Origin of the sequence: Companilactobacillus nuruki (genome assembly GCF_002872255.1) — a bacterium.
Classification (GTDB): domain Bacteria; phylum Bacillota; class Bacilli; order Lactobacillales; family Lactobacillaceae; genus Companilactobacillus; species Companilactobacillus nuruki.
In genome coordinates this window covers 57,672-115,342 of sequence record NZ_NIPR01000003.1, presented here as the reverse complement: position 1 = coordinate 115,342, position 57,671 = coordinate 57,672, and the positions used below count along the sequence as shown (strand labels likewise).

Below are 57,671 nucleotides of genomic sequence, written 5' to 3'. Positions count from 1 at the left end.
AAAGCGGACGAATGATACTAACTTACTATTCTTTGATTCAACAAATTGTTGAACAGTCATATCTGAATCTTTAACAAATTCTTGATCAGCCAAACTAATTTCTGACAAGTACTTGTTTACACGGCCTTCAACGATTCTTGGAATAATCTTTTCAGGTTTACCTTCAGCTTTTGTTTCTTCAGTAAAGATAGCCTTTTCATGTTCCAAAACATCAGCAGGAACTTGATCGCGATCCATATATCTAGGATTGATAGCTGCAACGTGCATAGCAACATCTTTAGCAGCTTCTTCATCAGAACCCTCAAGAGTAACGATAGCACCAATCAAACCACCATTGTGTAGGTATGAGCCAAATACTTGTGAATCAGTCTTATCAAGAACTTGGAAACGTCTCAAACTGATCTTTTCACCGATAACGGCTGTTAAACCAGTGATAGCTTCATTAATTGTACCATCATCAAGTTTAAGTTCCATTGCTTCGTCCATTGTCTTAGGTTCGTTTTCAACGATTGCCTTAGCAACATCATTTACAAGTTTGATAAACTTGTCATTTGATGAAACAAAATCAGTTTCTGAGTTAACTTCGATAATAGCAGCCTTGTTACCTGAAATTTCGATATGTGCTAAACCTTCAGCAGCAATGTTTCCACTCTTCTTGGCAGCTTTTGCAATACCCTTTTCACGAAGTAAATCAACAGCTTTGTCCATATCACCATCAGCAGAAACCAATGCCTTCTTAGCATCCATCATACCAACGCTTGTCTTATCACGTAATTCTTTAACTTGAGCAGCAGTAATTTTAGCCATTCGTAAATCCTCCAGTCGTATAAATAGAGTCATCTACGTAAGATGGCTCTATTTTACGGATATTATATTTTTAATTATTTGTTATCTGAGTTGTTTGTTGCATTTGCCAAATCTTCGATTGATTTGTCATCAGCAGCTTCTTTATTCTCATCTTTGTTATCAGCAAAATCAGCATCTGAAACAGCTTCTTCACCTTGTTTACCTTCAACAATAGCGTCAGCCATCTTAGCAGTAATCAAACGTACGGCACGAATAGCATCATCATTTGAAGGAATAATAACATCGATAGGGTCTGGATCTGTATTTGTATCAACCATAGCTACGATAGGAATGTTAAGTTTCTTAGCTTCGTTAACAGCAATGTTTTCTTTATGTGGATCAACGATAAACATAACATCAGGAATTCTTGGCATATCTTCGATACCACCAAGGAATTTCTCTAACTTAGCTTGTTGCTTTGTTAGCAAAGCAACTTCCTTCTTAGGTAGACGATCAAAGGTACCATCAGTAGACATAGCCTTGATTTCCTTTAATCTCTTGATACGTTTTTGGATTGTGTTCCAGTTAGTCAAAGTACCACCTAACCAACGATGGTTAACATAGTATTGACCTGCACGTGTAGCTTCTTCAGCAACAGCGTCTTGGGCTTGCTTCTTTGTACCGACAAATAAGAAAATACCATCATCACCGGCAACAGCCTTCATATAGTTGTATGCATCATCGATCATGCGTACAGTCTTTTGTAAATCAATGATATAAATACCATTTCTTTGTGTAAAGATAAATGGAGCCATCTTAGGGTTCCAACGTCTTGTTTGGTGTCCAAAATGTACACCGGCTTCAAGCAATTGTTTCATAGAAATAACTGACATAAAAAGTTCCTCCTGGTTTTTACCTCCACTTAAGTCATGTCTGACTGAAACGCTCGCGCGCACCATCAATCAAATCGTTAAGTGTGTGTATTCAATACAGATAAACATTATATGGGATAATCTTCATTAAATCAAGTAATCTCTCCAATTTATTCCATGACTTTTTAATAATGAGACTTTTTGTTGTCGTGAAAGTTTTTTTATAGCTATTTCTCTTTTTAAGGCTTGTGACTTATTTTCGAGTTCTTCACTATACATTAATTTCACAGGACGCCTAATTTTTGTATACTTTGCGCCCTTACCCGCATTATGCGTTGCAACTCTTTTTTCTACATTATTACTAGTTCCTGTATAAAATGTTTGGTCTCTACACAGAAGCATATAAACATAATATTTATTACTTTCCATTGATTATTAAACTCGCCTCTTTACTTAACTGATGCTGATCGTTATATATTACTAAATCTGGTTCTATTCTTAATGCAGCTTCCTTTACAGTCTTAATAGCATCGATCAAAACCAAGTTAGCCTCCTTTTTTGAGGTCGACCGGACAAAACGCATCCGTTTTGGTTGTATCTTTTGTTGTGTCATCACCGTTAAAAGTTCGCTTAATCGTTCCGGACGATAGACCATAAAAACGTGCGAGTTTTCTTTCAGCAATATCTTAATAGTAGATATTATATCAACCAAGTTGGCTTTTAATTCATGGCGTGCAATTGCTAAAACTGGGTTCTCCTTAATAATAGTTTGATTAGAAACTTTAAAATATGGTGGATTACAAACAATTGTGTCAATTGTATCGTGGGCCAAATGGGATTGGATATTCTTTAAATCGTCATTAATTGAATGAACTTGGTCAGAAAGATTATTATCGTCAATACTTTTTTGTGATAACTTTGCCAACTCCTTTTGTATTTCAATTAAATAAATTTGAGCATTAGTTTTTGACGCCAAAGATAAACCGATTGCTCCATTTCCGGCACATAAATCAACAACTTTACCTTTTTTTGAAGGTTTAGCAAAATTATAGAGTAAAATAGTATCTAGATTGAAAGAATAAAGACTTTTATCTTGATTGATGATTATTCCACTGTTAGAAATAACATCTTGAGAATTATTCGACATGTGACACCTACTTTGTGGTATTTTATTTAAGTGAAAATTATTTTTGGGAGATTGATATTTTTATGTTTTATAAAGTTATTCGTGTTTTAGTAAGAGGTTTAGTATTTCTACTAAACGGGCGATATGACGTAGTTGGTAAGGAAAATTTACCCGACAAGCCATACATATTGGTTGCCCCTCATAGAACTTGGTGGGAGCCAATTTTCTTTGCTCTAGTAATATCACCACGAGAAGCTACTTTTATGGCTAAAAAAGAGCTCTTCAAAAATCCAATTTTAAGATTTATTTTAGTTCACGCACATGCTTTTCCTGTTGATCGAGTTCACCCCGGTCCTTCAGCCATAAAAACTCCTGTTAAGGCCTTGAAGAAAGAAGATAGAGTTTTAATAATGTTTCCTTCTGGAACACGTTATTCAGAAGAACTAAAGGGCGGGGCTTCATTGATTGCTAAACTTTCAAAAGCACCTCTAGTGCCCTTTGTCTACCAAGGTCCCTTAACCTTTGGTGGATTGATGCGCCATCAAAAAATCACTGTTGGTATCGGACCAGAAATTGACTTTGATTTCAAAGCTAAACTAGATGAAAAACAAACTAAACAAGTCAACGATGATATGGAAGAAGCTTGGAAAACAGTTGATAGAGAAATTGATCCTAGTTTTGAATATATTCCGCCTAAAAAGAAACACTAATTATTATATAACACAAAAATAGAGACAAAACTTTCTTAGGATATAAAATCTTAGAAAGTTTTATCTCTATTTTTTTAAATTGAATTTTTACCAATATCTCGTCGATAAAAAATATTATCTTGCTTCATTTTATCCAAGTTGAAATAGATTTGTTGCTGAGCCTCCGCTAAAGATTTTGCTTTAGTCTTCATTAAATATAGTCGACCACCATTACTAATTAGTTGATGGTTCTCTTTTCGAACACCTGCATAATTAATAGATAATGGACAGTTTTTAAACTCATCACTCGAACCCAATTCACCAAAGATGGATTTTACAGGATAGCCTTGACTAACAGCAAATACTCCTAAATTTAATCCTGTCTTTTGCCATTTTAAATTTACTTTTTTATGATTAATCATTGACCAGAGAACTTCTGACAAATCAGATTTCAGTCTTGGCAACACAACCTCAGTTTCAGGATCTCCAAACCGAGCATTGAATTCAATAACCTTGATTCCCTTTTTAGTTAAAATCAAACCAGCATAAAGGATACCTGTATATTTGATACCTTGATGATGTATTTCTTTAACAAAGGGCTCAAGAACAGTCTCAATAGCTTTTTCTTCTATCTCAAGTGAAATATTTTCTACTGGACAAACAGCCCCCATACCGCCAGTATTTAATCCCTCATCGCCATCAAAAATCTTTTTATAATCTTGAGCCAATGGCATCGGATAAAACCTTTTATGATCCACAAAAGCCATTAGGGAAAATTCTTCACCTTCAAGGTATTCTTCAATGATTATTTTCTTAGTATTAAACTTATGGTTTTCTAGAAGAGATTTTACCTTCATCAAGGCATCTGTTCTATCAGGTGAAATGTAGACGCCTTTACCAGCAGCCAACCCGTCCGCTTTTATAACAATTGGAAAATCAACTTTCTCCAAATACTTTTCAGCTTGTTCCAATTTTGTAAACTTCTGATAATTAGCTGTTGGTATATGAGCCGATCTCATTATTTTCTTAGTAAATACTTTTGAGCCTTCAATTTGGGCACCTTCTTTTATAGGCCCAAAAATAGGTAATTTTTTTCTCTTAAAAAAATCACCAATTCCATTTACCAACGGCTCTTCTGGCCCAACGATTGTGTAATCAATAGCATTGGTTTCAGCAAAACTTGCTAAATGATCAAACTCATCTTCATCAATTGAGATTGTTTTTATACCATTTAATTTCATTCCATCATTTCCTGGTGCGCAGAAGACTACATTATTTGGATTCTTTAACAACGATTGACAAATTGCATCTTCACGTGCGCCTGAACCGACAACAAGTATTTTCATCAAAAGACTCCTTTTTCTAATGTTTGAAGTGTCTTCTACCTGTAAAGACCATAGCTATGCCATATTTATTAGCCATAACAATTGAATCCTGATCTTTAATCGATCCACCAGGTTGAATAATTGCTGTAATTCCATGTTCTGCGGCATATTCAACACAATCGTCCATTGGGAAGAATGCATCAGAAGCCATAATTAATGGCTCGTGATTATCAGCCTGTTCTTCTTGTTCAATTGCAATCTTCACTGAACCAATTCGATTCATTTGACCAGCACCAATTCCAAGTGTTTTATCAGTGGTCGTGATCGTAATGGCATTACTCTTAACATGCTTAACAATCTTCTGACCAAATAATAAAGCTTTCATTTCTTCGGCCGTTGGAACTTTTTCAGTTACAACTTTAAATTCAGACACTTGATCAACTGTTGTATCTCTTTCTTGGACTAGTAGGCCACCCATTACTGAAATATATTCATACTTTTCAGCATCTTGAGATTTTGAAAAATCAAGTGTTAATAGACGAATATTTTTTTTAGTTTCTAATATTTCTAAGGCTTCGGCAGTAAAACTAGGTGCAATTACGATTTCTAGGAAAATCTTATGCATTTCCTCAGCAATTTCTTTGGTTACTTCACGATTTAGCGCCACTATTCCACCAAAAATCGACATAGTGTCAGCAGTATAAGCTTTACGCCAGGCTTGATAAATAGATTGATCATCAACTCCAACACCACACGGATTCATATGCTTCAAAGCAGCGACACATGGTTGATCAAAGTCTGCTACGATTCTTAAAGCTGCATCAGCATCTTTAATATTATTGAACGAGAGTTCCTTACCATGTAATTGTTTAGCTGAGGCAATTGAATACTCTGTAGGCATAGCACTCTTATAGAAGGCAGCTTTTTGATGGGAATTTTCACCATATCTTAAATTTTGGTGGTAATCATAACCTAAAACCTCAACATCTGGGAATTCATCCCCATTGAGATCCGTTAAATAATGGGCAATTATACTATCATATTCTGCTGTATGGCGAAATGCCTTTGCCGCTAAACGGCGTCTTAAAATTGTATCATCCTCATTTGATTCAATGCTTTGCAAAACTGTTTGATAATCATTTGCATCGATCACAACATAAACACTTTTAAAATTCTTAGACGCTGATCGAATCATTGATGGTCCACCAATATCAATTTGTTCAATGGCCTGATCTGGTGTTACATTCTCCTTTGAGATAGTCTCTTTAAATGGATACAAGTTAACACATACCAAGTCAATTGTTTGAATATTCAATTTTTCCAGAGTCTTCATATGTTCTGAATCATCACGTTTGGCCAGCAATCCAGCATGAACCATTGGATGTAAGGTTTTAACACGTCCATCAAGGATCTCTGGAAATTTAGTAATCTCATCTATTTCAGTTACCCTAACATCGTTTTCTTGTAACTTTTTATATGTTCCGCCGGTTGAAATGATTTCAAAATCATTAGCAATCAACCCCTTAGCAAATTCTACAACTCCCGTTTTATCGGAAACACTGATCAATGCTCTCTTCATTATTCAACTACCCCATTATTTTTATTTAATAAGTCCAGTACTACTTGTCGATACATTTGGTGTTCGGTTTGATGAATTCTATCTTCTAAATTTGATTCAGTATCACTTTTTAAACGAATTACCTTAGATTGTTTAATAATTGGACCTGTATCTACCCCTTCGTCAATATAATGAATCGTTACTCCAGTTACTTCATCATTTGCTTCATAAGCACGTTTTATAGCATCTAGTCCTGAATACTTTGGTAAAAGTGATGGATGGATATTGATTATTCGATTAGTATATTCAGACAACAAAACCTCGGTTACTACTCGCATATATCCTGCTAATAAAATATATTCAATTTTTAAGGGTTTTAATTTCTCAATAATTGCTTGTTCATAAGTCCCTCTATCAGGAAAATCTGTCAATTGGTTAATAAAGACTGGTATCTTCAGTTTCTGTGCCCTTTTAATAACTTGAGCATCCTTTTGATCACAAACTAACAACTCTATTTCCAAACCAGCTTCGCTTAATTCCTTTGACCTAGCAATTGCTTCAAAATTACTACCACTGCCTGAGGCAAAAATAGCTACTCGCATAGCTGATCCCCTTTCAAGTTCAAACTGGCTGTCTCTCTTAATTTCAATTCACCAATTGTATAAGCTGTTGTCTCAGTTTCATTTAATAAATCTAAAACCTTGATCTCATCAGATTTATCAACAGCTATTATCATTCCAATACCCATATTGAAAATGTGATACATATCCAAAGTTGAGATTTGTCCATATTTTTGTAAAACGTTAAATATGGGTAGATCAGGCCAAATATCTACATTTATTTCGGCCATCAATTCATCAGGCAACATTCTTGGAATATTTTCGAAGAATCCTCCACCTGTGATATGAGAAATTCCTTTAACCAATTTCTTTTCCAACAGGGGTACTATATCGGAAACATAAATTTTTGTTGGTGTTAGCAATAACTCTCCTAATGACATATCTGGAAATTCTTTCAAGGTACTGTTAATAGAGAAATCATGATCTTGAAAAAAAATCTTTCTTACTAGTGAAAATCCATTTGAATGAATTCCGTTTGATTTCAATCCAATCAACACGTCGCCTGATTTCAAATCATTCTTTTTGAATAAATTGTTTTTCTCACAAATACCAACTGAGAAACCAGCAATATCATAATCATCATTACCATATACACCCGGCATTTCAGCTGTCTCGCCCCCAATTAGATCAACATTAGCCTGATTACACCCCTCGATCACACCAATAAGTATCTCTTCAATCTTTTCATCAATTTTTCCAGTTGAAATATAATCCAAAAAATATTGAGGAATTGCTCCTTGAGCTAAAATATCGTTGACACACATAGCTACACAGTCAATTCCAATCGTATCCCATTTTTGGGCTTCAGTTGTTAATAACAATTTGGTTCCCACACCATCATTACCTGATACTAAAACTGGATTTTTATATCCTTCTGGGATTTCATAAATTCCACCAAAATTTCCAATATTTTTATTATTAGTATTTTGTTTAATAAATTTAGAGACTCTATAGCCTGAATCAACATCAACGCCAGCTTCTTGATAAGGATTGGTCATCTTTTCACCTCTTATTTTTTTGATTCATAATCATATAGATATGTTGGATAATCTCCATTAAAGTAGGACATATCTAATCCAGAATATGGTGCATCAGCCTCAAGTCCTATCGCGTCGATCAGTCCTTCTTCACTTAAAAATTCTAAAGAATCAGAACCAAAGATTTGATTCATCTCCGCTATACTCTTATGAGCCGCTATCAATTCATCTTTTTCTTGAATATCAATTCCATAAAAACAAGGATGCATAAATCTCGGCGAAGCAATCCTCAGGTGAACCTCAATTGCACCGGCATCTCTTAACAATTGAACTATGTAGGCACAGGTTGTACCACGAACAATTGAATCATCGACTAAAATGACACGCTTGCCACAAACGACTCCCTTAACAGCCGCTAATTTTTGACGAACACTTTTTTCACGTAGTTCTTTTGTTGGTTGAATAAATTCTCGACCCATATATTGATTTTTGATCAACCCCATTTCGTATGGCAGTCCGCTTTCTTCAGCATAACCACTAGCAGCAGATAAGGAAGAATTGGGAACCCCAACTACAATATCCCCAGTTACTTCGTACTCTTTGGCTAAATTGGCACCCATTCTTTTACGTGCTGAATGAACATTGATTCCTAGAATGTCAGAGTCTGGTCGAGCAAAATAAATAAATTCCATGGAACAAATTGCTAATTTGGTTTTTTTAGTCCATTGATCAACTACCATCCCTAAATCAGAAATAGTTATTAATTCACCGGGTTGAACGTTTTTGACCAAAATTGCTCCTACTGCATCTAAAGCGCAGGTCTCACTTGCCACAACATAACCGCCATTCTTTAGTCGCCCAATTGATAAAGGCCGAAAGCCATGTGAATCCAAGGCAACCATCAGTGAATCTTTAGTCAATAATAGATAGGCAAATCCACCATGGATTTTATTTAAAGCCTCAATCATTTTTTCTTTTAATGTTTTCTTATTAGAAATCTTAATCAGATGTATCAAAACTTCTGAATCGGAACTGGATTTAAAAATATGTCCTTTATCCTCTAGTTCCCTTTTCAAAGTAATTGCATTAGTTAAATTTCCATTGTGTGCCAGAGCAATTTGACTGTCTGTAAAATCAAATAGTAGTGGTTGAACATTTTCTATTTTATTCTCACCAGCAGTTGAATAACGAACATGACCAATGGCTGAGTTACCCGTTAGGCTATTAAGATACTCCGGTTTAGAAAATACCTGAGTTAATAGACCCAAGTTACGATAGGTTCTTAACTTTTGACCATCATTAGCAACGATTCCTGCACCTTCTTGCCCACGATGTTGTAAACTATGTAATCCTAAATAAGTTAGATAGTTAGCATTTTCAGCTCCCCAGACTCCAAAGACACCGCATTCTTCGTTTAAACTTCTCACTTCATTAGACATGCCATTGCCTCCATCCAATCATTTGCTGCTTCTTGACCATCAATAACGACTATCTCATTAGTAGTTGTTACCTTAAAGTCAGGATTTTCACTCACTTGGCCTAATAATTCAAACTCCCCTTGAATTAATTTCTCAAAGTCTTCTTGCTTGTCAGGAGAAACCGTAACTAAGAATCGAGATTGTGTTTCTGAGAACATCTGTGCGGAGTTTAATCTTGTTGTAATTTCAAAGCCTAGTCCGCTATCAAGTGCCGCTTTAGATAGGGCTATTGCCAATCCACCTTCTGATAAGTCATGACAACTTTTTAGTAATCCTTGTTTAATTGCATATTTAACAATATCTTGATGTAACTTTTCTTTTTCCAAATCTAAACTGCGTAAATCGCCCTTTAATTGTCCCAATTGTTCCATTTGTATCTCAGAACCATTGAAATCATCCTGTGTTTGACCAATAAGATAAATCAAATCACCAGCATCTTTGAAATAACTAGTTGTAACTTGCTCAATATCACTGATTAGCCCTACCATCCCAATCATTGGACTAGGATAAATAGAAACATCATTATATTCGTTATATAATGAAACATTTCCTGAAATAACGGGCGTATCAAGCTTCTCACAAGCACTGGCAATACCTTCAACGCTTTGATCCAACTCCCAAAATGCTTCTGGATTCTCCGGATTACCATAATTCAAACAATCAGTTATTCCAATTGGCTCACCGCCACTAGCAACAATATTACGAGCGGCTTCCATTACTGCAATTTGTCCACCAACATAAGGATTTAAATAAACATATTTTGAATTGCTATCGTTTGTCATTGCGATAGCCTTTTTTGTTCCACGAATTCTTACGACACCTGCATCACTACCAGGACGAACTAATGTATTAGCCCTTACCTGTGAGTCATAAGTTTGATAGAAATATTTTTTACTAGCAATATTAGGTCGACTTAGCATTGTTAACCAAGTATTTTTTAAAGAATCTATCTGAGGAATAAATTGATAATCTTTTTGTTCCTCAATCCTGGCTGGTTTCTTTTCTAAGCGATCATATTCAGGTACTAGTTCAGTTAGACTATCAACAGGAATATCGGTAACTAGATTTTCGTGTTGATAGATTTTATATTGCTGATCATCTGTTACGCGTCCAATCACAACCGCATCTAATTCAAACCTTTTGAAAAACTCTAAAACATCATTAACAAACTGTGGTTTTACACACAAAACCATTCTTTCCTGGGATTCAGAGAGCATCATCTCATAGGCTGTCATTTGTATTTCACGTTGTGGGACATTATCAAGGTTCAAAATTAAGCCACTGCCGGCTTTTGATGCCATTTCTGCCGTGGACGAAACTAAACCAGCTGCTCCCATATCTTGAATCCCTAAAATCCAATCAGAATGTTTTTCAATAATTTCTACACAAGCATCCATTAATAATTTCTCAATGAAGGGATTTCCCACTTGTACGGCAGAGCGCTGTTTATTCTTAGTATCAGTGAATTCATCCGAAGCAAAGGTAGCACCGTGAATACCGTCACGTCCTGTTTTAGCTCCAACATAAACAATTAAATTATCAGTCCCACTAGCGGTCCCATGCTTAAATTCAACATTGTTCAATAATCCCACACACATTGCATTGACCAGCGGATTATGTTCATAACAATCTTCAAATGAAATCTCTCCACCTACCGTTGGCAAACCAATACAATTTCCATAACCACCAATACCTGCAACCACTTCATTAACCAAATGTTTTGTCTTACCATCTTTTAAAGGACCAAACTTTAAACTATTCAATAAAGCAATTGGTTGTGCGCCCATTGAAAAAATATCTCTAATAATTCCACCAACGCCCGTTGCAGCACCTTGATATGGCTCTACGGCTGATGGATGATTATGACTTTCAGCTTTAAAAACCACTGCTTGATTATCGCCAATATCCAAAATTCCTGCATCCTCACCTGGACCTGCAATAACGCGATTACTCTTATTAGGCATCTTTCTCAAAACTTTTTTAGAATTCTTATATGAACAATGTTCGCTCCACATTACTGAATAAAGACCAGTCTCAGTATAGTTAGGCAATCTCTTCAGAATTTTTTGGCTGATCAGTTCGTATTCTGAATCAGTTAAGCCCCACTGTTGATACAGTTTCTCTTCCCTAATCTGCTTAGCTGTTGGCTCAGTCATTAATTATTCACCCTTACCTGATTATTAATTATTGATTGGAATAAATTCAATCCATCATTAGAACCCACTATTTCTTCGAGGGCACGCTCTGGATGTGGCATCATGCCTAAAACGTTTTTTTGCTTGTTAGTGACCCCTGCAATCAAAGCAACGCTTCCATTGATATTATTTTTATATCTAAAAACAATTTGTTCATTTTCTTCTAATTGGGATAATGTTTCATTATCACAATAGTAACGCCCCTCACCATGTGCTACTGGAACTTTTATAGTCTCATTGGCCTGATATTCATTAGTAAATGGAGTCTGAGTGTTAACTACCTCCAATTCAACAGTCTCACAGATAAATCGTCCTTTTTCATTTCTAACTAAAGCTCCTGGCAATAATCCCAATTCCGTCAAAATTTGAAAGCCATTACAAATTCCTAATACAATTTTCCCATCATTCGCAAATCTAATAATTTCTTTGACAATAGGAGCATGAACCGCAATTGCTCCACTTCTCAAATAATCTCCGTATGAGAATCCCCCAGGTATCAAGACCCCGTCAAAACCATCTAAAGAAGTGGCACGATAATCAACTAATTCTACTTGTTCATTAATTCCATCACGAATGGCATAATATAAATCCATATCACAATTGGAACCTGGAAAATTCACAACTGCAAATTTCATCTAAGCGTCCTCCATAATTTCAAAACGGTAGGTTTCAATATTAGGGTTTGCCAAAAGATCATCACAAATTTTATCAACGTCTTCTTCTAGTCCTTGATAATCATCTGCAAAATTCAATTCAAAATATTTTCCCATGTGAACATCATTCAATTTTCTGTAACCCATTGTGTTAATAGCCGATTTAATCGCTTCTCCCTGAGCATCTAAAACTGAATTTTTTAAAGTAACATACACTTTTACTAATTTCATGATTTTCTCCTATTTATTCTTTAATCGCTGTAAAACCATATGATACGTTTCAACTAAATCACCCTCATGTTTACGGAAAACATCTTTATCCATTGAATGATGACTATTCTTATCCCAAAGTCGGCAATTGTCTGGTGAAAATTCATCTACTAAAATAATTTCATCTTTATATCTACCAAACTCTAATTTGAAATCAACTAGATCGAAATTTGCTTGTTCAAAAAAAGGTTTCAAAAGTTCATTAATTCTTAATGTCATCCTTTTGATATAAGTAAGCTGATCTTCATCAGCAATTTTTAAAGCTTTAATTTGTGATTCATTAATAAATGGATCATCTAAGGCATCGCTCTTGTAATAGAACTCAATAATTGGTTTTTCTAATACCAATCCCTCTTCCACTTGAAACTTTCTTGAAAAACTTCCTGAAGCAATATTTCTTAAAACAACTTCTAAAGGAAATACATCTGTCTTTTTTACCAATTGTTCATGATCAGATAAGTTTTTGATGAGATGAGTATTAATATCATTTTGTATTAAATAATCAAAAACTAGTTGTGATATCTGACAGTCTAAACTTCCTTTTCCGGGCAAAATTTCTTTCTTTTTTCCATTTAGGGCTGTTGCTTGATCTTTATAAACAATTAAGATTTCATCAGTTTTTTCTGTTTGATAAACGTCCTTTGCTTTACCCGTATAAAGTAATTTCTTATTCATGAATTACACATCCCAAATTGAATTATTTTCTATTTGTTTCACAGTCTCTTTCAAGTCGTCACTTAAAATCGTGATATGTCCCATTTTGCGATTTTCTTTTATTTCATCTTTTCCATAATCATGAAAATGCCAATTAGCATGATTAATCAATTCTTCTTTAGAATTTTCTAAATGTTGACCTAAAAGGTTAACCATAATCGCGGGTTTAAGTAGTTCAATTTTTGGTAATGCTAAGTTGCATATACCCAAAATATGAGCATCAAATTGCGAAATATTACATGCTTCGATTGTTAAATGCCCCGAATTATGTGGACGTGGTGCGATTTCATTAACAAAAACTTCATTATTATCAGAAACAAAAAATTCAATGCACATTGTTCCTACTAACGCTAATTCTTTAGCCAATTTCTCCCCGATTTTATAAATTTGTTCTTGAACCGTGGTAGTTAATTCAGCCGGACAAATACTTAAATGTAAGATATTATGACGATGAATGTTTTCAATTATTGGAAAAGCAGTCATCTCTTGACGTGAGTTGGCTGATACAATTATCGAAACCTCTTTTTTTAAATTGATTCTTTTTTCTAATATACAAGGACCCTGTGCTAATAATTCTTCAATATCTGCATAACAAACTTTTTGAGGATCGTTTATTAAAATTTGTCCTTTACCGTCGTAGCCTCCACGAATTGTTTTTAATATCACTGGAGTTCCTATTTTCTCTACCCCACGATGGTATTCAAAGATATTTTCTATCACAACATGCGGAGCGGTATCAAAACCACAAGATTCAATAAAATCTTTCTCAGTAATTCTATTTTGGGTAACACTTAAAGCCTTTATTCCTTGGGGAACTTGAGTGTATTTTTTTACTTCATTTATTGCATTGGCATCGACGTTCTCAAATTCATAAGTCAAAACGTCACATTTCTTGGCTAATTCAATTAATTTTTCAATATCATCATACTCAGCAACAATTTGATCATCAGACACCTGTGCCGCTGAACAATTAACTTGCGGGTCCAAAATAATTACTTTATATCCCATTTCTTTAGCTGAAGCAGACATCATTTGACCTAATTGTCCACCACCAATAATTCCAATTGTTTTTTTAGGCAGCAATACTTTATTCAAGATTTTTCCCGCTTTCTATCGACTTGTCATGCATTACTTTTCTAAAGTTTTCTAAATTAGTTTGATACTTATCATTACTTAATGCACAAATCTTTGTAGCCAAGATAGCTGCATTTCTAGCTCCAGATTCACCGATTGAAACTGTTGCTACTGGAACTCCTGCAGGCATTTGTACAATCGATAATAAGGAATCTATTCCCTTAAGATATTTTGACGGAACCGGAACTCCGATAACTGGTAACACTGTCGAAGCTGCAATCATTCCGGGAAGATGTGCAGCACCTCCAGCCCCGGCAATGATCACTTTAAATGATGAATGAGCATTTTTAGCAAAATCTAGCATTTCTTGAGGTGTTCGATGCGCTGAAATCACTTTAGTTTCAAAACTAACTCCTAACTCTTGCAAAGTATTGATCGTACTTTGCATTACTTTCAGATCAGAGGTTGAACCCATAACTACTGCTACATCATTCATTAAAAATTTCCATCCCTTCTTGCTTTGGTACTCAAAGTTTATCAAGTTACGAAACTTCTTTCAATGCTAAATACGTATTTTTTACATTTATTTTTGATAATTATTCGTGTTTAACGTTTACAAATTGTTATTTTTAAGTAGTATAAAGTTATTAGTTCGCATTTAAGTAAAATATTTTTTTTTGAAATTAAATAAATTTATTAAATAAATTGAGCAAAAAAAGACCTAGTAACCACTTTCCGGTTACTAGGTCTAGTTATATAGTTAGCTTAATACTTGACTACTATTTATTATTCTTTTGTGAATTCTTCATAGTGTTCATTAATTGATTAAGTTTCTTTTGTGATGGTTTTTGTCCCATTTGAGCCATCATTTGTCTAATCATATCAGCACTAATTGGTGGATTGTCTTGGAAATATTTCTTCATATACCATCTAGCAGCAAAAAATCCGCCGACTAAACCAACCAATAAGGCGATAATACCAACAGCTATTGTTATACCCATTTATGTTCACCCTTTCCATACATCTATTAATATTACAAAAAAAATCGTCTAATTGAAAGACTAATCGTCACGTAATCCCTTTTTACGTTGAATTTCTCTAACTTTTTCAGGAGTAACTTCTTTTCCTTCTTTATTATAAATCTTCATCATTTCGATTTGTGACTTAAAGCTTGCGCGGAAATTCTTCAAATACTCTTTTCGTAACTCTGCTTGTTGATCTTCTTCTTCCTTTGTAATCGTACCATCCTTGGCTTTGTGTGCCAATTCGTTAATCTTTTTGAGTAATTTTTCTTGTTCGTTCATAATTTTCGTAATTTCCCCCAATACAATCGAACACTTGTTTGAACTTGTATTCATATTTTGATACAATCTATTTAAGATATTAACAATGAGGTGTTCTAATGTCAAAAGCTGAAGGCTCTAAACAGTCACAAATTTTACAATGCATTTATGATTATTTAGATGAACATGGATATCCGCCAACTGTAAGGGAAATTTGCGAAGCTGTAGATTTGTCTTCCACATCAACGGTTCATGGTCATTTATCTCGTCTCGAAAAAAAAGGTTTCATCCAACGTGACCCAACTAAACCTAGAGCTATCGAGCTTACAGGTGCAGGTCTGAATTCTATTGGAATCAAATCAAAACAAATTCCTATCCTCGGTGCTGTTGCTGCCGGCCAACCTATTACAGCTGAAAGAAATCCTGATGGCTATTTCCCTATTCCACCTGACTTAAATCGTGATTCTGGTGAACTATTTATGCTAGAGATTCATGGCGAAAGTATGATCAACGCGGGAATATATGACGGTGATCATGTTATTGTTCATGAACAAAACTTCGCTAACAATGGTGAAATTATTATTGCTATGACCGAAGATATTGAGGCTACATGTAAAAGATTTTATCAGGAACATGGACATTACCGCTTACAACCAGAAAACGATACAATGGACCCAATTATTTTAGATAACGTTGAAATTCTTGGAAAAGTTGTTGGATTATATCGTTCACAAATATTCTAAAAATCAAATAACAAAAGACTGTATAATAGCTATTCGATAGTTACTATACAGTCTTTTTTATTCATTGATGCTTTATTATTCTAACCTTATAAACTCCATTGATAGCGTTTATCGATTCCAAAAGTTTCTTCTGTTTAGTAGCATTAAAAGCTGCAACATCAATGATTGTATATGCAACAAGGTTTTTAGCGGCATTTGACATATTTTCAATATTTATATTCAAATTTGCAATTTTGGTACTGAATTGACCAACCATATTTGGAATATTCTGATGAATTATGGTTATTCTCCTTGCAGTTTCAAAGGGGATTTGTATATTAGGAAGATTGGCACAATGAATTGTATCTCCTGATTTCAAATAATTAATAATTGTGTCTGCTCCTTGAATAGCTCCCTTTGATTCGGCCTCAATTGTCGAACCACCAATATGCGGAGTTATAGTGACCTCTTTTCTATTAGAAATTAATGGTTCACCAAAATCTGTACAATAATGACTAATTTTTTTCTCATCTACTGCTTTAACTACTGAATAATTATCAACAATCCCCATTCGAGAATAATTGAATAATATTACTCCTTTTTTCATCTTTTTTATTTCTTCTGTACTTATCAAATCAGTCGTTTCCTGATTTTTAGGAACATGGACAGTAACAATGTCAGCTTCACTCAATGCTTGATAGATCGTATCCACACGCTTTACTTTATTATTAATCCTCCAAGCAGCATCGGATGACAAATATGGATCATACCCAATTACTTTCATGCCTAGATTTAAAGCAGCATTGGCCACTAAAGATCCAACGTTACCCAATCCAATTACTGCAATTTTTTTACCCATTAATTCTTTGCCATTAAATTTGGTCTTATCTTTTTCAGTTCTTTGAGAAACATCTGCTTTAGTATTTTCCATAGAGTAGTCATGCGCTTCAAAAATATTCCTAGAGATATCGATCATTAATGCGACAATTAATTCCTTTACTGCATTAGCGTTACTTCCGGGAGTATTAAAAACTGCTATACCTTTCTTAGTAACTAATTCTATAGGAATATTATTGATTCCCGCCCCCGCCCGTACAATTGTTTTTAATTTCTTCGGAAAATCACTTTTTAAAAGGTTAACCGAACGAATCAAATACGCATCTGGATCATCACTACAATTTATTTGAAACTCATCATCGAATTCTTCTAATCCTTTTTGAGCAATAGCATTGAAAGTTTTTACTTGATACATCAGCTTCTCCCCCTTTGATTCTTTTCAAACTTTTCTAAAAAATCTACTAATCGTTCTACACCAGTTAAAGGCATTGAATTATACAAACTAGCTCGCATCCCACCTACTAATCGATGCCCTTTTATATTAAGTAATCCTTTTGAGGCTGCCTGACTAATAAGGTCTTGATCAACTTTTTGATTACCTGTAATAAAAACAACATTAGTCAACGATCGATCCGATTTAATCACTGGTGCCGTGAACAATTCTGAATGGTCCAAAAAATCATATAATAAATTTGATTTTGTTTGATTCCTTTTTTCCATTTCTACTAAACCGCCTTGGCTCTTTACCCATTTCAAAACCAACCCAGCCACATATATTGCAAAAACTGGCGGTGTATTGAACATTGATTTGTTCTTTGCAAATACTTGATAATCTAACATACTTGGTAAATTTTCATTATTACTCAGGAGATCATTTCGAACAATCACAATTGTTAATCCAGCAATACCTAAATTCTTCTGAGCTCCAGCCATAACCTCTCCAAAATCATTGATATTATACTGTTGTCCTAAAAAGTTTGATGACATATCCCCAACCAAGGTAAGTTTACCAACATCTGGCAATTTAGAATATGCTGTCCCTTCGATTGTATTATTAGTAGTAATATGCAAATAATCATATGTATCCGCAGGTTTCTTTTTTATTATTGGTAATTTGGTATAATTGCTCTCTTTACTCGATGCTAGAACATCAACATCCATTCCAACTAATCTTGCTTCAATTCCGGCTCTTGTTGCCCAATGTCCACTATCTAATAAGGCTATTCTATGATATTTTTTTCCCAAATTTAATGGTGCCGCAGTAAATTGTTGAGTACATCCGCCTTGAAAAAACAATACCTGATAATTATTAGGTATCTTCAATAATTCACGTAAATCTTTCTCAGCGGTCCCAATGATTTCTTCAAATATTTTAGAACGATGGGAAATCTCCATAATGCTCATGCCTGAACCCTGATATGATGGTAAATCTTTCCTTATTTGCTGAATCACTTGCTTGGGCATAGTCGCAGGACCTGCACCAAAATTATAAACTTCCATAAATTTTATTCCTCCAAAAAAATTCAATAAAAAACCCCACAGACAATTAATTCATCTGTGGGGTTTTGATTTTAATCATATTAGAGATCCCCACAAATGTAATCAATTTACATACATGAGGATTATCGCGTTAACTAATAAGCCTACATGTATAATATGTAGACTTGGAGGATAGTGTATAAATGTTAATGGTAATCTTCTTCATATTAAAATACCTCCAATCAACTTAAAATAAATTTAACATTATTTTTTTAAATGTCAACTGTTTATTGTACAATCATATTTATAATATTTTTAATAAAGGAGAAATTATGACTGAATTTTATTTAATTCGACATGGGCAAACCACTGCCAATGTAATGAAAATGAAACAGGGAATCATCAATTCTAAAATAACCTACCTCAACCAAAATGGGCAAAATCAGGTTCAAAATTTGGGTAAGAAATTTGATATTTCTTTTGCTGATCGTATTATTTGCAGTCCCCTTGAAAGAACTAAGCAAACTACCGAAATTTTGAATAAAGATTCTAAATTACCTGTCAGCTATGACAAACGATTATTAGAAATTTCATATGGTGAATGGGATGGTCAAAAAAACTCCGATCTTCGCCGTATTCACCCAGATGCATATGATGAGAATCTAAATGATGTATTACCGATCTATGTAAAATATGCCTCTCACGGTGAAAAGTTTGATGATGTTATTAATCGTATCCATAGTTTTTTATCCGATATGGATCAACAACATCCCAATGAAAAAATCATTTGTGTTACTCATGGATTTACTATCAAGGCGGCAGTTTTGGATATCCTCAAACCTCAAGATGTAATGAGCTTACCCGAACCCAGAAATACCAGTATTACCAAAATCACTTCGATAACAAATAAATTTTACCTAGATTATTACAACCAATTGCTTTAATCATAATAGAAATTATAAGCTGCACCAATCAAGTTAGAATCATTATGAAATTTAGCTGGGATAATTTTTGGAATCAACTTAACGCCTGAAACTTTCCCAACTAAATCTGCTATATTCTGATTAAGGCTCTTGAGAAATATTTTATTTTCTGATACTCCACCACCAATAATGATGGCCTCAGGATCGATAGTGAATTGTAAGTTATAAATAGCCTTGGCTAAATTATAATACATTGTATCAGTGTATTCCTTTGCTGATCTGTCACCATTCTCAGCCATTTCAATAATCTCTTTGCCATTAATACTGGTCCCATGATTCTTATTGTAATATCTGGCCATCCAAACCGATGTACCTGAGTGACTAAGTCTTTTGTTGCTGTGACCTAAAAGCATACCAAACTCACCACCAAGATGATGACTACCATGAATAAGTTGGCGATTAATAACCACTGCACCACCGACACCTGTTCCAATGACGATGAATATAATATTTTTTAAATCCTGTGCTGCTCCTAAGGAAAGCTCCGCTAACGCAGCGCAATTGGCATCATTTTCCATTGCAACTGGTAGTTTGAGACGTTCTTCCAGTGCACTTCTAATGGGGAAATCATGGATATATGGAATAGCACTGATTCCACCGATTACACCAACTTTTTGATCAACAGCTCCAGGAATACTCAAACCTATCCCATCCACTTGTTCATCTTTAAAATTAACAACAATTGTTTCCAAAACTTTGTAAAAACTCTCCAAATTATCTGGAGTAATAATTTTACCTTTAGAGCTAAGTTCTTTTTGATCCTCATTCCATAAACCATATTTAATACTAGTCCCACCAACATCTATTACAATAATTTGTTTCATAGTTATTCCATCCTAAAATCTTTTTAAAACTAATACCGTCATCATACCATTTTAAAAAGCGCTTACAAATAAAATCAAAACAAATTATAGCCTATTAGAAAAAAAGGATTGGTTCAACAGCTATTTTTCAATAGTTACTGAACCAACCCTTTTTTATTAATTGCGAATTAATCAAATTTCTAATTAGTTCTTTTTAGCCCAATTTAATTTTCGATGATTCCAAAACCTCTTTAACAACCCACATGACATCTTCGCTATGCTGTAATTTCTGAGCAACAGTTTGTAAATCATTTTCTTTAACAATCCGTTCAAATTCAACAAATTCTTGATACATCCGATGTGGATATAGATTGTGATCAACTTTCTCTAATAAATTTTTATCCTTGTCATAAATATCAAAAGATTGCATCTCATTAGTTGGTCCATTAACAATAATTGAGCCCTTATTTCCTTGCAGTATCGTTTTACCCACTGGAGAGGTTGAATCTTTGGCTCCGATAGCAACCGCTTTAGAAACGCCATAGTCTAGCAACAGGATACCTGACGTATCTATATTTCTTTCAATGTTCGGTAAATATGAAACTGACTGAGGTTTCCCCAAAAGGCCAACTATAAAATGAACGTTATAAATATTCAAATCCATCAAGGCTCCACCACCTTTTTTAGGATCAAAAACTGGTAAAATCTTTCCTGCTTCAAAAGCATCATAACGTGAGGAATACTGAGAATAATTACTTTCAATTAATTTTATATCGCCTATTTGTGATAATTTATCCTTTAAGTCCAAATAATTTTGTAAATATTGATTAGTAATTGCCTCTACTAAAATCAGCTTTTTTTCAATGGCTATCTTTTTTAAATCCAAAAATTCCTCATACTTTACCGTAAAAGGTTTTTCTGAGATAACATTCTTACCATTTTCCAAAGCTTTTTTAGCAAAACCATAATGCAAAAAATTGGGAACGGCAACGTAAACCGTATCAAAATCACTTTTATCAAGAGCATCCCCAAAGTCAGTATAAACTGATTCAATCTTATACTCAGCTTGTAATTGTTTTAATACATCAATACTTCTTTCAGTACCAATAATCGCTGTTAATTCCGTATCTTTTAAATCCTTTGTGATAGTTAAAAAATCTTGAACAATTTTTCCCGAGCCAATAATTGCTAATTTCATCCCGATCACTCCTATCTTTGTATGCAAGTCTATTAAAACACGCTACAATGAATATTAATTAGATATTCTATGAATAATAAAAATGTTTCAATCTTTTTTAGTTTTTGGACATTAGACTTGGAATATTTTTACAAATTAATTAAGGAATGAAAATCATGACTATTATTGATCAATTATCATCCACTCAAAATTTCAATGGATCAGAGAAAGAGTTAGCTTCATTTATTCTAAAAAATAAAGAACAGGTTATCAATTTATCCATTCAAAAACTAGCCACAGATACTTTTACTTCAACCTCAACAATCGTTCGTCTGTGTCGAAAAATTGGTCTCAAAGGATACAAAGACTTCAAAATTAAATTATCAGCCGAATTACAACAACATTATAATAATATCTCTACAATTGATCCTGATTTTCCTTTCACTGAAGATGATTCAAACAAAGAAATTTCTCAGCGAATATTAAAATTAATGAAAGATTCATTAAATAAAACCAGCCAATCACTTACCAATGAGCTCCTTGAACAAGCTGTACGGGAAATTACTCAGGCAAAAAAAATAGGCCTTTTTGCCTATGGTGACACTTATATTTCAGCTTTAAGTTTTCAGAATAAATTAATGAAAATTAACTATCAGGTTAATTTACCAATACTCTCAGACGAAAGTAAATTTTTAGCGGCTAATTTTACTAAGAACGACTGTACTATTTTAATCTCCTATAGCGGACGTAGTAAAACTACTTTTGAACTTGCTAAAATCTTACGTTTGAATGGTTGTCAGATTATTACAGTTACATCAGATGCCAATTCTGAAATTGCTAAACTAAGTGACTTGATTTTACCTGTTGCCAATTTTGAAAGCAAAGATCTAAAAATATCCCCATTTGCTTCACAAGTGGCGATTGAATATGTTTTGAACTCTCTTTATTCTTGTCTATTTGTTGCTAACTATGATAAAAATCAGCGACATCGTTTAGCTTCAGAAAAATTATTCTCTGACTCCAGGTTCACAGATAGATAAAAAAGGACTCTCTTATGAGAGTCCTTTTTAAGTTAAAGTGCCTAAAATGTATTAATTAGATGTCGCGACGACGTTCCTTAATACGAGCAGCCTTACCTGTACGAGCACGTAGATAGTAAAGTTTGCTACGACGTACACGACCATGTCTGATAACTTCGACTTGTTCTACACGAGGTGTGTTCAATGGGAATGTTCTTTCAACACCAACACCATTACTCATCTTACGAACAGTATATGTAGCACTGATTCCTGAGCCATGTCTCTTGATTACGACACCTTCGAATAATTGAACACGTTCACGACTACCTTCAACAACCTTAGCATGTACACGAACAGTGTCACCACTACGGAAGTCAGGAATATCAGAACGTAATTGTTCTTTAGTAATATCTTGAATTAAGTTATTCATAAATAATTTCTCCCTGCCGACACTCTTATATATCTATGACATACAGCGGAATATCGTTAATATGTGCGTTCAAACACTCTTAATATGATACTTTATTTGAAACAAATTGTAAACTAGTTATTTTGACTAATTTCCCGTAAAAATTTCTTTTCTTCTTCAGTTAATACTGCATTCTTTAATAAATCCGGGCGACGTTCTAGAGTCTTCTTAATAGCCTGTTTTAAGCGCCAGATACGAATTTTTTCATGATCACCACTAGTTAATACTTCAGGCACTTTCTTGCCTCTAAAGTCTGCTGGACGGGAATACTGAGGGTATTCTAATAAATTATTAGAGAATGATTCTTCTTCAGCTGAAAATGAATTTCCTAGAACACCAGGTACAAATCTTAAAGTAGCATCGATCATACTCATTGTTGGTAATTCCCCACCAGTTAAAATATAGTCACCAATTGATACCTCATCTGTAACCAAATCTTTAACTCGTTCATCAAAACCTTCGTAATGACCACAAATAAAAACCAATTGATCTTCTTTAGCAAAATCACGAGCCAATTTAGTATTAAAAGTTTTACCTGCTGGGTCAAGCAGAATAACCCTTTTCTTTCCAGGCTTCTTTTTTTCAACGTAATCCATGGCATCATAAATTGGCTGTGCCTGTAATAACATCCCAGCTCCGCCACCATAAGGCGCATCATCCACATGATTTTGCTTATTAGTCGTAAAATCACGAAAATCAACAATATCAATATTAACAAGTTTCTTTTCTTGAGCCTTGCCGATTAAAGATTCATCTAATGCCTGAAACATCTTTGGAAAAATACTTAAAATTGTAATATCCATTAATCTATCAACCCATCTGGTATTTCAACCTTAACGATTTTTTCATCAAGATTTACTTCTTTGATAACATCATCAATATAAGGTAATAAAATTTCTCGATACTTAGGGCTCTTAACAACCCAAACATCATTTGAGCCTAGTTCTATGATTTCAGAAATTTTACCAACCTCACCAAGATCTTTGTCTACGACAGTCAAACCAATAATTTGCTTATAAAGAAATTCCCCTTCATTCAGCTCAGGAACCTCAGCTCCATCAGCGAACAATTCGGATTTAACGTACTTCTCCACATCGTTGATATTATCGTACCCTTTAAATTTTAAAAGCATAAAACTTTTGTGTGATCGTGATGACTCAACTATAAATTCCAAAATCTGATTTTTATTTTTCAGATATAACTTGGAACCACTTTTAAAGCGATCTTCTGGAAAATCAGTAATAGGAATAATTCTCAGTTCACCTTTAATACCATGAGTATTAACGATAGTACCAACTCGATATAATTTTTCGGTCATTTTTCCTCCGTGAATAAAAATGGAACCATGACAAAATAATGTCTGGCTCCATCAAAAATTACTATTTTGTGAATTTGCTTTCGTGGAACTTTTGCATAATTCCATGTTGTTTCAACAAGTGACGAACAGTATCTGAAGGTTGTGCACCTTTGTTTAACCATTCAACGATCTTGTCATCGTCTAATTTGATTTCTTCTGGTTGTGAAATTGGGTTGTAGTAACCAACTTGTTCGATGAAGCGACCATCACGTGGTGAACGTGAATCTGCAACAACCAATCTATAAAATGGTCTTAATTTACTACCCATACGTTTCATTCTAATTTTAACTGACATGTATTTGTTTCCTCCTAAATACTTAACTTTGTTAGTATACACAAAAAAATAGGTGCTGTAAAGTTTTTTTCTTTACAGCACCTATTTTTTTATTTAGATTTTATGACTTAAAACGTTTGATTTTCTTCAAACGTTTCTTCTTATTCTTTTTAGTCCGACGAACCATTGATTTCATGGCCATTTTACCTAATCGACCTTGAACACCGTTGCCCATTAGTTGTTCCATACCAGCCATGTTACCCTTACTCATTTTGTTCATCATATCACGTGATTGCTTGAACTGTTTGATCATTCGATTGACATTTTGAACGCTCTGTCCAGAACCAGCAGCAATTCTTCTACGACGTGATGGATTCAACAAGTCAGGATCTACACGCTCTGCGGGTGTCATTGAATAAACAATTGCTTTCAAATGAGCAATATCCTTTTCACCAATATTGATATTAGCTAATTGAGGATTATTAGCCATTCCAGGAATCATCTTCATGATTTCATCTATTGGCCCCATTTTTTGAACTTGATCCATCTGATCGATAAAGTCGTTAAAATCAAAACTGTTTTCACGAATCTTTTCAGCCACTTCTTTGGCTTGCTTTTCATCGTAATCGGTCTGTGCCTTTTCGATCAGGGTCAACATATCACCCATACCAAGAATACGGTTGGCCATACGATCAGGATGGAAGACGTCTAATTGATCTAACTTTTCACCTTGTCCGATGAATTTAATTGGTTTACCAGTAACTGAACGAATTGAAAGTGCTGCACCACCACGGGTATCACCATCCAATTTAGTTAGAACAACACCAGTAATATCAAGTTGTTCATCAAAACCTTGTGCTACTTTAGCAGCAACTTGACCAGTCATTGAATCAGCTACGAAAAGAATTTCATCAGGATGAGCCAAATCTTTAATACGGTTTAATTCTTCCATCAATTGTTCATCAATTTCCAAACGTCCAGCCGTATCAATAATTACATAATCATTCTTATTCTCTTCAGCAACCTTTAATCCATTGCGAACAATATCCACTGGATCGTTATCTGTTCCCTCATCATACACAGGAACATCTAATTGTTGACCAATAGTCTTCAATTGCTCAACCGCAGCAGGACGATAAACATCTCCAGCAATGAACAATGGTCGAGCTTTCTCAGTTGTCTTCAGACGATTGGCTAACTTACCCGCTGTGGTAGTCTTACCAGCACCTTGAAGACCAACCATCATGATTATTGTTGGTATATGCTTTGATTTATTCAATGGAACTGCTTCTTGTCCCATTAATTTAGTTAATTCTTCATCAACGATCTTGACAACCTGTTGAGATGGAGTCAAACTCTCCATTACCTCGGCACCTAAAGCACGTTCTCTAACCGTTTTTACGAAGGTTTTTACAACATCGAAGTTAACATCAGCTTCAAGTAAAGCCATACGTACTTCACGCATTACCTTACGGACATCTTCTTCAGAAAGTTTTCCTTTACCTCTTAATGAAGAGAAAACTTTATTCAAGCGCTCGCTTAATCCTTCAAAAGCCATACTCTACTCCTACATTTCATTTATTTTAGAAATTCTTCTTACCAAATCTAATAATTCTTTGTCATCCGTATATTTAGTCTGAGCCAATCGATCAAGTTTTTCAGCAATATCATCAATTTCTTGTGTCTTTTCAATCAAATTAAGTTCTTTCTCAAATGATTCTAACAAATTTACTGAACGATGCAAATTATCTAAAACCGCTTGCCTTGAAACTTTCAATTGTTCAGCTATCTCACTGAGTGAAAAGTCTTCAACATAATAAAGATCTAAATAACGACTTTGCTTTTCAGTTAGTAAAGAATGATAAAAATTATACAGTAAATTAACTCGTGTGGTTTCATCTATATTCATAACTATTTATTAGATGCTCCAACAATCAGTTCTTTAAACAAACCATAAATAAATTTCTCAGGATCAAAATCACGAAGATCATCCATTTGTTCACCCAAACCAACTAATTTAACTGGTATATGTAATTCATTTCTAATTGCCAGAACAATACCACCTTGAGAACTACCATCAAGTTTTGTTAAAACGATTCCAGAAACCTTCGTCGTTTCGTTAAATTGTTTGGCTTGACTTAAAGCATTTTGACCGGTTGATCCATCAAGTACCAATAATACTTCTTGTGGAGCATCAGGCAATTCACGAGTAATAACACGTTTAATCTTCTCTAGTTCACGCATCAACCCTTCTTTATTCTGTAAACGTCCGGCTGTATCAACTAATAAAACATCAAATTCTTCTTTAATTGCACGCTCAACTGCATCGTATACTACTGACGCTGGATCCGTGTGAGCTTTACTTGCCTGAACGGGAACACCATCACGTTTGCCCCATTCTTGTAGTTGTTCAATTGCTCCAGCTCTAAAAGTATCAGCGGCTGCCAAAAGTACTTTTTTGCCTTGTTGTTGGTAACGATGAGCCAATTTACCTACGGTCGTAGTCTTACCAGCACCATTAACACCTACAAATAAGAAAATAGTTGGTGTCTTGTCAGTACTAAACTTCAAAGAATTATCTTCTTCTTTGCCCTCTTCACCATACATATCAACTAATTTTTTAACGATAACATTAGAAACATCTGATTTTTTCTTAGCATTTTCCAACTTAACTTCTTCACGTAATTCATCTGAAATACGCATAGCAGTCTCATAGCCAACATCTGATTCAATTAATAATTCTTCCAAATCATCAAAAAAATCTTCATCAACACTTCTAAAGTTAGCTAAGAATCGATTGAAACGAGCTCCAAATGAATTACGACTCTTCTTCAAGCCTTCATCATACTCTTTTAGATCATCTTTGGGTTCCGAATCTTCAGTTGATTCTTCATTATTTTCTTCATCAACTGGTTCTGGTTCCTTTGATTCTGGTTCCTCAGTTATTGGTTCTTCAACAGAATTTTCATCTTCTGTCTCATTTTGTTGCGACTCTGGAATCTCAGATACTGGTTCACCTTGTGAAGATTCAATGGGTTCAGTAAATTCAGTTTCATCAGCTTGTTTTAAATCAGAAGAATCAGATTCAGTATCTTCTGAAATTTCATCAACCTGTGAATTTTCTACTGGTTCTTCATCTTTATCGTCTACCTTTGATTCGACTGAAATTTCTTCATCTGATTTCTTTGGCACATCAGTTTCATCAGTCTGTTCAGTTGTTTCAGAGGTTTTATCAGATTCTTGAGTTGTTTCTTCTTGTGATTTACTTTCTAAATCTTTTTCTTCAGAATCATCTTTACCTGTAAAAGCTTTTTTAATTCGATCAAATAATCCCATAGTTAGCTCCTATTCTTTGACTTTTACGGACAACATTCTTGAAACACCTGATTCTTCCATTGTGACCCCATACAAACGGTTCACATTCATCATTGTTCCCTTACGGTGAGTAATAACGATAAACTCAGTGTTGTCATCATATTGATTTAAATAGTTTGCAAAACGATATACATTTGCGTCATCTAATGAGGCTTCAACCTCATCTAATATACAGAAAGGTACGGGTTTCACTTTAATAATAGCAAACAGCAAGGTAATTGCAGTCAGCGCCTTTTCACCACCAGACAATAAACTTAACCGTTGGAATTTCTTCCCTGGTGGCTGAGCAATAATTTCAATTCCAGTTTCCAATAAATCATCAGGATCAGTTAGAACCAATTTAGCACGACCACCTGCAAACATTTCAGGAAAAATGTCTTCAAAGGCATTTGCAACATCATCAAAAGTTTTCTTAAATCTTGTCGTTACCTCTTTGTCCATCTCGGCCATTGTAGCTAACAATTGGGCCCTAGCTTGTAACAAATCATTCTGCTGCTGTGTCAAAAACTCATATCTATCCTTCACCTTATCGTACTCTTCAATGGCTGAAAGATTAACTGTTCCCAATTCTTCAATACCCATTTTTAACAAACGTGCTTCCTTTTGTAATTCATCAGCATCGTAGTCAGCTTGATTAAGAACCTTTAAAGAAGCTTCGTAAGTTAATTGATACTCCTGAGACAAAGTATCCAAGCGGCCGTCAATTTGATTAGACAGCTTTGTATTCTGAATCGCAAGCGTTTCTTGCTGATCAGATGCGTTCTTCTGCAAATCAAAATTACGTTGTGCCTTTGCATTCAATTCACTTGATAAAGCCTGTTGTTTTTCTCGTTCTTTTTTTAAACTTTCAACAACGTTTTGTAACTCAGAAACCTCAGTTTTAAGCTGTTCAATATGATTTTTAACTTCAGTACTATTAATATTCAACTGATCACGTTCTGAATCCAAAATAGTTAACTGTTGTTGAATATCAGAAATTTGACTATCAATACTCTTAACGTTGTCTTTAATTTCAGTATTCTGGTTAACCTCATTAGCGTGATTATTTTTAACAACTGCTAATTTAGTCTGTAAATCCTGTTCTTGAATATTAATAGAACTAAGTTCGGCATCAAAATCTGTTAGCATTTTTTGCTTTTGAGCAATCTCAGTTTGAGTATTTTCGATATCTATTTTAATTTGTTCGGCATTTTTTACTTGTTTGACCAAATTATCTTCAAGTTCTTTTTGCTCGGACTCATTTTTAGAAAGATTATACTTAATAACATCCAAACGTTCGCTTAAATGCTTCTCTTCATTTTGTGAAGTGGAAACTTGATTTTCCAATTGGCTTTTTTGAGAATTAAATTGAGCTAGTTCCTTATCAATAGAACTTTTTTCTGTATTTAATTGAACTAATTGTTCACGTAACTCTTGAACTGTCTTTTGTTTTTGATCCATAGCCAATTCTTGCTTAGATAATTGTTGTGTCAACGAAGACAACTCATCCTTACGAGTTAGAATACTTGAATTGACTCGTCTTTGTTGACCACCAGTCATTGATCCACCAGCATTGACAACATTTCCATCCAATGTAACTACACGATATTTACGATTAACTGCAGATGAAATCTTTGTAGCCACATCAATATTTTGAGCAATCAACAAATTTCCCAAAATATTCTTCACAATGTTTTCTACCTTATTATCATAAGACACCAGTTCACTAGCGACACCAACAAAACCTGCGACCATTTCTGCTTTGTTCAAATCATTAGTATAAACATTTCGTGGTTGAATAATATTTAAAGGTAGAAAAGTCGCACGTCCACCATGACTCTGTCTCAAAAAAGCAATTGCTTTTTTAGCAGCCGTCTCATTTTCAGTAACAATTGACTGTAACTGGTTACCAACAACCGTTTCAATAGCCAATTGGTATTCCTTAGGAACCGAAACCAATTCGGCTACTGCTCCGACAATTCCTGACAGATTATTTTCATTATTTAGGACATTTTTGGCACCTTCAAAGAAACCGGCATGCTCTTGTTCCATATTTTCAAGAACCTTCTTACGAGCTTTGGTCTCTTGAAGACTTTCCAAGATATTTAAATAATTACTATTTTCTTTTTTGCCAGTTTCAGTAATCTCTAGAATCTCTTGAGTAAGTTCTTTATCTCGATTTAAAAGAGATTGATTGTCATCAATTAGTTTTTGAATCTTTTGAGTAACAGAACGATTATCATTTTTAAACTCTGCCAAACTGTCAGTCACTTGCTTTAACTGAACATTCTGGTCACTAACCATCGCTTGAATTCGTTCTAACTGTCTCTGCGAGAATTTTTGTTCATTATTATTAGAAACTTGATCTTGTAGCAAATTGACATAATTGTCATTTAAATCTTTAATATTCTTCTCAATATCGGCTGGAGTTTTTTTCTTAAGTTGTTGTAGATTTTTTAATTTGTTTTCAAAATCTTCAATCTCCGTCAAACATTCGGCCAATTTTTGGTTCGATTCAACCAATTTTTGATCAGCAATGGACTTTCTTTGTTTCAAATCATCTAATTGTTTATTTAAACTTAATTTACTTGACGAATTATGTCCATTACGTTCATTAGCAACGGCAACTTTACCATTATAAATCTCTAATGTTTTTGTAGATTCGACCAGCTTAGCTTGTTTTTCATCAATTTGATTACTTAAATCATGAATTTTTTGATTATTATCCTCAACTTGTTTATTAGCACTTTTGACCTGTTGAGAGATATTTTGAAGACTCATCTTAACTTCGCGTAATTCTTTGTCCACCTGTCGTTTCTGGGCCGATAAATTTCTAATTTCAATTGTCAGAATTTTTTGATAAATACTATCATACTTGCTTTTTTGCTCTTTATAATCACGAGCAATACTTGCTTGTTCCTTTAAAGGTTCAACTTGCTTTGATAATTCGGATACAATATCTGATACTCGGTGTAAGTTATCGGTCGTTTCTGAGAGTTTATTCTCAGCTTGTTGCTTCTTTTGTTTGAATAGAGAAACACCAGCAGACTCTTCAATAATACTTCGTCTCTCCACTGGTTTACTATTAAAAATTTCCTCAACTCGACCTTGAGAAATAATAGAAAAGGATTGCTTTCCCATCCCTGAATCCATAAAAAGTTCAGTAATATCTCTTAAACGGCAAGATTTGTTATTAATCATAAATTCAGTATCACCATTTCTAAATAAACGGCGACAGATAATGATGTTATCTTGATCAGATTTCAATTCTTTATTGCTATTATCAAACTCTAAAATAACCTCAGCCCGATTCATCTGAGGACGAGTGGCACTTCCGGCAAAAATCACATCGACCATTTTATCTCCGCGCAAACTCTTTGCTGACTGTTCACCCATTACCCAACGAATGGCTTCTGTTATATTCGATTTTCCACTTCCGTTGGGTCCGACAATCCCTGTAATTCCACTTGTGAAATCAATTTTTGTCTTATCAGCAAATGATTTAAACCCATTGATAGTTAATGATTTTAATGGCATAAATAAAACTCAACTCCTAAAGTTCTTCTAAGGCTCTCTTAGCTGCCATTTGTTCAGCATGCTTTTTACTATAACCGAGACCCTTTGACAAAATCTTGCCATTGGCAATCAATTCCACTTTGAATTTCTTGTCATGGTCTGGACCCTCTTCATCGATGACTTTGTAATCAATCTCAACCTCACCCGATTGTTGAAGTCTTTCCTGCAAATGTGTCTTAAAATCAGTATCTTCAGAAAATTCTCCTGAATCAATATGCGGATAAACAACCTTCTTCAAGAAATCATCAACCACTTTATTTCCTTGATCTAGATATAAGGCACCATTGAAGGCTTCAAAGATATCTTCCAAAAGGGTATGTCTTTGACGAGCTCCTTGCTTTTCTTCTCCTTTACCAACTAATAAATACTTATCAATATTTATTTCTTTAGCAAAACGAGCAAAACTATCGGTTCTTACAATATCTGATCTTAATCTAGTTAATTTACCTTCTGGTAAATCAGGATACTTTTCAAAAAGATATCTTGAAATATTTATTTCTAGGACTGCATCCCCTAAAAATTCTAATCGTTCATAATCACCAATTCCTAACTCCTTATGCTCATTATCAAATGAGGAATGTGTCATGGCTCTTTCAACTAATCTCTTATTGTCAAACTTGATTCTATAATTTTCATCTAAAAATTCCAAGAACTTTGGATCTAACATAAAGTGTCCCCTTTCTAATAATATTAATTATACTAAACTTTTATCCTAAATAATTATTTGGATAAAAAAATAAGACCTTCAGGCCTTATTTTTGATGTGACGAAATATAAGTAACTGCTTCGCCAACAGTTGTTATCTTTTCAGCATCATCATCCGGAATCTCTGATCCGAATTCATCTTCTAATTCCAATACAAATTCAACAAGGTCGATTGAATCTGCGTCTAGATCTTTAGTAAAAGATGTTTCTTTGGTAATAGTTGATTTATCAACTTCAAATTTATCAGCAATTAATGCAACGATTTTGTCAAAAACCTCTTGTTCAGTCATGGAGTTTCTCCCTTATTTTTCTTCAGTCATTTTTTCAAAGTATTTGTTAGCTTTATTAATAGTATCGTTAGTTAACATATCATAAATCTGTTTCACAGTATAATAGACAGTCTTACTGTCTGCCGCACCATGTGCTTTGACAACTGGCGACTTTAAACCTAGCAGAACAGCTCCACCAGCTTGAGATGTATCAAACATCTTTCTCAAGCCCTTCAATGATGGGCTAACAATAGCTGCACCCATTTTAGTAAAGATACCGTTATTTAGCAAGGCATCTTTTAGTTCACTCAAAAGAATTGTTGCCGTTCCTTCAGTAGCTTTCAAAGCTGCATTGCCGGTGAAACCATCTGTAACAATCACATCAGCTGCTCCAGCTAAAATACTACCAGATTCAATATTGCCGATAAAATTGATTCCTTCAGTATTTTTTAATAATTGATAAGCCTCTTTATGTAAAGTATCACCTTTGTCATACTCAGTACCATTATTCAATAATGCTACTCTTGGTTTATCTATTTTTTTAACATCATGAGCATAGATTGATCCCATAATAGCCCATTGTTGTAAATAAGCAGGCTTTGCTTCAGCATTAGCCCCAACATCAAGCATATTAACTCCCAATGGTGAATTGGTAGCTGGTAAGGTTGGCATCAAAGCGGGTCTAGATACTTGTTTGATACGACCCACAATAAAAATTCCAGCGGCTAACAACGCACCAGTATTACCTAATGAAAATAGCGCGTCATTTTCCCCGTCCTTAACAGATTTAGCAGCCAAAACCATTGAAGCATTCTTTTTGGCACGAATTGCTTTCACTGGTTCATCAGTACCCAATATTTCCTCATCCGTATGTACTATTGAAATTCTTTCATCATTTTTCAGATACTCTTTTATTGCTGATTCTTTTCCATATAGTACAAATTCTAAATCCTTCCACTCGTCACGTGCACGTTCAATTCCTTCAACTACAACTTGGGGAGCATGATCTCCACCCATAGCATCAACAGCTATTTTCATTTTATTTCCTCACTAATCAAAATTATTTAATTGTTCATATTCATCATTGATAAATGACTTTAAGGCCTTTGTTTCTGGACTATTCAATAAGTTTTCATCATTAAACAACTTACTTGCTTCCTCTTGGGCCACTTCTAAGATATTTATATCATTGATAGGATTTCCTACTTTGAATTCAGGCAATCCCGATTGACGATTGCCCAGCATATCCCCAGCACCACGCATTTTTAGATCTTCTTCCGCCAAAATAAATCCGTCATTAGTCGACGTTAAAATTTTCATTCGCTCAACAGCAGATTCATTCTTAGGATCAGCAATCAAAATACAATACGATTGTTTATCGCCACGACCCACACGACCTCTCAATTGATGCAATTGTGAAAGGCCAAAACGATTAGCATCATATATTACCATAACTGTGGCATTAGGTACATCAACACCAACCTCAATTACTGTTGTTGAAACCAAAACATCGATTTTTTTATTGGAAAAATCATTCATTACGGTCTCTTTTTGTTCATTTGGCATCTGCCCGTGCAACAAGCCAACTTTATATTGCTGTCCAAATAATTCCGTAAATTTGTCATAAATCAGCTCAGCATTCTTCAAATCCATCGATTCCGATTCTGAAATCAAAGGCGTTACTACATAAACTTGTGCTCCATCAGCTAATTCTTTAGTCACAAATTGATACATCTGTTCAATCTTTTGACTTCTAATCCAATAGGTTTCTATCTTTTTACGACCAGCTGGCAATTGGTCGATTCTTGAAACATCCATATCTCCGTAGGTTGTGATCGCCAAGGTTCTAGGAATAGGCGTCGCAGTCATTGCTAATACATCTGGATTAACTCCTTTTTCACGTAAAGCCTTTCTTTGATTAACACCAAACCTATGCTGTTCATCAATAACAATAAAGCCTAAATTCTTATAATCAACACTATCCTGAATCAATGCATGTGTCCCTACTACGATGTTGGTTTTACCTTCTCGAATATCCTTTGCAATATAATCATGTTCCTTTTTAGTTAGTGAGCCTGTTAATAAAGCTATTCGAATTTTCAAAGGTGCTAGTAATTTACCAATCTTATCAAAATGTTGCTGAGCTAAAATTTCTGTAGGAGCCATAATAGCAGCCTGATAACCAGCAGTAACTGATGCCAACATTGCGATAACAGAGACAATAGTTTTACCAGACCCAACATCACCTTGTAACAACCGATTCATATGATGCTCTGATTTCATATCAGCCAATATTTCCTTAACAACTCTATCTTGTGCAGCCGTCAAAGTGAATGGTAATTGTCCAATAAATTCATCAATATACTTAGAATCATACTTTTCTTCAATTCCAATATTATTACGATCATCATTGGCTTTAATACTCTGTAATCCACATTGGAATAAGAAAAATTCTCTAAACTTAGCACTTCTTCTGGCTTCATCACTTTGTTGTTCATTTTTAGGAAAATGAATGCCCGAAACAATTTCTTCATCATTCAACAATTTATATTTCAATCGCAAATAATCAGGAACGATTGTTTCAATTTGATCATGATACTTTTCAAAAGCTAATTTAATTAAATTAACTAGTGTTTTCTGATGAATGTTCTTATTAACTGAGTATACCGAATCAATCGAATCTTTCCCATTAACATCAATAACTTTCATTCCGGTCAATGATCGACGATTTTCATTCCACTTTCCATATACAGCTACATCTTGTCCAGTTTCAAATTTATCCTTTAACCATGGTTGATTAAAAAAAGTTACCATAATGGATTCATTTTCAACCAAAATACGTGCATTTACCCGAGTCTTTTTATAACCAAAGCGCGCTACAACCGGCTCACTGGCCACAACGCCCTTCAATAGAATTTTTTCCTGATCAACAGCATCATCTAAAGATTTTGCTTCCATATCCTCATAACGAAAGGGAAAATAGAATAACAAATCATAAACATTTTTAATCCCTAGTGATTCCAAGGATTCCAATCTCTTGGGACCCACTCCAGGTAATTGTGCTAATGAAACTTTTCTCAAATCCATACTTTCCCCTCCTTTGAATTTGCGCTCAAAAAATAAAAAAGGCATGACAAAAATATCTTTTCGTCATTACCTCCTTTAATTTATTCAACCGAGATCAAATAAGGATAAACTGGTTGATCTCCTTGATGAATTTCTGTTTCAAGATCTGAATATTTATCTAAATAATCAGCAATTTTTTCTGCATCAGCTTTTGTACCATCTTGACCTATCAAAATAGTAATAACTTCACTATCCTCATCAATCATCTTATCCAGCATTTTTTCAGTTCCATCGATGATATCCTCATCGTCAACCAAAATCTTGCCATCAACAATTCCCATATAATGACCTTTGGTAATCTTAAGACCATCAATTTCCGTATCACGAATAGCTTGTGTAATTTGACCACTCTTGACCGTATCCAAGGAATCTTCCATATTTTCCTTATTATCTTCTAATTCTGCTTCAGGGTTAAATGAAAGCATTGCCGTCATCCCTTGTGAAATAGTTTTAGAGGCCACAATTGCAACTGGAATATCAACTAAATCAACTGCTTGTTTAGCCGCCATAATAATATTGCCATTGTTTGGTAATACCAAGGCTCTCTTAGCGTTGGACTTATTAATGGCATCAACAATATCATTGGTTGATGGGTTCATAGTTTGACCACCGCTAATAACATGAGTCACACCTAAACTCTTAAACAACGTTGTCAATCCTTCGCCAGATGAAACGGCAATGACTGCATAATCGACTGGTTCTTGATTTGTTTCTTCAGTAACTGGTTCATCCTCATCAACAATCGTCTCATGTTGTAAACGCATATTGTCAATTTTAATTTTTACTAAAGAACCATATTTTCTACCGGCTGACCAAACCTTATAAGGATAATTGGTGTGAACGTGAACTTTGATAACCTCATCATCAGCAACACAAATAAGTGAATCACCGATGCCATCTAAATAATTACGAAGTTTTTCATTGTCAAATTGTTCATCCGAAGTTGGATTTTCACCAATTTTAACCATCATTTCAGTACAATAACCATTTTTAATTTCATCAGTACTAAATTGGCCTTGAACAGACTGGTGATGACTAGCATTGACCATTTCAGTCATATCTCTTTCATCAGGAATATATTCTTCATTACCTGATTGACCTGTTAATCCCTCTAAGAAACCTTCATAAATAAAGACTAATCCTTGACCGCCGGAATCAACTACACCAACCTCTTTCAGTACAGGAAGCAATGAGGGCGTTTTTTCCAATCCTACTTTTGCACCCTCAACTACAGCTTGCATGACCTCAGAAACATCGTCAGTGCTCTCAACCTTCTTCATACCGGCATCAGCACCAAATCTAGCAACCGTTAAAATAGTTCCTTCTACGGGCTTCATAACTGCCTTATAGGCTGTTTTAACCCCATCATCGAATGCCTTTGCCAAATCCATTGCTGTCAAAGTATCTTTTTCTTCAATACTTTTTGAAAACCCACGAAAGATTTGTGAAGTGATAACACCAGAGTTACCACGAGCACCCATTAAAAGCCCTTTAGCAAGTGCCTTACCCAGTGTTCCAACATGGTCACTTTCAGACTCATTAACGGATTTAAAACCGCTTTGTATTGTTAAACTCATATTAGTTCCGGTATCGCCATCAGGAACCGGAAAGACATTAAGTGAGTTTACAAACTTAGCATTTTTTTCAAGTCTATGCGATGCAACACGCACCATATCTGAAAATTCTTTTTTTGTAATTAGTTCTTTGCTCAAAAGTTTCCCCTCCAACCAGCTTTACCTACTCAATATCGTCCAGAACTTTAATTCCTTGAACGTAAACATTAACAGTGCCAGCTGGTGTACCAAGCATTGTTTCTAGGTTATATTTTACTTTTTCTTTTAAATTTTTTGCTACTTCAGATATTTTGATTCCATATCCTACGATTATGTAGACATCAACGGCCAGTTTACCATCTTCTTGATGAATAACTATACCTCTAGAAAAATCTTCACGATTGAGAATTGTATTCATACCATCACGCAATTGATTCTTGCTTGCCATACCTACGATACCGTAGATATCAGAAGCAGCTCCACCAACGATTGTGGCAACAGTATTTGTTGAAACGTCAATCTCACCATGTTTTGTTTTAATTGTAACTGCCATCTCTGGATCCTCCTATTCATGGACCAAAACTATCATAAACAATAAAATTCTATCATAGCCTCAAATCTAATTAAAGAATTAAACCATATAAAACTATATTAATACACAATTACTCTATTGATTTCAATTCTTAGATATGGTAAATTAGTCAGGTGATATTTTAAAGAAAAAAACATGTAGCCAAAGGAGGTCGGTCCCATGGCAAAAGATATTATTACAGGCCGTAAAACAGTGTTCGGTAACAAGCGTTCACACGCTCTTAACCAATCAAAACGTTCTTGGAAGCCAAACTTGCAAAAAGTTCGTATCATGATTGACGGTAAGCCTAAACGTGTTTGGGTTTCAGCTAGAGCATTGAAATCAGGAAAAGTTACTCGTGTATAATTATCACTTAATTATTTAAGAAAGACTAGCAAATTAATTGTTAGTCTTTTTTATTTTACACGATTATAATATATTTTTAGTAAAATTTTTAAAAGGGGTGAACTTAATGAAAATTGTAATTGGCAACCAAAGCAATAATGATGAGCAACTGTCAAAGGCACTCATTCAAGCTAGAGATGGCGACATCATTGAATTGTTGCCAGGATCATATTTCTCCCCAGACAGCCCTTTTATCTGTACCATCAGAAGAAATATAACTCTTATCGGCACATCCAAAAATAAAAATGATGTCAAACTTTATTGTAGTTTTACCGTTGGCGAAGCTACCACTATCATATTAAAAAATTTAACCATCAATTATATGGCAACTGATGAAAATACTCTGGCTGCTTATGATGGTGCTCGCGTTTATGGTAACAATATTACAATTGATCGTAAGTCTGAAGATGATTGGGATACCGTATATGGACAAAATTCGTTTTTTTCCTTTAAAGATTCCAATATTTATACCGGTGCAAAAACAAAAGCAATTGGACTATCTTTAGAAAATAGTCAAATATTTGCGATTGATAGTTTTATTGAATTAATGTTTCAAAAAAATTCCAAATCTTTTCTAAAAGATTCTACTATTACTAACAAACTTGAATTACGAAGGCATTCTGAATTGAACTTTAACAATTTAACCATCGATTCAACTAAATTTTACGTCAAAAATGATTTAGCAGTTAAAAGCAGCTCTCAATTTTCTGGTCAAAATTTAATATTTATAAGGCCACTGCCTCAAATAAGAATATTAAAAAGTAAATTTAATGTGACGGGTTTTCAACCTGAACTTAACTATATTGGTTTTAAATCAGATAAAAACTCTGAAATACTCACTGACGGATTCAATCAAGGTCCTTCGGATAATAGCAAAAATACCAAGTAACCGGTAAAACCGTCTACTTGGTATTTTTTTAATTAGTTTCAAAAACAGCTATCCATTCATTGGTAGCTACACGATACATCTTAACTCCATTAATCGTAGCTATTTTATCTGCTTTATAACTATAATTATCAATTGTCTTCGATATGATATTACCAGTATCATCATATATTGAAATTGACGAGTTGGGAGTAACTACCGATTGACTTGACTCATATTCATAAACATCACTAGCTTTAACCCACTCATTCAAAGCGACACGATAATATTTAACTCCATTGAAATATGCGTATCTATCACTAAACCAATCACTACCTGCAGATAATTTACGAGTGATCTTCTGACCATCAGTTGAGATTAATGATTTACTAGAATCAAAGTAGGTTCTCACATCAACCGGATTGGTATAATAAAGATAGACTGAACTAGCTTTAACCCAAGTATTTGTTGCTACCCGATAATATAGTTCGCCATTAAAAACTTTTTTTTCATCTGTTTTCCAGTCAGTATTTTCCTGTAAAGTCTGTGTAATTGTATTGCCCTCATCATCATACAATTCTACATCGCCAGCATCAGGGTACGTACTTACTGTGTCATCAATTTGAAAGATATCACTATTTTCAGACCCACTATCAGTCTCAGAATTATCGTCACCTGTATCAACATCTGTACCGGTAGAACTATCATCATCGTCATCATCACTACCGGAACCAGAACCAGATGACCCGCCCGATGTAGTTTCTTTTTGTACTAAAATCATTATCGGATCGCTAGAATCAGAGATTTTATAAATTGTGTCACTATCAGCTAGTTCATAGCCATTCGGTAATTGCGATGTAATCGTCTCCGTAGAAATCGTTTTATCTAATCCATCTTCAGCTGTACCTGTTCCAACCTCAGTCCCATCTGAGGTCTGATAACTTAGGGTATTTTGATAAGTCTTATAAACTACATTAAAAGTATAGTTTCGATATTCACTTCCATTGATATTTTCATAGTAAGTGCTCAGTCCCAATTTATTTATAAGATCAACAATAGTACTTGTATCATCCAAACCAAAATGAGTAACGTATATACTTAAAGAATTTGTCACAGCTCCAGCAGATACAGTCGACTTATCCCAATCAACCTCCAGATCAGCAACATCAAGTTGACTACTATCCATACTAATAGTTGAGTATAAATCTTTCGTTCCTGTAAAGGTCAACGTTGTTTGAGGAATCAATGTATCCCCTGAACTATTAGTTTGGTTAATAGTGAAATTATAAGTACTATCCGTTAATTTCTTCAAATATACTGTAAAGTTCCCATTGTACTCAGTCAGTCTATTGTTTGGTGAAATATAATCTACATAATAGTCCGCCTTATCGTATCCATCATTGGTTTCAGCATCTGTTAATAATTCCTCTGTATATGCTACAGTATTACCCAGCGTACCATCTGTAGCGCTATGAACCCCAACTGGTTCACCTGTATCTTCATCAATATAAGTAAGAGTATATGATGAATTATTATTGATAACGTACGTTAAAGTAATGGGATTGACATTACCGTTGCTATCTAGACTGATAGTTGAATTACTAATTGAACTAAAAGTATAACCCGGGATATTTAATAAACTCTCCGGTAAATCAGTCGCCGTTAAAGTTTGTCCTTCTGTATAGGTACCCGTTAATGAGCTTGGTGTATCAGATGATAGATACACTGTTTTAATAACATTCGATGTCGTTTTGAAAGTTATTGGGATACTAGTGATTGTTTGACTGTCTGTCGTAGACGTGTCGGTGGTACTATTTGCAACCGTATTTTCAGTACCGTCGTTATCGGTGGAATTCGTACTTGTTGTTTCAGTACCCGTTTCTGATGTATCTGCACTTCCTGTATCATTTGTTGTATTGATGCTATCAGTACTTGCTGTGTTCGTTGAATCGTCAGTACTATTCGTTGTTGTATCGGTATTATCGGTACTTGTTGTGTTTGTTGAATCCTCAGTACTATTCGTTGTTGTATCGGTGCTATCGGATGTATCCATAGCCACTGTAGTATCGTTTGTGGTATTTGTTGTATCTATATTATTAGACGTATCTTCAGCTAGTGATGAATCAGAAGACGTCGAATTATCACTTTTTGAATCAGTAGGTACAGTAGTAGTATCAGTTGTATCAGCTTTAACTTCTTGGTTCTGCAAATTAGTCAGTATTACCGCGGAAAAAAGCGAAATTCCAATAATTGTAATTTTATTTTTTATTCTCATTAACTCTTACTCCTTCTACTAACTTTCCTAATATAGTTATATTAATTTAAGAATATGAAAAAAGTTAGAAATAAATTCTAATTTTTTGAGTATTTTATTATATTAAAAATAATAAAAAAAGACATCAATCTAAAAATCATCTAAAAAATGATTTCTGATTTGATGCCTTTTTATAATATATTTAATTAAGATGATCCAAGCTTGTTGCCAAATCATTAATTAAATCTTGTGAATCTTCAATACCAACTGATAATCTTACCAACTGATGTGTAATCCCAGCTTTCAATTGTTCCTCAGGTGAAAGCTCTGCATGCGTCATTTTATATGGTAATTCAATTAAACTTTCTACTGCGCCCAAACTAACTGCCAATTGGATCAATTTGGTACCTTCAACAAATTTGGTAGAATCCAAACCTTCAGACAATTCAAAAGAAATAATCCCTCCAAATCCATCAGTCTCAGCTTTGGCAATTTCATAATCCTTACTACCAGGAATACCTGGATAATAAATTTTAGCAATTTCTTTACGGCTTTGTAAGAACTCTACAATCTTTTTAGCGTTAGTTAAATGACGATCCATCCTTACAGACAAAGTTTGAATCCCTCGACGGACTAAATTCGAATCTTCAGGTGAAAGTGTCGACCCGATCGCATTTTGATTAAAATAAACCCTTTTGGCTACTTCTTTATTCTTAACAACTACAATCCCAGCAATTACATCTGAATGACCACTTAAATACTTAGTAGCCGAGTGAATAACAATATCAGCTCCTAAATTTAATGGTCTTTGCAAATATGGTGACAGAAAAGTATCGTCAACTATTGTTAAAATATTATATTTTTTAGCCACTTCAGAAGTTGCTTTAACACTTGTAACATGTAAAAGTGGATTAGTAAAACTTTCAAAATAAATTGCCTTAGTATTTGATTGAATAGCTGCTTCGATTTCTTGGGGATTTTGGGTATCAACAGCAGTAAATTCCAACTGCCAACGCTTCAAAAACTCATTAATCAATCTAAATGTTCCACCATAAATCTCTTTACCGATAATAATATGGTCACCTGGTTTGAAGATGGCAAGAACCGCATGAATTGCTGCAGATCCTGACGAAAAAGCAAAGCCTTGATAACCATTTTCTAATTCTGCCACTTGTTGCTCTAAATAACCTCTCGTCGGATTACCTGAGCGCTCATAATCATATTTTACCTTAGCATCAACTGATGGATAAATATATGTTGATGAATTGTAAATCGGTACATTCACAGCACCAGTATTATTGTCATTTTGAGGTTTCCCATGAACCAATTTTGTATTAAACTCTGTCATTTTTCTCAACCTTTACTTTAAATTTCCTTATCATAGTACTACTACACCAAAAATTTAATAATTTTTTTAACAAAATACTTAATTAAAAATATAATTTCAAGACAAATGTTTCTTCTGAATTAACCAAATAGTCCTAGTAATCGATTTTGATTACTAGGACTATTTGGTTTAATAATCTCAAATTAAATATTTTTACTCTCTTAGTTCATAGTCATTCCACCAGTAACATTAATTCCTTGACCAGTCATATAATCAGACAATGGGCTGGCTAAGAATAGAACTACATTACTTACATCTTTAGGTGTACCAGTTCTACCCAATGGAACCTGACTATTATCTTCTCTTTCAATATCATCTGGCGTCAATCCTCTAATCTTGGCACCGTCTTTTCTTTCGCGATGTTTCATGGACGTTTCAATAATTCCTGGACATACAGCATTGACATTAATTTGATTCTTAGCAACCTCGATTGCCAAGGTCTTAGTCAAACCAAGAACTGCATGTTTAGATGCTACATAGGCTGACATAGCTCTATAACCATTTTTTCCGGCCTGAGAGGCTATCAGAATTACCTTGCCCGGTCGATTAGCATCTACCATCAATTTAACTAAATGTTTAGTTACCAGATAAGTTCCACGTGTATTAACTGATAATGTCTTATCAAAGTCAGTAGTTTTACTTTCAAGTAAATAATCCATAGTTGAAATACCAGCAACATTAACTAAAATATCAGGAGTCAATTGATGCATTTGCAACTGTTTAGCCAAATTCGAAACACTGTTTTCATCGCTAACATCTAGATGAATTTGATACTCCTTATCATCAAGCTTTTTTAACTCAACATTAGAATAAGATAAGTCTGCTGCAACAACAATAGATTTTTCATTTTGAAAAGTGTCCACTACTTGTCGACCAATTCCTTGAAAACCACCAGTTACTAGAACAATTTTTTTCTCCAATGATGTAAATAAACTCATGAACTAACCTTCTTTACTAACTAAATTACGTGACGTTCATATGGATCGTTAGAAATTCCTTCTTCAAGAATCTTCTTCGACCACTCTTTAGCTGAGAACAATGAATGATCACGATAATTACCACAACTGTACTTGTCAGTTCCTTGAACATCTTTCCATTCGATTTTATTGGCAATATCATCTAGTGCGTCCTTCAAAGCAGTTGCAACCTCAGTGGTTGAATGTTCACCCCAAACAATTAAATGAAATCCAGTGCGACATCCAAATGGCGAACAATCAATTACTCCATCCAAACGATCCCTTAGTAGACCTGCTAATAAATGTTCAATCGTATGTAATCCGGCAGTTGGAATTGCATTTTCATTTGGTTGAACCAAACGTAAATCATAGTTTGAAATTACATCGCCTTTTGTTCCATTTTCCTCTGTAATCAGGCGGACATATGGTGCCTTTACCTTTGTGTGATCCAATGTAAAACTTTCAACTTTAGCCATAATTAAATATCTCCTTAAAATTTATTATTTATTTTCCAAATATGATAATGGTTTATTAACTTCAATCTTGGTTCCATAATACTTTTTCTTGATATAAGCTTGAATTTTTTTATTGTGGTATAGCTTAACCAATTTTTTATAATTAGTATTATCTTTATTCTTTGCAGCTGTAGCTAAGATATTTATATTATCTTTTGTACTTTGATCGACTTGTTCGTGATAGATTGAATCAGTCAAAACATGAAGTCCACCTTCTAAAGCAACTGTATTTGAAATAAGAACGACTGGCACATCATTTAGAACCCGTGGTCCTGTGGTATCATCAATTTCCTTAAACTTTAAATTCTTAGGATTTGACGTGATATCTTTGGTATCTCCTAAAGCATTAAAATCCTTCTTCAAAGTAATTAAGCCTGCCTTTTGCAAAAGCAGTAGATCACGTGAGGTATTGGCCGGATTGTTAGCAATTGCAATAGTTGTTCCATCAGGAATTTCACTAATCTTTTTATACTTCTTGGAATAAATTCCTAATGGTTCCAAATAAGTTGTTCCTAAAGCAGCCAACTTACCCTTAGGATTCTGCTTATTATAAGCCTGGTAATAAGACCATGATTGAAAAGCATTAACATCAACTTGGCCTTCACTTGTAGCATTATTTAATTGTGCCCCATCAGTAATTTCCTTAGTCTTGATTTTTAATCCTAATTTCTTTGCTTGTGAACTTTTGGCTATATATTCCCAAATAATCAAATCTGATCCTTGTGAACCAATTGTGATGGTACTACTTTTACTTGCAGTGGTTGAATTACCACATCCAGCCAATAAAATTACTGACAAAAACAAAATAGTAGTAATTAATATGCTTTTTTCTTTTTTCATTTCTTCCCCCTCCTCAATCTTTCTAATAATTTTCTAATTCTTATATTGGAATCAACCAAAAATCAAACATAGAATTACCTCCTCTTAAAAACTCTATAAACTCTTAATAGCAGAATATGATTCCTCATAACAAGCTCTAAATGACAAAGTCTAAAACCCTTAAGGAATGTGATTTATCTTCAATAAATCACATAACAAGCTCTAAACGACGAAGTCGTTAAGAGCTTGTAAAAAAAATAGTCGTCCCTACACATACAGAATTTACCTGCAATGTAGGGACGACTACCGTGATACCACCCTAATTCATATTTTGTTTACACAAAATACCTCAACGACACTAACATGTCCGGGATGATATCGCATCCTTGCGTACCTTCGGCTTGCACCTAGGTAAGACTCCAAGCTCATGTTCAACAATCTTTCACTCCGCCTTTTCACTATCTAGCGGTCACTATCCAAGCTACTTGATGATCTACTCTTCTCTTCAACGTCTAATTAGATTAAATAAGTTTTAATTGTTTGATTGATGATTAATTTACACTTGCATTTTATAATTGTCAATATTTTTTCTAAAGAAATTATTATTTCATTACTCTAATTAAAGGTGTACCAATTATATAATTTGTTATATTACAGTACAAAAAAAAGGTATTCTCAAAGAGAATGCCAAAACTTTATAAACAAATTAAATTATTTTTTATCTTTACTTTGAATAACTGCAATGATTCCACTTTCGAAGCTAAAATCAATCGTCTCACTAATGAATTCATTGCTTGCCCAACTTATTGGATGTGATGAATTAAAATCATTTAATTTATATTTTGCATCAAATAGATTTAAATGTGTTATCGGACCTAAATTTACGAATGCAACATATTTCATCCCTTGTTCATGATAAATTTCATAACGTCCAGGTTTATAAAATCTGATCGTATTTGTTGCAGATTTATAATACAATTTATCGTAAAAATCAGAGAATCTCGGGTCAAATGGTAAAAATAAATTGACCAAAAAGTGATCTATTCTTCCACCAGTTGCTCCATAAACGTAATATTCCTGTGCATTAAACTTTTCCCGTGCTAACAATAAACACAATTCCGAATCAGTATCATCTTTTTCTGGTGGAAACTTTTCAAAGATAGGAACATTATCATGCAATAACTTTTGTTCTTTTTTAGTAATTGAATCAAAATCACCAATAGCTATTTGGGGAATGATCCCATTAGCCATTAAATGCAAACTTCCTCGATCAGCTCCAACCCAAGGACCCGGAATAGATTTAATATTCTTACTTAATTCATCAGGATACTCACTTTGTGGACCACCTAAGAGGATATTTACTCTTTTCATTGTTTTGCATCCACTGCCAATGAACGGAGCCCATCAATACGATCCTTAAGACCACCAAGATCATCAAATAAATATGATCCAGAGACAAAAATATCAGCACCCGCTTTAGCACATTGAGCAATGGTTTCATCATTAACTCCACCATCAACCTCGATATCAAAATTATCATCAGCTGCTGTTTGACGCAATTGATCCAATCGTTGAATTTTTTTAGTCATACCTGGAATAAATTTCTGACCACCAAAGCCAGGATTAACTGTCATAACTAAAATTCGATCAATAATTGGGAACAATTCTTTAACAGTCTCTAAAGGAGTTCCGGGATTAACAACCACTCCAGACTTAGCACCGTAACTTTTAACTAATTCAATTGAACGATAAATATGCTGAGTACTTTCTGCATGAATCAAAACCGTACTAGCTCCGGCCTCAACCACCTGCTTAACGTAAGCATCAGGATTTTCCATCATCATATGAATATCAAGTGGTTTATCAGTCACACGTCGCATTCCTTCAACTACGTTTGGACTAAAAGACATATTAGGAACAAAGTTTCCATCCATCATATCAATATGAAAAACATCAGCGCCTGCTTGATCAGCTGCTCTAACGTCACGTTCTAGATTCATAATATCTGCGGATAAAATTGATGGTGCAATTTTTACTGTCATATAATCAACTCCTTAATATCTTTTCTTATACGAATTAATTTCATTTAAAAAGTATAGATAATTATCATATCGACTATGCATTATCTGTCCTTCTGCCAATTCCTCTTTAACTTTACAATTAGGCTCATTGACATGTCGACAACCTCGAAACTGACATTGTCCACTATACTTTAAAAATTCTGGAAATAGACTGGGCAATTCCTCTGGTGTAATTTCCATTAAATCTATTGATGAAAATCCCGGAGTATCGGCTACTAAACCGTCAGCAATATCAAATAAGGAGACCTGTCTAGTAGTATGTTTACCACGATTCAAAGTTTGTGATATCTCTGCAGTTGCTAATCCAAGTTCTTTATCAATATGATTCAACAGTGTTGATTTACCAGCGCCTGACTGTCCAGTAAAAACTGTAACTTTATCAGCAAAGGTTGCTTCCAATTTTTCTAATTGATCGTCATTATAACTATCCTGATCATCGAAAACTTGATAACCTGCTGTCTGATAACCCTGAAGAATTTGTTTTAAATCATTATATTTTTCTGCTGTTAATAAATCTGCCTTTGTTAAATAAATTAATGGTTCTATATCATTATGTTCAATATTAACCAATATTTTATCTAACAAATTGCTTGAAAAATTAGGCTCCGCAGATGATGTAACCACAATGGCTTGATCGATATTAGCTATTGGTGGACGCACCAAACTATTTTCTCGTGGCAATATTTCCAAAATATATCCTAAATCACCAGTCGCATCGAAACCAACCTTGTCTCCGACTAAAGGCTTTATTTTACGCTTTCGAAAATTTCCACGGGCTCTAGTTCTTATTAATTCTTCATTTTCATCATCCAAAACATCATAAAATCCACTAATTGATTTTATGATTCTTCCTGTTCGTTCCATAAATCACCCATTTACTGAACCACCAAGAACGGTCTTATTATCATGTTCAACTATGTAAGATCCAGTTTGTCCATTTTTTAGATTAAAACTCAACGTCAATGATGTATCAGATGAGATCGTCATTGATTTATATACCGTACCAATACTATGCGTGGCATCAGAAATATAAATCGTTACATTATTGTTCCCGCTAGAATCATACGGAATAGTTATATCTTTAGTTACTGTATTTGTTCCTGAAGTACTATTATTATTGTTATCTTTATCATTATCACTATTCGTTTTATCGGGATCTGATCCCTTAGAGATAACTACCGATAAAGTACCACCTTGATTAATTGTACTATTAGCAGATGGTGTTTGACTAATCAAAAGTCCATCTTCAATATCATCGGAATATTGATACGTAGTATTTAAGGTAAGTCCAACCTCGCTTGCATAATCTTGAATGCTCTTTAGATTATAGCCTGTCAAATCTCTAACTTTAACTACCTTAGGTTTTACAGTTTTAGCTTTAGCCAAAGTTAATGTTAATGATTTGTTCTTTGTAACAACTTTTTTACCACCTGGGATACTCTGACTAACAATAGTCCCTGCAGTATATTGATTAGTGGCCTTATATTTCAATTTCACTTTAAATCCACGCTTTTTCAAGTTATCAGAAATATCATCATAATCTTTGCCAACTAGTTTGGGCATTTTGTAATAAGTGGCTCCTAAACTTACAACTAAGTTAACTTTAGCACCATTCTTCAACTTCAATCCCTTAGTAGGAATGGACTTAATAACATGCCCAGCATCAACGTCATCATCATTTTCTTTAGAAACATCACCAACCGTTAAATTTGAACTCTTTAACATTACATTGGCCTGTTTAACTGTTAAATTAAACAAATCGGGTACAGTTGTCTCTTGATTGCTTTTAATAACCATCGCTATCAAAAACAATACTAGAACTAATGGTATTATTGATGAAATCAAAATGAGTTTCCGTTTTCGACTCATCTTTTTGGGCTTATTTTCTTGTGCCTTTGACTCTTCTTTACCGGAATCAGGAAGTGGTTCCATAACTCTGGTTTCTTCCAAATTATTAATTGGGGTCGGTATAAACTTAGGTTCGTTTGCACGCTCTGGCATTAAACATGTATTCAGATCATCGCACATTTCCTTCACAGATTGATAACGTTGATCTGGATCTTTAGCAGTAGCCTTTAAAACGGCATTTTCAAGTGGCTGAGGAATATTAGGATCTATCTTACGTAAATCGGGCATTTCTTCTTTAGAATGTTTTAACGCAACAGTTACAGCAGTATCACCAGTGAATGGAACATGTTTAGTTAATAATTCAAACAGAATAATACCCAAGGCATAAATATCTGATAAAACCGTTGCTGACCGTCCCTTAATTTGTTCAGGGGACATATAATGTACTGATCCTAAAAGTGAGTTAGTCCTTGTTATAGAACGTTCACTTAAAGCCAAGGCGATTCCAAAGTCAGATACTTTAACTTGTATAGGATCTTTCTTCTCGTCTACCAAAATGTTTTCTGGTTTTAAGTCACGATGAATAATTCCATGTTCATGCGCATCAGAAACAGCCATACAAATCTGTTTCATAATATCTACTACTTCATGATATGAAATTGGAAAATGAGTTCGAATGTATTTCTTCAAATTAGGACCATCAACATACTCAATTACAATATATTGAACTCCATTATCATTTCCGACGTCTAAAACATTAACAATATTTGGATTAGAAAGACCACTTGTGGCTTTGGCCTCACGTCCAAATCTTTTTTTGACCGATTCATCGTCTTGAAGATCATATCGTAAAGCTTTTACAGCCACTTTCCGATTTAATAATGTGTCATTGGCCAAATATACATTGGCCATCCCGCCTTCACCAAGTGTACCTAGAATCTCATAACGACCGCCTACTAGGTAACCTTTTTCCATCTAATGATTACCTCCATCGCTCTTAGTAGAGAAAAGTAACGCGGTAATATTATCTCTTCCACCGGCCTCATTGGCTTTGTCGATTAATATGTGACACTTGGCTTCTAAACTCATTTCTTTTGACAATACATCCTTGATTTCGTTCTCAGGTACCATATTGGTTAAGCCATCAGTACATAACAAAATTATTGCATCATCAACAAGATCAAAATCCTTAACCCTAGGTTGAACGGTTTGAGAAACTCCCAGTGTTTGGGTAATTATATTCTTTTGAGGATGGTTTTCAGCCTCTTCAGGACTAATTTGTCCTGTTTCTAACAATTCATGAACCAATGAATGATCAACACTTAATTGTTTCAATTCACCAGCTGAATATATATAACATCGCGAATCGCCTACATTAACAACCATCATCTTGTCCCCAATAAAGAAAACGCCAACCATTGTTGTTCCCATGCCGCTTAAATCATCAAACTGATTAGAGACCGAAATAATTCGATCATTTTCTTTACTTAATTCACGAATGATCCATTCGCGTAATTCAGCAATATTATCTACATCTGATTCCTCAAAATTATGTCCTAAGTGAGAAACCGCCATATCTGAAGCAACATCGCCACCACGATGACCGCCCATTCCATCAGCAACGATGCCAAAGACAATGTTCTTTTTATTTTTGAAAACATTCACGTAATCCTGATTGTTTTCTCTGAGTTTACCAACATCAGTTAATAACGCATATTTCATCAGTTTCAACCTTACCTCTTTAATTTTTTCTAACGAAAGTAGCTATAAAGAAACCATCTGTAAAGTAATCACTAGGTAAAACTTTTAACATTCCATCCTTAACTGATTTATCCATAGAAACATCATGTTTAACAGGTTCTAAATCAAAGTTCTGATGTTTCTCTAGGAATTTCTTTACGACATCTTCGTTTTCTTCTTCATCAAAAGTACAAGTACTGAAAACCAATTTACCGTTGACTTCAAGCAAATCAACCATACTATCCAAAATTTGAAGTTGAACCCTCTGTAAATTAAGTAAATCCTCTTCTTGACGGAAATATCTCAATTCTGGTTTTCTTCTGATCAATCCCAAACCTGAACAGGGTGCATCAACCAAAATACGATCGAAAGTCGTATTAAGTAAATCCTTGGCTTTTCTAGCATCAACTGCACCTGTACTAATAATATCGCTATAACCCATTCTTTGACTATTATCACGTATTAATTTAGTTTTATGCTTATGAATATCTAATGCCGTTACAGCGCCATTTTTAATATAACTAGCAATATGAGTCGTCTTACCGCCAGGAGCAGCACAGGCATCCAGCACACGACTATCAGGCTGAAGATCCAAAGCAGGTGCAACAAGCATTGAACTTTCATCTTGAATTGTATAAAGACCATCCCTAAATTCAACAGTATTAACTAAGTTACCACTAGAACAAACTAGTCCCACAGGTGAAATTTTGCTATCATGCATCTCAAATCCTTGTTTAGACAATATTTCCTTTAACTCAGGTACAGTTATTTTATTAGTATTAACTCGGATAGATACACTTGATGGTTGATTAATTGATTCTAAAATTTCTTTAGTTTTATCCAAACCTTGTTGTTCAATAAATAATTCTACCAACCAACGAGGTACACTATATAATTTACTCAAATCATAGACCGAATCTCCACCTGGCATAACACGAGAACCATGTCTTTGAAAATTACGTAAAACAGCATTGACTAGATTACCAGCGCCTTGATTTGCCTTCTTTTTAGCTATCTCGGTCGATTCGTTTAAAATTGCGTGTGCTGGCACTTTATCTAAATAACATAATTGATAAATTGCTGTTTGTAATAATAGGTCTAACCAAAGATCCAATTTTTTATCTTTTAAGTACGGTTCAAGTTGGTATTCCAAAACATATTTATTTTGGATAACTCCATAAACAATGTTTGTCATCAAACGACTATCTGCGTCTGATAAATCTGAATTCTTCAAAATATTGTTAATTTCAATATTAGAATAAGCCTTATTCTTAAAAACTCTTGTCAATGCCTCTACAGCTAATGCCCTAGGATTATTTTTCATCAATAATTTGTTGTCCTTCTTTTAGATTTTTGCCCATTCCATTCAAATAATTGGCAACATCCATAATTTTTTTACCGGCCGGTTGAATCTTTTTGATTGAAACCCCGCGATTGTCTCCCGCTACGATTACCAATCGTTTTTTACCTAATTCAGCAATTGTTCCAGTCTCTTGATCAAATTTTTCTGAAACAATCTCAGTCTTATAAATTTTTGTTCTTTGTCCATCTAACATAACCCATGCTCCAGGGTCTGGACTCAAAGCTCTTATTTGATTAAACACTTGTTCTGCGGGCTGATTAAAATCAATATGTTCCTGTTCCTTAGAAATATTTGGTGAGAAAACCACCTTATCAGGATCTTGAGCAATCGGATGAATGTCACCTGACAAGATTTTAGGAATAGTATCAAGCAATAGTTCTCGTCCAACAATAGCCATTTTTTCAAATAAACTACCATTATCATCATCAAGAGTAATTGGTAACTTCTCCTGACTAATAATATCACCCGCATCCATTCCTTTGACCATATACATAATTGTAATACCAGTTTCCTTGTCACCATTCAATAATGACCATTGAATAGGTGCACCACCACGATACTTAGGTAATAGCGATCCATGAACATTGATTGCCGCTATCTTTGCAGAATTCAAAAAGCTAGTTGGTAAAAATTGGCCATAAGCGGCGGTTACAATCAAATCAGCATTCAAAGATTTCAGTTCCTCTACCTCAGGACTACCTGGCAATTTGGCTGGTTGATAAAGTTTGATGTTTTCATCTTCCGCAATCAATTTGACTGGACTTTTTTGAAGTTTTTGTTTACGTCCGACGGGCTTATCCGGTTGAGTAACAGCTGCAATTATGTCATAACCCTCTTTGATAAGTCCCTTTAGAACTGTTGCTGAAAATTCTGGTGTACCTAGGAAAATTATTTTTGTCATTAAATATCACCCTCATTAATCAATATGTTGTGGTTCATTATCTATCGCAATAGTAAAACCATTTTTAGTATCAGTTTGTGTTTCATTTAAAATTTCTAATAGTTTTTGATGCAATTTAGGTTCATGTTTATATTTTACAATAATTTGATAATAATATTTGTTTTGTTTCCTTGAAATCATCGTTGGACTTGGACCTAAAAGAATAGCATCTTTTGATAAAGCTGTCTGGAGCTGCTTTTTTAACCAATAGCTTTGTTTCAAAGTTTTACCTTCGTCTTGGTTGGCTACACTAATTAAAGTCGTAAAATAATAGGGCGTGTAATTAGATTGATGTCTTAAATACATTTCTTGTTTAAAAAACTTTTCATAATCCTGCTTAGCTGCGTCTTTGATCGCATAGTGGTCCGGATTAAATGTCTGAATAATTACATGACCTGCTTTTTGAGCCCGTCCTGCTCGACCACTGACTTGGGTCAAAAGCTGAAAAGTCCGCTCACTTGCTCGATAATCCGCCAAACTCAAAGTGGTATCGGCGTTAATAACGCCCACTAAGGTAACGTCTGGAAAATCTAAACCTTTTGCTATCATCTGTGTGCCTAATAAAATATCAGCTTTATGTTGTCCAAATTGCTTCAATATCTTCGCATGGTCACCCTTTCGTCTAGTTGTATCAACATCCATTCGTAGAACCTTGGCATTAGGATAAAGGTCATTCAATTGTTGCTCAATATTTTGTGTTCCAGTTCCATAAAAACCAATCTTTTTGCTATGACAATTGGGACAGAAATTAGGTACAGGTTCTTCATGTCCACAATAGTGACACTTCATTTTTGACAAATCCTTATGATAAGTCAGAGAAACATCACAATTGGGACATTTTAAAACAAATCCACATTCGCGACACATCATAAATGATGAGTATCCTCGACGATTAAGTAAAATAATAGCTTGCTCATGTCTATCTAAAGTCGTTTGCAATGATTCTTGTAATGCTGGTGAAAAATCTCCTTTAACGGCTGCATTTTCATCATCTCGCATATCCACTATATGAACATGTGGCAAAGCTTGATCATTAATTCTTTTTTTCATACGAATTAACTGATATACACCCTTTTGAGCTCGGGCCCGTGACTCTAAAGAAGGGGTTGCACTACCTAAAACTACCGGTGCTTTATTAAGGTTTGCTCGCCATAAAGCCACATCACGTGCGTGATAACGAGGATTATCGTCTTGCTTATAACTTGCTTCATGTTCCTCATCAATAATAATCAAACCAATATTATCTAATGGTGCAAACACAGCACTACGCGCACCAACTACAACTTTAACATCTTTATTTTCTATTCGCGTCCACTCGTCATAACGCTCTCCGCTTGAAAGTCCACTATGTAGAACTGCTACTTGATCTCCAAACCTTCCAACCACTCGATTAACCATTTGCGGTGTTAATGATATTTCCGGTACTAACATCAAGGCTGTTTTGTTTTTCTTTAAAGCCTTTTCAATCGTCTGTAGATAAACTTCTGTTTTACCACTACCAGTCACACCTTCAACCAAAAATGTTTTTGAATCTTCTTGATCAATGGCATTACTAATTTGATCTACCGCAACCTTCTGTTCATCAGTCAAAGCCAACTTATTAGTTTGTTCCGGTGTTATTCCAACTGGCTTACGAAATTTAGTTACCTCAATGATTTTAACTAATTGATTTTTTTCAGCCGTTTTAATGACTGCTCTGGAAATACCATAATTTCCTTGTAAATCACTAAATTCTATTGGCAATTCTTCTAAGTGATTGCAAAGAAAATCTAATAATTTAATCTGTGCCTTTGCATTAGCACGCAATTTACTTTTTGCCTCATGCAACTGAATAATATTAAGATCGGTTGTTACTGCCTGGCGCTTTATTTGTAAAGCCTGATTTTCAACAACATATTGAATATCAATTTTATTATTTTTTCTTAACTTGTTTATCAAACGAATAGTCTCATCTGACATTTGATTAGTGATTTCCAAATCTGGTTTATCATTTAATAAACTTCTTACTTCGTCATCTTCAGCAATAGGAATAACAAACTCTTTATATTTGGCCCTCATTACGCTAGGAAGCATTGTCTGAAGACAAGAAATTTGAAAAGAATACGTCCGATCTGCTAACCAATATGACAACTTTAACATTTCATCAGACAATACTGGTTTTAAATCAATCACACGACTAATAGGCTTCAATTTACCTTGAAAATCACTGTTATCTTTAACTTTCATTACAAAACCTTGAATTTTCCGTTTGCCGCGACCAAAGGGAACCTCAACTCTCATCCCCGGTACAACTACCTCAGTCAACGAATCCGGTATTAGATATTCAAAAGGTCTGTTAGTTTGCATAGTGGGTACATCAACAATTATCTCTGCTACTGACATTTAAACCACCCTTTAAAAATAAAAAGCCCCCACTAATTCGAAAATCAGTGAAGGAATAATTTTTATTCGTTGTCTTCTTTTTTCTCTTCTTCAATCTTTTCAGCTTCTTTTTCAAGAAGAATTGAATTAGGATCAATTTCAATCTTATCGTCAGCAATTTCTTCAAAAGCACGACCAACAGTTCTTGGTGATTCATAATGACTCAATAATTCAACATCACCATTTTCTAGTTGATGTGCACGTTTAGCAGCTAAAACCGCTAGTGAATAACGAGAATCAACTCGATCTAAAAGTTTATCAATTGATGGATAAATAATCATAAATTATCAATCTCCTATTATCTTTTTATATTTGTCTATAACACGTGCCACTCTTAAGTGTTCACTTTTAATTATACCCTCGATTTTATCAACCGCATTAGGTATTTTATCATTTACGACGGCATAGTCATAGCTTGTCATCATTTGTATTTCTTTTTTCGCCTTTTCCATTCGCTTATCAATGGTCTTCTCATCATCAGTCCCACGATGAGTAATCCTATCCCGTAAGCTTGCTAGATCTGGAGGTGTGAGGAAAATAAATACACCATCAGGCATCTTTTCGCGAACTTGCATAGCACCATTAACTTCAATTTCTAATAATACATCAATGCCTGCATCAAGTTTTTGATTAACATATTTTAATGGTGTTCCATAGTAATGGTCAACATATTTAGCATATTCCAACATTCCACCATTTTTTATTTCTTCTTCAAATTCTTCATTTGTTCGGAAATAGTAATCGACTCCGTCCACTTCACCAGGACGCATCTGACGTGTAGTCATCGAAACTGAATAATCAAATTTAATTGATGAGTTCTTCAACATCGCTTTTCTAACAGTTCCTTTACCTACACCGGATGGACCTGATAAAACGATTAACATTCCCCTTGTTGACATAATTAAGTTATCCCTACTATCTATATAATATTGATATCTATCATGCAATAAAATCACTTGTTTTTCAAGGCTTTAAGTGTCGTCAAGATAAATAATTCTTAAGAAATCAAAAAATAAAGTTGCTCTTTCGAACACAGGTTCGTATAATGTAGATACAAACAAGTGTTCGGGGGACTTAAAAATGCAAGCAAGACAATTACATAATCGTTTCACTACTAGCCTAATCAACAATACTACAAACTTTATTAATAATAACTTTGATTTTAATTTAAAAAAACAATCTCAAATTCAAGTTAAACAAATGCCCTTAATGCAATTAGAATTTTTTGCAGAACAGAGTTTCCAAAAAAAATATTCTGTCGTTATTACAATGTTAAACGACAATCAACTACATGGCAAATTTATTTCACAAGTTAATAAAAATAAATTCGTATTCAAAATGACTTCCACTTTTTTTGAAATAGTTACTTTAGACCAACTTAAATCTATCAATTTAGTCTAATCGTTGCTGCTCTCCTTGTGCCAACTCTAACAATTCTTGGGCGTGTTTTCTTGTCAGATCAGTTACCTTTGTTCCAGCTAACATCAATGAAATAGCTTCAATTCTTTGAAGATCGTTAAGTAGCGAAACTCTTGTTTCGGTTTTATCCTTAACGGTCTCTTTTTTTATTTCAAATTGTAAATCACTCATTGCCGCTACCTGAGGAAGATGAGTAATACAAAGAACTTGAAGAAATTGTGAAACTTTATAAATTTTATCGCCAATAGCTTGAGCCACTCGACCGCTGACTCCAGTATCTATTTCATCAAAGACAATTGTCTCAACGTTCATTTTCTCAGCAATGATGGCTTCAAAAGCCAAAATCACTCGGGACAATTCACCACCAGAGGCAACCTTAACTAATGGCTTAAAATCCTCTCCAATATTTGTCTTCAGATCAAATTGAATTTGATCTATACCGTCAACCGTAAGATTATCATCAGCCAATGAAGTAAAATTAACACCAAATTTGGCATTAGGCATATAGAGATCCTTTAATTGATGATTGATCGATTTTTCCAAACTGGTTGCTGTTTGATGTCTTTGTTTTGACAAAGACTTTCCCAGTTCAATCAATTCTTTTTGCTGATTTTCGATCTCTTTTTCTAATTTTGCCTCAGTTTCATCATCAATATCAATCTCCGATAACTCCTGATGTGCAGTTCTTCCAAACTCAATAACCTCATCCAGGCTTGGTCCATACTTTTTTTTCAGACTATCCAAGGTAATTAAACGTTTTTGAA

General features: G+C 34.3%; 58 protein-coding genes (2 of these 58 cut by a window edge). 7 read left to right on the top strand and 51 right to left on the bottom strand.

The genetic code is table 11. The features are described 5' to 3' along the window. The 4 genes from tsf to CBP76_RS01545 all read right to left on the bottom strand — a co-directional run. On the bottom strand, nt 1–807 hold the 5' portion of the coding sequence (gene tsf, locus CBP76_RS01560) for a translation elongation factor Ts (protein WP_102195173.1). Its footprint begins 72 nt before the window's first position; only the first 807 of its 879 coding nucleotides appear in the window; the start codon lies at nt 805–807; its stop codon lies beyond the left edge, outside the window. 74 nt (nt 808–881) lie between these two features. Next, entirely contained in the window at nt 882–1,679 is a 798-nt protein-coding gene (gene rpsB / locus CBP76_RS01555) for a 30S ribosomal protein S2 (protein ID WP_102195172.1), read from the bottom strand. A gap of 126 nt (nt 1,680–1,805) precedes the next feature. Beyond that, nucleotides 1,806–2,087 carry a GIY-YIG nuclease family protein gene (locus tag CBP76_RS01550; protein ID WP_102195171.1) on the bottom strand — a complete coding sequence of 94 codons (282 nt, stop codon included), beginning with the start codon at nt 2,085–2,087 and terminating at the stop codon, nt 1,806–1,808. Next, nucleotides 2,077–2,805 (bottom strand): tRNA1(Val) (adenine(37)-N6)-methyltransferase, encoded by a 729-nt coding sequence (locus tag CBP76_RS01545; RefSeq protein ID WP_102195170.1) that lies wholly within the window; start codon nt 2,803–2,805, stop codon nt 2,077–2,079. Before CBP76_RS01545 ends, CBP76_RS01550 begins: the two co-directional genes overlap by 11 nt. A gap of 62 nt (nt 2,806–2,867) precedes the next feature. Between CBP76_RS01545 and CBP76_RS01540 the strand changes: the two genes are divergently transcribed. Beyond that, nucleotides 2,868–3,494, top strand: a complete 627-nt coding sequence (locus CBP76_RS01540; protein ID WP_102195169.1) for a lysophospholipid acyltransferase family protein — start codon at nt 2,868–2,870, stop codon at nt 3,492–3,494. 74 nt (nt 3,495–3,568) lie between these two features. Here the strand turns inward: CBP76_RS01540 and purD are convergent, their stop codons facing one another. From purD to CBP76_RS01475, 13 genes are all read right to left on the bottom strand, one after another. Continuing rightward, nucleotides 3,569–4,819 (bottom strand): phosphoribosylamine--glycine ligase, encoded by a 1,251-nt coding sequence (gene purD / locus CBP76_RS01535; protein WP_102195168.1) that lies wholly within the window; start codon nt 4,817–4,819, stop codon nt 3,569–3,571. A gap of 16 nt (nt 4,820–4,835) precedes the next feature. Continuing rightward, entirely contained in the window at nt 4,836–6,377 is a 1,542-nt protein-coding gene (gene purH / locus CBP76_RS01530; protein WP_174683312.1) for a bifunctional phosphoribosylaminoimidazolecarboxamide formyltransferase/IMP cyclohydrolase, read from the bottom strand. Further along, complete coding sequence (gene purN / locus CBP76_RS01525) at nt 6,377–6,958, bottom strand: phosphoribosylglycinamide formyltransferase (protein ID WP_102195166.1); 582 nt, start codon at nt 6,956–6,958, stop codon at nt 6,377–6,379. Before purN ends, purH begins: the two co-directional genes overlap by 1 nt. Beyond that, complete coding sequence (purM, locus tag CBP76_RS01520) at nt 6,949–7,974, bottom strand: phosphoribosylformylglycinamidine cyclo-ligase (RefSeq protein ID WP_102195165.1); 1,026 nt, start codon at nt 7,972–7,974, stop codon at nt 6,949–6,951. Before purM ends, purN begins: the two co-directional genes overlap by 10 nt. Before the next feature lie 11 nt (nt 7,975–7,985). Beyond that, nucleotides 7,986–9,392, bottom strand: a complete 1,407-nt coding sequence (gene purF, locus CBP76_RS01515) for an amidophosphoribosyltransferase (protein ID WP_102195164.1) — start codon at nt 9,390–9,392, stop codon at nt 7,986–7,988. Further along, nucleotides 9,377–11,587 carry a phosphoribosylformylglycinamidine synthase subunit PurL gene (purL, locus tag CBP76_RS01510; RefSeq protein ID WP_102195163.1) on the bottom strand — a complete coding sequence of 737 codons (2,211 nt, stop codon included), beginning with the start codon at nt 11,585–11,587 and terminating at the stop codon, nt 9,377–9,379. Before purL ends, purF begins: the two co-directional genes overlap by 16 nt. Beyond that, entirely contained in the window at nt 11,587–12,261 is a 675-nt protein-coding gene (purQ, locus tag CBP76_RS01505; RefSeq protein WP_102195162.1) for a phosphoribosylformylglycinamidine synthase subunit PurQ, read from the bottom strand. The genes purL and purQ overlap by 1 nt, the downstream gene beginning before the upstream one ends. Then, nucleotides 12,262–12,510: a phosphoribosylformylglycinamidine synthase subunit PurS gene (gene purS / locus CBP76_RS01500; protein WP_102195161.1), complete on the bottom strand. Its 249-nt coding sequence runs from the start codon at nt 12,508–12,510 to the stop codon at nt 12,262–12,264. 9 nt (nt 12,511–12,519) lie between these two features. Then, complete coding sequence (purC, locus tag CBP76_RS01495) at nt 12,520–13,224, bottom strand: phosphoribosylaminoimidazolesuccinocarboxamide synthase (protein WP_102195160.1); 705 nt, start codon at nt 13,222–13,224, stop codon at nt 12,520–12,522. A 3-nt stretch (nt 13,225–13,227) separates the two neighbouring features. Beyond that, a complete protein-coding gene (purK, locus tag CBP76_RS01490; protein WP_102195159.1) occupies nt 13,228–14,358 on the bottom strand; it encodes a 5-(carboxyamino)imidazole ribonucleotide synthase in 1,131 nt (376 codons plus the stop codon). Further along, complete coding sequence (gene purE / locus CBP76_RS01485; RefSeq protein ID WP_102195158.1) at nt 14,351–14,833, bottom strand: 5-(carboxyamino)imidazole ribonucleotide mutase; 483 nt, start codon at nt 14,831–14,833, stop codon at nt 14,351–14,353. The genes purK and purE overlap by 8 nt, the downstream gene beginning before the upstream one ends. 283 nt (nt 14,834–15,116) lie before the next feature. Then, nucleotides 15,117–15,338: a YneF family protein gene (locus CBP76_RS01480; protein ID WP_102195157.1), complete on the bottom strand. Its 222-nt coding sequence runs from the start codon at nt 15,336–15,338 to the stop codon at nt 15,117–15,119. A gap of 60 nt (nt 15,339–15,398) precedes the next feature. Then, on the bottom strand, nt 15,399–15,641 hold the full coding sequence (locus CBP76_RS01475) for a DUF896 domain-containing protein (protein WP_102195156.1): 243 nt from the start codon (nt 15,639–15,641) through the stop codon (nt 15,399–15,401). 98 nt (nt 15,642–15,739) lie between these two features. Between CBP76_RS01475 and lexA the strand changes: the two genes are divergently transcribed. After that, a complete protein-coding gene (gene lexA, locus CBP76_RS01470; protein WP_102195155.1) occupies nt 15,740–16,363 on the top strand; it encodes a transcriptional repressor LexA in 624 nt (207 codons plus the stop codon). Between the two features lie 61 nt (nt 16,364–16,424). On the opposite strand, the gene CBP76_RS01465 is transcribed toward lexA, so the two are convergent. Continuing rightward, nucleotides 16,425–17,594, bottom strand: a complete 1,170-nt coding sequence (locus CBP76_RS01465) for a 3-phosphoglycerate dehydrogenase family protein (protein ID WP_102195154.1) — start codon at nt 17,592–17,594, stop codon at nt 16,425–16,427. After that, the gene (gene serC / locus CBP76_RS01460) at nt 17,594–18,679 is read right to left on the bottom strand and encodes a 3-phosphoserine/phosphohydroxythreonine transaminase (protein WP_102195153.1); all 1,086 of its coding nucleotides are present in this window, start codon (nt 18,677–18,679) and stop codon (nt 17,594–17,596) included. Before serC ends, CBP76_RS01465 begins: the two co-directional genes overlap by 1 nt. 311 nt (nt 18,680–18,990) lie before the next feature. Here serC and CBP76_RS01455 point away from each other — a divergent pair, with 311 nt between their 5' ends. Further along, entirely contained in the window at nt 18,991–19,602 is a 612-nt protein-coding gene (locus tag CBP76_RS01455) for a histidine phosphatase family protein (RefSeq protein ID WP_102195152.1), read from the top strand. Here CBP76_RS01455 and CBP76_RS01450 read toward each other — a convergent pair. Then, nucleotides 19,599–20,465 carry an ROK family protein gene (locus CBP76_RS01450; protein WP_102195151.1) on the bottom strand — a complete coding sequence of 289 codons (867 nt, stop codon included), beginning with the start codon at nt 20,463–20,465 and terminating at the stop codon, nt 19,599–19,601. The genes CBP76_RS01455 and CBP76_RS01450 overlap by 4 nt on opposite strands. 193 nt (nt 20,466–20,658) lie before the next feature. Then, on the bottom strand, nt 20,659–21,642 hold the full coding sequence (locus CBP76_RS01445; protein WP_102195150.1) for a Gfo/Idh/MocA family protein: 984 nt from the start codon (nt 21,640–21,642) through the stop codon (nt 20,659–20,661). A 155-nt stretch (nt 21,643–21,797) separates the two neighbouring features. Between CBP76_RS01445 and CBP76_RS01440 the strand changes: the two genes are divergently transcribed. Next, a complete protein-coding gene (locus tag CBP76_RS01440; RefSeq protein ID WP_166667139.1) occupies nt 21,798–22,661 on the top strand; it encodes a MurR/RpiR family transcriptional regulator in 864 nt (287 codons plus the stop codon). Between the two features lie 55 nt (nt 22,662–22,716). Here the strand turns inward: CBP76_RS01440 and rplS are convergent, their stop codons facing one another. The 14 genes from rplS to CBP76_RS01370 all read right to left on the bottom strand — a co-directional run bounded on the left by rplS (nt 22,717) and on the right by CBP76_RS01370 (nt 37,876). Further along, a complete protein-coding gene (gene rplS, locus CBP76_RS01435) occupies nt 22,717–23,070 on the bottom strand; it encodes a 50S ribosomal protein L19 (protein WP_102195148.1) in 354 nt (117 codons plus the stop codon). Between the two features lie 113 nt (nt 23,071–23,183). Then, nucleotides 23,184–23,912 carry a tRNA (guanosine(37)-N1)-methyltransferase TrmD gene (gene trmD, locus CBP76_RS01430; protein ID WP_102195147.1) on the bottom strand — a complete coding sequence of 243 codons (729 nt, stop codon included), beginning with the start codon at nt 23,910–23,912 and terminating at the stop codon, nt 23,184–23,186. Next, nucleotides 23,912–24,427, bottom strand: a complete 516-nt coding sequence (gene rimM / locus CBP76_RS01425) for a ribosome maturation factor RimM (RefSeq protein WP_102195146.1) — start codon at nt 24,425–24,427, stop codon at nt 23,912–23,914. Before rimM ends, trmD begins: the two co-directional genes overlap by 1 nt. Nucleotides 24,428–24,488: 61 nt before the next feature. Continuing rightward, the gene (rpsP, locus tag CBP76_RS01420) at nt 24,489–24,761 is read right to left on the bottom strand and encodes a 30S ribosomal protein S16 (RefSeq protein WP_010019451.1); all 273 of its coding nucleotides are present in this window, start codon (nt 24,759–24,761) and stop codon (nt 24,489–24,491) included. Nucleotides 24,762–24,861: 100 nt separating this feature from the next. Further along, nucleotides 24,862–26,298, bottom strand: coding sequence for a signal recognition particle protein (gene ffh, locus CBP76_RS01415; RefSeq protein WP_102195145.1), 1,437 nt, complete (start codon nt 26,296–26,298; stop codon nt 24,862–24,864). Nucleotides 26,299–26,307: 9 nt separating this feature from the next. After that, a complete protein-coding gene (gene ylxM / locus CBP76_RS01410; protein ID WP_102195144.1) occupies nt 26,308–26,649 on the bottom strand; it encodes a YlxM family DNA-binding protein in 342 nt (113 codons plus the stop codon). Between the two features lie 2 nt (nt 26,650–26,651). Then, nucleotides 26,652–28,076, bottom strand: coding sequence for a signal recognition particle-docking protein FtsY (gene ftsY / locus CBP76_RS01405; RefSeq protein ID WP_102195143.1), 1,425 nt, complete (start codon nt 28,074–28,076; stop codon nt 26,652–26,654). A gap of 9 nt (nt 28,077–28,085) precedes the next feature. Further along, the gene (gene smc / locus CBP76_RS01400; protein WP_102195142.1) at nt 28,086–31,631 is read right to left on the bottom strand and encodes a chromosome segregation protein SMC; all 3,546 of its coding nucleotides are present in this window, start codon (nt 31,629–31,631) and stop codon (nt 28,086–28,088) included. A 16-nt stretch (nt 31,632–31,647) separates the two neighbouring features. After that, nucleotides 31,648–32,337, bottom strand: a complete 690-nt coding sequence (gene rnc, locus CBP76_RS01395) for a ribonuclease III (protein WP_102195141.1) — start codon at nt 32,335–32,337, stop codon at nt 31,648–31,650. An 85-nt stretch (nt 32,338–32,422) separates the two neighbouring features. Further along, nucleotides 32,423–32,665, bottom strand: a complete 243-nt coding sequence (gene acpP / locus CBP76_RS01390; protein ID WP_102195140.1) for an acyl carrier protein — start codon at nt 32,663–32,665, stop codon at nt 32,423–32,425. 12 nt (nt 32,666–32,677) lie between these two features. Continuing rightward, nucleotides 32,678–33,682: a phosphate acyltransferase PlsX gene (gene plsX, locus CBP76_RS01385; RefSeq protein ID WP_102195139.1), complete on the bottom strand. Its 1,005-nt coding sequence runs from the start codon at nt 33,680–33,682 to the stop codon at nt 32,678–32,680. A gap of 12 nt (nt 33,683–33,694) precedes the next feature. Beyond that, nucleotides 33,695–35,731 (bottom strand): ATP-dependent DNA helicase RecG, encoded by a 2,037-nt coding sequence (gene recG, locus CBP76_RS01380; protein ID WP_102195138.1) that lies wholly within the window; start codon nt 35,729–35,731, stop codon nt 33,695–33,697. Nucleotides 35,732–35,811: 80 nt separating this feature from the next. Then, on the bottom strand, nt 35,812–37,443 hold the full coding sequence (locus CBP76_RS01375) for a DAK2 domain-containing protein (RefSeq protein WP_166667141.1): 1,632 nt from the start codon (nt 37,441–37,443) through the stop codon (nt 35,812–35,814). Nucleotides 37,444–37,507: 64 nt separating this feature from the next. Then, nucleotides 37,508–37,876 (bottom strand): Asp23/Gls24 family envelope stress response protein, encoded by a 369-nt coding sequence (locus CBP76_RS01370; protein ID WP_102195136.1) that lies wholly within the window; start codon nt 37,874–37,876, stop codon nt 37,508–37,510. Between the two features lie 198 nt (nt 37,877–38,074). Between CBP76_RS01370 and rpmB the strand changes: the two genes are divergently transcribed. Both rpmB and CBP76_RS01360 read left to right on the top strand, forming a co-directional pair. Then, nucleotides 38,075–38,260 (top strand): 50S ribosomal protein L28, encoded by a 186-nt coding sequence (rpmB, locus tag CBP76_RS01365; protein ID WP_054641956.1) that lies wholly within the window; start codon nt 38,075–38,077, stop codon nt 38,258–38,260. 106 nt (nt 38,261–38,366) lie between these two features. Continuing rightward, entirely contained in the window at nt 38,367–39,188 is an 822-nt protein-coding gene (locus CBP76_RS01360) for a hypothetical protein (RefSeq protein WP_102195135.1), read from the top strand. A 28-nt stretch (nt 39,189–39,216) separates the two neighbouring features. Here CBP76_RS01360 and CBP76_RS01355 read toward each other — a convergent pair whose 3' ends face one another. From CBP76_RS01355 to gmk, 15 genes are all read right to left on the bottom strand, one after another. Next, the gene (locus tag CBP76_RS01355) at nt 39,217–41,439 is read right to left on the bottom strand and encodes an SLAP domain-containing protein (protein ID WP_102195134.1); all 2,223 of its coding nucleotides are present in this window, start codon (nt 41,437–41,439) and stop codon (nt 39,217–39,219) included. Between the two features lie 181 nt (nt 41,440–41,620). Next, entirely contained in the window at nt 41,621–42,766 is a 1,146-nt protein-coding gene (locus CBP76_RS01350; RefSeq protein ID WP_102195133.1) for a trans-sulfuration enzyme family protein, read from the bottom strand. A 200-nt stretch (nt 42,767–42,966) separates the two neighbouring features. Further along, the gene (locus tag CBP76_RS01345) at nt 42,967–43,743 is read right to left on the bottom strand and encodes an SDR family oxidoreductase (protein ID WP_102195132.1); all 777 of its coding nucleotides are present in this window, start codon (nt 43,741–43,743) and stop codon (nt 42,967–42,969) included. Between the two features lie 20 nt (nt 43,744–43,763). Further along, the gene (locus tag CBP76_RS01340) at nt 43,764–44,237 is read right to left on the bottom strand and encodes an S-ribosylhomocysteine lyase (RefSeq protein WP_102195131.1); all 474 of its coding nucleotides are present in this window, start codon (nt 44,235–44,237) and stop codon (nt 43,764–43,766) included. A gap of 24 nt (nt 44,238–44,261) precedes the next feature. Further along, nucleotides 44,262–45,116 (bottom strand): MetQ/NlpA family ABC transporter substrate-binding protein, encoded by an 855-nt coding sequence (locus CBP76_RS01335; RefSeq protein WP_102195130.1) that lies wholly within the window; start codon nt 45,114–45,116, stop codon nt 44,262–44,264. Between the two features lie 690 nt (nt 45,117–45,806). Then, nucleotides 45,807–46,466: a thiamine diphosphokinase gene (locus tag CBP76_RS01330; RefSeq protein WP_102195129.1), complete on the bottom strand. Its 660-nt coding sequence runs from the start codon at nt 46,464–46,466 to the stop codon at nt 45,807–45,809. Beyond that, complete coding sequence (rpe, locus tag CBP76_RS01325; protein WP_102195128.1) at nt 46,463–47,137, bottom strand: ribulose-phosphate 3-epimerase; 675 nt, start codon at nt 47,135–47,137, stop codon at nt 46,463–46,465. The genes CBP76_RS01330 and rpe overlap by 4 nt, the downstream gene beginning before the upstream one ends. A gap of 12 nt (nt 47,138–47,149) precedes the next feature. Continuing rightward, nucleotides 47,150–48,040: a ribosome small subunit-dependent GTPase A gene (gene rsgA / locus CBP76_RS01320; RefSeq protein ID WP_102195127.1), complete on the bottom strand. Its 891-nt coding sequence runs from the start codon at nt 48,038–48,040 to the stop codon at nt 47,150–47,152. 3 nt (nt 48,041–48,043) lie between these two features. After that, a complete protein-coding gene (gene pknB, locus CBP76_RS01315; RefSeq protein ID WP_102195126.1) occupies nt 48,044–49,999 on the bottom strand; it encodes a Stk1 family PASTA domain-containing Ser/Thr kinase in 1,956 nt (651 codons plus the stop codon). Further along, nucleotides 50,000–50,746, bottom strand: coding sequence for a Stp1/IreP family PP2C-type Ser/Thr phosphatase (locus tag CBP76_RS01310; RefSeq protein WP_102195186.1), 747 nt, complete (start codon nt 50,744–50,746; stop codon nt 50,000–50,002). A 19-nt stretch (nt 50,747–50,765) separates the two neighbouring features. Further along, on the bottom strand, nt 50,766–52,088 hold the full coding sequence (gene rsmB, locus CBP76_RS01305) for a 16S rRNA (cytosine(967)-C(5))-methyltransferase RsmB (protein WP_102195125.1): 1,323 nt from the start codon (nt 52,086–52,088) through the stop codon (nt 50,766–50,768). After that, on the bottom strand, nt 52,078–53,028 hold the full coding sequence (fmt, locus tag CBP76_RS01300; protein ID WP_102195124.1) for a methionyl-tRNA formyltransferase: 951 nt from the start codon (nt 53,026–53,028) through the stop codon (nt 52,078–52,080). Before fmt ends, rsmB begins: the two co-directional genes overlap by 11 nt. A 15-nt stretch (nt 53,029–53,043) precedes the next feature. Next, a complete protein-coding gene (gene priA, locus CBP76_RS01295; RefSeq protein WP_102195123.1) occupies nt 53,044–55,449 on the bottom strand; it encodes a primosomal protein N' in 2,406 nt (801 codons plus the stop codon). Between the two features lie 62 nt (nt 55,450–55,511). After that, the gene (gene rpoZ / locus CBP76_RS01290) at nt 55,512–55,769 is read right to left on the bottom strand and encodes a DNA-directed RNA polymerase subunit omega (protein WP_102195122.1); all 258 of its coding nucleotides are present in this window, start codon (nt 55,767–55,769) and stop codon (nt 55,512–55,514) included. A 6-nt stretch (nt 55,770–55,775) separates the two neighbouring features. After that, nucleotides 55,776–56,387, bottom strand: coding sequence for a guanylate kinase (gene gmk / locus CBP76_RS01285; RefSeq protein WP_102195121.1), 612 nt, complete (start codon nt 56,385–56,387; stop codon nt 55,776–55,778). A 181-nt stretch (nt 56,388–56,568) separates the two neighbouring features. On the opposite strand from gmk, the gene CBP76_RS01280 reads away from it, so the two are divergent. After that, complete coding sequence (locus CBP76_RS01280) at nt 56,569–56,889, top strand: hypothetical protein (protein ID WP_102195120.1); 321 nt, start codon at nt 56,569–56,571, stop codon at nt 56,887–56,889. Here CBP76_RS01280 and recN read toward each other — a convergent pair. Beyond that, nucleotides 56,881–57,671, bottom strand: partial view of a DNA repair protein RecN gene (recN, locus tag CBP76_RS01275; RefSeq protein WP_102195119.1) — the 3' end only. 907 nt of this gene lie beyond the right edge of the window; the window shows 791 of its 1,698 coding nt (coding positions 908–1,698); the start codon falls outside the window, past its right edge; its stop codon occupies nt 56,881–56,883. The genes CBP76_RS01280 and recN overlap by 9 nt on opposite strands.

Excerpts from the sequence above, each read along its gene's own strand:
- ffh (WP_102195145.1), bottom strand. The coding sequence starts at position 26,298 with ATGGCTTTTGAAGGATTAAGCGAGCGCTTGAATAAAGTTTTCTCTTCA.
- pknB (WP_102195126.1), bottom strand. The coding sequence starts at position 49,999 with ATGGAAAAAGGTTACCTAGTAGGCGGTCGTTATGAGATTCTAGGTACA.
- trmD (WP_102195147.1), bottom strand. The coding sequence starts at position 23,912 with ATGGATATTACAATTTTAAGTATTTTTCCAAAGATGTTTCAGGCATTA.
- purN (WP_102195166.1), bottom strand. The coding sequence starts at position 6,958 with ATGCGAGTAGCTATTTTTGCCTCAGGCAGTGGTAGTAATTTTGAAGCA.
- purL (WP_102195163.1), bottom strand. The coding sequence starts at position 11,587 with ATGACTGAGCCAACAGCTAAGCAGATTAGGGAAGAGAAACTGTATCAA.
- CBP76_RS01345 (WP_102195132.1), bottom strand. The coding sequence starts at position 43,743 with ATGAGTTTATTTACATCATTGGAGAAAAAAATTGTTCTAGTAACTGGT.
- purD (WP_102195168.1), bottom strand. The coding sequence starts at position 4,819 with ATGAAAATACTTGTTGTCGGTTCAGGCGCACGTGAAGATGCAATTTGT.
- lexA (WP_102195155.1), top strand. The coding sequence starts at position 15,740 with ATGTCAAAAGCTGAAGGCTCTAAACAGTCACAAATTTTACAATGCATT.
- CBP76_RS01540 (WP_102195169.1), top strand. The coding sequence starts at position 2,868 with ATGTTTTATAAAGTTATTCGTGTTTTAGTAAGAGGTTTAGTATTTCTA.
- fmt (WP_102195124.1), bottom strand. The coding sequence starts at position 53,028 with ATGACAAAAATAATTTTCCTAGGTACACCAGAATTTTCAGCAACAGTT.
- serC (WP_102195153.1), bottom strand. The coding sequence starts at position 18,679 with ATGGAAGTTTATAATTTTGGTGCAGGTCCTGCGACTATGCCCAAGCAA.
- CBP76_RS01440 (WP_166667139.1), top strand. The coding sequence starts at position 21,798 with ATGACTATTATTGATCAATTATCATCCACTCAAAATTTCAATGGATCA.
- ylxM (WP_102195144.1), bottom strand. The coding sequence starts at position 26,649 with ATGAATATAGATGAAACCACACGAGTTAATTTACTGTATAATTTTTAT.
- CBP76_RS01450 (WP_102195151.1), bottom strand. The coding sequence starts at position 20,465 with ATGAAACAAATTATTGTAATAGATGTTGGTGGGACTAGTATTAAATAT.
- purC (WP_102195160.1), bottom strand. The coding sequence starts at position 13,224 with ATGAATAAGAAATTACTTTATACGGGTAAAGCAAAGGACGTTTATCAA.
- recG (WP_102195138.1), bottom strand. The coding sequence starts at position 35,731 with ATGGATTTGAGAAAAGTTTCATTAGCACAATTACCTGGAGTGGGTCCC.
- CBP76_RS01340 (WP_102195131.1), bottom strand. The coding sequence starts at position 44,237 with ATGGCTAAAGTTGAAAGTTTTACATTGGATCACACAAAGGTAAAGGCA.
- rpsP (WP_010019451.1), bottom strand. The coding sequence starts at position 24,761 with ATGTCAGTTAAAATTAGAATGAAACGTATGGGTAGTAAATTAAGACCA.
- purS (WP_102195161.1), bottom strand. The coding sequence starts at position 12,510 with ATGAAATTAGTAAAAGTGTATGTTACTTTAAAAAATTCAGTTTTAGAT.
- CBP76_RS01370 (WP_102195136.1), bottom strand. The coding sequence starts at position 37,876 with ATGGCAGTTACAATTAAAACAAAACATGGTGAGATTGACGTTTCAACA.
- gmk (WP_102195121.1), bottom strand. The coding sequence starts at position 56,387 with ATGTCAACAAGGGGAATGTTAATCGTTTTATCAGGTCCATCCGGTGTA.
- ftsY (WP_102195143.1), bottom strand. The coding sequence starts at position 28,076 with ATGGGATTATTTGATCGAATTAAAAAAGCTTTTACAGGTAAAGATGAT.
- CBP76_RS01445 (WP_102195150.1), bottom strand. The coding sequence starts at position 21,642 with ATGAAATTAGCAATTATTGGCTCGGGAAAAATTGTTCAAGATTTTTTA.
- purF (WP_102195164.1), bottom strand. The coding sequence starts at position 9,392 with ATGTCTAATGAAGTGAGAAGTTTAAACGAAGAATGCGGTGTCTTTGGA.
- CBP76_RS01465 (WP_102195154.1), bottom strand. The coding sequence starts at position 17,594 with ATGTATCAAGTAAAAACTTTCAATGCTATTGCTCAAAAAGGATTAGAA.
- CBP76_RS01455 (WP_102195152.1), top strand. The coding sequence starts at position 18,991 with ATGACTGAATTTTATTTAATTCGACATGGGCAAACCACTGCCAATGTA.
- purE (WP_102195158.1), bottom strand. The coding sequence starts at position 14,833 with ATGAATGATGTAGCAGTAGTTATGGGTTCAACCTCTGATCTGAAAGTA.
- acpP (WP_102195140.1), bottom strand. The coding sequence starts at position 32,665 with ATGACTGAACAAGAGGTTTTTGACAAAATCGTTGCATTAATTGCTGAT.
- CBP76_RS01330 (WP_102195129.1), bottom strand. The coding sequence starts at position 46,466 with ATGAAAAGAGTAAATATCCTCTTAGGTGGTCCACAAAGTGAGTATCCT.
- CBP76_RS01310 (WP_102195186.1), bottom strand. The coding sequence starts at position 50,746 with ATGAAATATGCGTTATTAACTGATGTTGGTAAACTCAGAGAAAACAAT.
- smc (WP_102195142.1), bottom strand. The coding sequence starts at position 31,631 with ATGCCATTAAAATCATTAACTATCAATGGGTTTAAATCATTTGCTGAT.
- rpmB (WP_054641956.1), top strand. The coding sequence starts at position 38,075 with ATGGCAAAAGATATTATTACAGGCCGTAAAACAGTGTTCGGTAACAAG.
- rimM (WP_102195146.1), bottom strand. The coding sequence starts at position 24,427 with ATGACCGAAAAATTATATCGAGTTGGTACTATCGTTAATACTCATGGT.
- CBP76_RS01335 (WP_102195130.1), bottom strand. The coding sequence starts at position 45,116 with ATGAAAAAAGAAAAAAGCATATTAATTACTACTATTTTGTTTTTGTCA.
- rpoZ (WP_102195122.1), bottom strand. The coding sequence starts at position 55,769 with ATGATTATTTATCCATCAATTGATAAACTTTTAGATCGAGTTGATTCT.
- CBP76_RS01360 (WP_102195135.1), top strand. The coding sequence starts at position 38,367 with ATGAAAATTGTAATTGGCAACCAAAGCAATAATGATGAGCAACTGTCA.
- CBP76_RS01475 (WP_102195156.1), bottom strand. The coding sequence starts at position 15,641 with ATGAACGAACAAGAAAAATTACTCAAAAAGATTAACGAATTGGCACAC.
- CBP76_RS01280 (WP_102195120.1), top strand. The coding sequence starts at position 56,569 with ATGCAAGCAAGACAATTACATAATCGTTTCACTACTAGCCTAATCAAC.
- CBP76_RS01545 (WP_102195170.1), bottom strand. The coding sequence starts at position 2,805 with ATGTCGAATAATTCTCAAGATGTTATTTCTAACAGTGGAATAATCATC.
- plsX (WP_102195139.1), bottom strand. The coding sequence starts at position 33,682 with ATGAAAATAGCTGTTGATGCTATGGGTGGAGATCATGCTCCCCAAGTT.
- CBP76_RS01480 (WP_102195157.1), bottom strand. The coding sequence starts at position 15,338 with ATGGGTATAACAATAGCTGTTGGTATTATCGCCTTATTGGTTGGTTTA.
- purH (WP_174683312.1), bottom strand. The coding sequence starts at position 6,377 with ATGAAGAGAGCATTGATCAGTGTTTCCGATAAAACGGGAGTTGTAGAA.
- rpe (WP_102195128.1), bottom strand. The coding sequence starts at position 47,137 with ATGACAGTAAAAATTGCACCATCAATTTTATCCGCAGATATTATGAAT.
- purM (WP_102195165.1), bottom strand. The coding sequence starts at position 7,974 with ATGACCAATCCTTATCAAGAAGCTGGCGTTGATGTTGATTCAGGCTAT.
- CBP76_RS01355 (WP_102195134.1), bottom strand. The coding sequence starts at position 41,439 with ATGAGAATAAAAAATAAAATTACAATTATTGGAATTTCGCTTTTTTCC.
- rpsB (WP_102195172.1), bottom strand. The coding sequence starts at position 1,679 with ATGTCAGTTATTTCTATGAAACAATTGCTTGAAGCCGGTGTACATTTT.
- purQ (WP_102195162.1), bottom strand. The coding sequence starts at position 12,261 with ATGAAATTTGCAGTTGTGAATTTTCCAGGTTCCAATTGTGATATGGAT.
- rsgA (WP_102195127.1), bottom strand. The coding sequence starts at position 48,040 with ATGGAACGAACAGGAAGAATCATAAAATCAATTAGTGGATTTTATGAT.
- rnc (WP_102195141.1), bottom strand. The coding sequence starts at position 32,337 with ATGTTAGATCCAAAGTTCTTGGAATTTTTAGATGAAAATTATAGAATC.
- CBP76_RS01350 (WP_102195133.1), bottom strand. The coding sequence starts at position 42,766 with ATGACAGAGTTTAATACAAAATTGGTTCATGGGAAACCTCAAAATGAC.
- rsmB (WP_102195125.1), bottom strand. The coding sequence starts at position 52,088 with ATGAAAAATAATCCTAGGGCATTAGCTGTAGAGGCATTGACAAGAGTT.
- CBP76_RS01550 (WP_102195171.1), bottom strand. The coding sequence starts at position 2,087 with ATGGAAAGTAATAAATATTATGTTTATATGCTTCTGTGTAGAGACCAA.
- rplS (WP_102195148.1), bottom strand. The coding sequence starts at position 23,070 with ATGAATAACTTAATTCAAGATATTACTAAAGAACAATTACGTTCTGAT.
- priA (WP_102195123.1), bottom strand. The coding sequence starts at position 55,449 with ATGTCAGTAGCAGAGATAATTGTTGATGTACCCACTATGCAAACTAAC.
- CBP76_RS01375 (WP_166667141.1), bottom strand. The coding sequence starts at position 37,443 with ATGGTGCGTGTTGCATCGCATAGACTTGAAAAAAATGCTAAGTTTGTA.